Origin of the sequence: Bacillus sp. F19, assembly GCA_023823795.1 — a bacterium.
In the GTDB taxonomy this organism is placed as follows: Bacteria; Bacillota; Bacilli; order Bacillales; family Bacillaceae; genus Bacillus_P.
Window position 1 is genome coordinate 5016455 of record CP085710.1, and the last position, 57671, is coordinate 5074125.

The 57671-nt window shown below is 39.7% G+C and carries 51 protein-coding genes, 1 tRNA gene and 1 pseudogene (2 of these 53 running past the window's edge); 17 read left to right on the plus strand and 36 right to left on the minus strand.

Annotated features, from left to right (window positions below; all coding sequences use genetic code 11):
- Window positions 1-1177: the 5' portion of a Zn-dependent hydrolase gene (locus tag LIT25_25730; GenBank protein USK33849.1), read on the minus strand. Its footprint begins 119 nt before the window's first position; the window shows 1177 of its 1296 coding nt (coding positions 1-1177); the start codon lies at window positions 1175-1177; the stop codon falls past the left edge of the window.
- A gap of 237 nt (window positions 1178-1414) precedes the next feature.
- Here LIT25_25730 and LIT25_25735 point away from each other — a divergent pair, with 237 nt between their 5' ends.
- Window positions 1415-2881, plus strand: a complete 1467-nt coding sequence (locus LIT25_25735) for an alpha-amylase (protein USK33850.1) — start codon at window positions 1415-1417, stop codon at window positions 2879-2881.
- Between the two features lie 230 nt (window positions 2882-3111).
- Here LIT25_25735 and LIT25_25740 read toward each other — a convergent pair whose 3' ends face one another.
- The gene (locus tag LIT25_25740) at window positions 3112-5328 is read right to left on the minus strand and encodes a GHKL domain-containing protein (protein ID USK33851.1); all 2217 of its coding nucleotides are present in this window, start codon (window positions 5326-5328) and stop codon (window positions 3112-3114) included.
- On the minus strand, window positions 5306-5998 hold the full coding sequence (locus LIT25_25745) for a response regulator transcription factor (GenBank protein ID USK33852.1): 693 nt from the start codon (window positions 5996-5998) through the stop codon (window positions 5306-5308). Before LIT25_25745 ends, LIT25_25740 begins: the two co-directional genes overlap by 23 nt.
- A gap of 195 nt (window positions 5999-6193) precedes the next feature.
- Here LIT25_25745 and LIT25_25750 point away from each other — a divergent pair, with 195 nt between their 5' ends.
- A complete protein-coding gene (locus tag LIT25_25750) occupies window positions 6194-6451 on the plus strand; it encodes a zinc ribbon domain-containing protein (GenBank protein ID USK33853.1) in 258 nt (85 codons plus the stop codon).
- A 102-nt stretch (window positions 6452-6553) separates the two neighbouring features.
- Here LIT25_25750 and LIT25_25755 read toward each other — a convergent pair whose 3' ends face one another.
- Together LIT25_25755 and LIT25_25760 are read right to left on the minus strand one after the other, a co-directional pair.
- Window positions 6554-7162, minus strand: a complete 609-nt coding sequence (locus tag LIT25_25755) for a DNA-3-methyladenine glycosylase (protein ID USK33854.1) — start codon at window positions 7160-7162, stop codon at window positions 6554-6556.
- Window positions 7163-7209: 47 nt separating this feature from the next.
- The gene (locus LIT25_25760) at window positions 7210-7446 is read right to left on the minus strand and encodes an AraC family transcriptional regulator (protein USK33855.1); all 237 of its coding nucleotides are present in this window, start codon (window positions 7444-7446) and stop codon (window positions 7210-7212) included.
- Window positions 7447-7614: 168 nt separating this feature from the next.
- Here LIT25_25760 and LIT25_25765 point away from each other — a divergent pair, with 168 nt between their 5' ends.
- The 7 genes from LIT25_25765 (at window position 7615) to LIT25_25795 (ending at window position 13783) form a co-directional block, all read left to right on the plus strand.
- On the plus strand, window positions 7615-7947 hold the full coding sequence (locus LIT25_25765) for a Gfo/Idh/MocA family oxidoreductase (GenBank protein USK33856.1): 333 nt from the start codon (window positions 7615-7617) through the stop codon (window positions 7945-7947).
- 21 nt (window positions 7948-7968) lie between these two features.
- A complete protein-coding gene (locus tag LIT25_25770; GenBank protein ID USK33857.1) occupies window positions 7969-8556 on the plus strand; it encodes a hypothetical protein in 588 nt (195 codons plus the stop codon).
- Window positions 8557-8572: 16 nt separating this feature from the next.
- Window positions 8573-9811, plus strand: coding sequence for a peptidase T (gene pepT / locus LIT25_25775; protein USK33858.1), 1239 nt, complete (start codon window positions 8573-8575; stop codon window positions 9809-9811).
- Window positions 9812-10008: 197 nt separating this feature from the next.
- Window positions 10009-11115 carry an ABC transporter ATP-binding protein gene (locus LIT25_25780; protein ID USK33859.1) on the plus strand — a complete coding sequence of 369 codons (1107 nt, stop codon included), beginning with the start codon at window positions 10009-10011 and terminating at the stop codon, window positions 11113-11115.
- Window positions 11105-11908, plus strand: coding sequence for an ABC transporter permease (locus LIT25_25785; GenBank protein USK33860.1), 804 nt, complete (start codon window positions 11105-11107; stop codon window positions 11906-11908). The genes LIT25_25780 and LIT25_25785 overlap by 11 nt, the downstream gene beginning before the upstream one ends.
- A 1-nt stretch (window position 11909) precedes the next feature.
- The gene (locus tag LIT25_25790) at window positions 11910-12713 is read left to right on the plus strand and encodes an ABC transporter permease (protein ID USK33861.1); all 804 of its coding nucleotides are present in this window, start codon (window positions 11910-11912) and stop codon (window positions 12711-12713) included.
- The gene (locus LIT25_25795; protein USK33862.1) at window positions 12710-13783 is read left to right on the plus strand and encodes an ABC transporter substrate-binding protein; all 1074 of its coding nucleotides are present in this window, start codon (window positions 12710-12712) and stop codon (window positions 13781-13783) included. Before LIT25_25790 ends, LIT25_25795 begins: the two co-directional genes overlap by 4 nt.
- Before the next feature lie 69 nt (window positions 13784-13852).
- On the opposite strand, the gene htpG is transcribed toward LIT25_25795, so the two are convergent.
- Window positions 13853-15733 (minus strand): molecular chaperone HtpG, encoded by a 1881-nt coding sequence (gene htpG / locus LIT25_25800; GenBank protein ID USK33863.1) that lies wholly within the window; start codon window positions 15731-15733, stop codon window positions 13853-13855.
- A gap of 270 nt (window positions 15734-16003) precedes the next feature.
- Here htpG and LIT25_25805 point away from each other — a divergent pair, with 270 nt between their 5' ends.
- From LIT25_25805 to LIT25_25830, 6 genes and pseudogenes are all read left to right on the plus strand, one after another.
- Window positions 16004-16354 (plus strand): MarR family transcriptional regulator, encoded by a 351-nt coding sequence (locus LIT25_25805; protein USK33864.1) that lies wholly within the window; start codon window positions 16004-16006, stop codon window positions 16352-16354.
- 12 nt (window positions 16355-16366) lie between these two features.
- Window positions 16367-16834 (plus strand): annotated as a pseudogene (locus LIT25_25810) (MFS transporter).
- A gap of 289 nt (window positions 16835-17123) precedes the next feature.
- Window positions 17124-17813: a response regulator transcription factor gene (locus LIT25_25815; protein USK33865.1), complete on the plus strand. Its 690-nt coding sequence runs from the start codon at window positions 17124-17126 to the stop codon at window positions 17811-17813.
- On the plus strand, window positions 17810-18814 hold the full coding sequence (locus LIT25_25820; GenBank protein USK33866.1) for a sensor histidine kinase: 1005 nt from the start codon (window positions 17810-17812) through the stop codon (window positions 18812-18814). Before LIT25_25815 ends, LIT25_25820 begins: the two co-directional genes overlap by 4 nt.
- 101 nt (window positions 18815-18915) lie before the next feature.
- On the plus strand, window positions 18916-19677 hold the full coding sequence (locus LIT25_25825) for an ABC transporter ATP-binding protein (GenBank protein ID USK33867.1): 762 nt from the start codon (window positions 18916-18918) through the stop codon (window positions 19675-19677).
- The gene (locus LIT25_25830; GenBank protein USK33868.1) at window positions 19667-21610 is read left to right on the plus strand and encodes an ABC transporter permease; all 1944 of its coding nucleotides are present in this window, start codon (window positions 19667-19669) and stop codon (window positions 21608-21610) included. Before LIT25_25825 ends, LIT25_25830 begins: the two co-directional genes overlap by 11 nt.
- A 73-nt stretch (window positions 21611-21683) precedes the next feature.
- Here LIT25_25830 and LIT25_25835 read toward each other — a convergent pair whose 3' ends face one another.
- From LIT25_25835 to LIT25_25870, 8 genes are all read right to left on the minus strand, one after another.
- Window positions 21684-21875 carry a hypothetical protein gene (locus LIT25_25835; protein ID USK33869.1) on the minus strand — a complete coding sequence of 64 codons (192 nt, stop codon included), beginning with the start codon at window positions 21873-21875 and terminating at the stop codon, window positions 21684-21686.
- Window positions 21876-21995: 120 nt separating this feature from the next.
- A complete protein-coding gene (locus tag LIT25_25840) occupies window positions 21996-22664 on the minus strand; it encodes a YdeI/OmpD-associated family protein (protein USK33870.1) in 669 nt (222 codons plus the stop codon).
- Between the two features lie 230 nt (window positions 22665-22894).
- Window positions 22895-25213, minus strand: a complete 2319-nt coding sequence (locus LIT25_25845; protein ID USK36414.1) for a protease inhibitor I9 family protein — start codon at window positions 25211-25213, stop codon at window positions 22895-22897.
- A 25-nt stretch (window positions 25214-25238) separates the two neighbouring features.
- Window positions 25239-25601, minus strand: a complete 363-nt coding sequence (locus tag LIT25_25850) for a hypothetical protein (protein ID USK33871.1) — start codon at window positions 25599-25601, stop codon at window positions 25239-25241.
- A 630-nt stretch (window positions 25602-26231) separates the two neighbouring features.
- On the minus strand, window positions 26232-26564 hold the full coding sequence (gene csaA, locus LIT25_25855) for a chaperone CsaA (GenBank protein USK33872.1): 333 nt from the start codon (window positions 26562-26564) through the stop codon (window positions 26232-26234).
- Between the two features lie 37 nt (window positions 26565-26601).
- Window positions 26602-27498 (minus strand): EamA family transporter, encoded by an 897-nt coding sequence (locus tag LIT25_25860; protein USK36415.1) that lies wholly within the window; start codon window positions 27496-27498, stop codon window positions 26602-26604.
- A 92-nt stretch (window positions 27499-27590) separates the two neighbouring features.
- Window positions 27591-28292, minus strand: a complete 702-nt coding sequence (locus LIT25_25865; protein ID USK33873.1) for an AraC family transcriptional regulator — start codon at window positions 28290-28292, stop codon at window positions 27591-27593.
- A gap of 332 nt (window positions 28293-28624) precedes the next feature.
- A complete protein-coding gene (locus tag LIT25_25870) occupies window positions 28625-33019 on the minus strand; it encodes a S8 family serine peptidase (protein ID USK33874.1) in 4395 nt (1464 codons plus the stop codon).
- Window positions 33020-33664: 645 nt separating this feature from the next.
- Here LIT25_25870 and LIT25_25875 point away from each other — a divergent pair.
- Window positions 33665-34855 carry an MFS transporter gene (locus LIT25_25875; protein ID USK33875.1) on the plus strand — a complete coding sequence of 397 codons (1191 nt, stop codon included), beginning with the start codon at window positions 33665-33667 and terminating at the stop codon, window positions 34853-34855.
- A gap of 885 nt (window positions 34856-35740) precedes the next feature.
- Here LIT25_25875 and LIT25_25880 read toward each other — a convergent pair.
- The 22 genes from LIT25_25880 to LIT25_25985 form a co-directional block, all read right to left on the minus strand.
- Window positions 35741-36100, minus strand: a complete 360-nt coding sequence (locus tag LIT25_25880; protein ID USK33876.1) for a LysR family transcriptional regulator substrate-binding protein — start codon at window positions 36098-36100, stop codon at window positions 35741-35743.
- A 488-nt stretch (window positions 36101-36588) separates the two neighbouring features.
- A complete protein-coding gene (gene rlmH, locus LIT25_25885) occupies window positions 36589-37068 on the minus strand; it encodes a 23S rRNA (pseudouridine(1915)-N(3))-methyltransferase RlmH (protein ID USK33877.1) in 480 nt (159 codons plus the stop codon).
- 82 nt (window positions 37069-37150) lie between these two features.
- Window positions 37151-37306, minus strand: a complete 156-nt coding sequence (locus LIT25_25890) for a CxxH/CxxC protein (GenBank protein ID USK33878.1) — start codon at window positions 37304-37306, stop codon at window positions 37151-37153.
- A 183-nt stretch (window positions 37307-37489) separates the two neighbouring features.
- Window positions 37490-38707 (minus strand): S1C family serine protease, encoded by a 1218-nt coding sequence (locus LIT25_25895; GenBank protein ID USK36416.1) that lies wholly within the window; start codon window positions 38705-38707, stop codon window positions 37490-37492.
- 104 nt (window positions 38708-38811) lie between these two features.
- The gene (locus LIT25_25900; GenBank protein ID USK33879.1) at window positions 38812-39606 is read right to left on the minus strand and encodes an MBL fold metallo-hydrolase; all 795 of its coding nucleotides are present in this window, start codon (window positions 39604-39606) and stop codon (window positions 38812-38814) included.
- A gap of 6 nt (window positions 39607-39612) precedes the next feature.
- On the minus strand, window positions 39613-40419 hold the full coding sequence (locus LIT25_25905; GenBank protein ID USK33880.1) for a two-component system regulatory protein YycI: 807 nt from the start codon (window positions 40417-40419) through the stop codon (window positions 39613-39615).
- The gene (gene yycH / locus LIT25_25910) at window positions 40406-41752 is read right to left on the minus strand and encodes a two-component system activity regulator YycH (GenBank protein USK33881.1); all 1347 of its coding nucleotides are present in this window, start codon (window positions 41750-41752) and stop codon (window positions 40406-40408) included. Before yycH ends, LIT25_25905 begins: the two co-directional genes overlap by 14 nt.
- Window positions 41742-43586 carry a cell wall metabolism sensor histidine kinase WalK gene (gene walK / locus LIT25_25915; GenBank protein ID USK33882.1) on the minus strand — a complete coding sequence of 615 codons (1845 nt, stop codon included), beginning with the start codon at window positions 43584-43586 and terminating at the stop codon, window positions 41742-41744. The genes yycH and walK overlap by 11 nt, the downstream gene beginning before the upstream one ends.
- Before the next feature lie 5 nt (window positions 43587-43591).
- Window positions 43592-44296 carry a response regulator YycF gene (gene yycF, locus LIT25_25920; protein ID USK33883.1) on the minus strand — a complete coding sequence of 235 codons (705 nt, stop codon included), beginning with the start codon at window positions 44294-44296 and terminating at the stop codon, window positions 43592-43594.
- 269 nt (window positions 44297-44565) lie between these two features.
- The gene (locus LIT25_25925; GenBank protein USK33884.1) at window positions 44566-46020 is read right to left on the minus strand and encodes a peptidoglycan DD-metalloendopeptidase family protein; all 1455 of its coding nucleotides are present in this window, start codon (window positions 46018-46020) and stop codon (window positions 44566-44568) included.
- 280 nt (window positions 46021-46300) lie between these two features.
- Window positions 46301-46373 (minus strand) — tRNA-Phe (locus LIT25_25930).
- 500 nt (window positions 46374-46873) lie between these two features.
- Window positions 46874-48160: an adenylosuccinate synthase gene (locus LIT25_25935; GenBank protein ID USK33885.1), complete on the minus strand. Its 1287-nt coding sequence runs from the start codon at window positions 48158-48160 to the stop codon at window positions 46874-46876.
- Between the two features lie 254 nt (window positions 48161-48414).
- Window positions 48415-49779 carry a replicative DNA helicase gene (gene dnaB, locus LIT25_25940; protein USK33886.1) on the minus strand — a complete coding sequence of 455 codons (1365 nt, stop codon included), beginning with the start codon at window positions 49777-49779 and terminating at the stop codon, window positions 48415-48417.
- Window positions 49780-49978: 199 nt separating this feature from the next.
- Window positions 49979-50428 carry a 50S ribosomal protein L9 gene (gene rplI, locus LIT25_25945; protein ID USK33887.1) on the minus strand — a complete coding sequence of 150 codons (450 nt, stop codon included), beginning with the start codon at window positions 50426-50428 and terminating at the stop codon, window positions 49979-49981.
- A complete protein-coding gene (locus LIT25_25950) occupies window positions 50425-52404 on the minus strand; it encodes a DHH family phosphoesterase (protein ID USK33888.1) in 1980 nt (659 codons plus the stop codon). Before LIT25_25950 ends, rplI begins: the two co-directional genes overlap by 4 nt.
- A gap of 94 nt (window positions 52405-52498) precedes the next feature.
- Window positions 52499-53428 carry a YybS family protein gene (locus tag LIT25_25955; protein ID USK33889.1) on the minus strand — a complete coding sequence of 310 codons (930 nt, stop codon included), beginning with the start codon at window positions 53426-53428 and terminating at the stop codon, window positions 52499-52501.
- Between the two features lie 120 nt (window positions 53429-53548).
- Complete coding sequence (gene rpsR / locus LIT25_25960; GenBank protein USK33890.1) at window positions 53549-53788, minus strand: 30S ribosomal protein S18; 240 nt, start codon at window positions 53786-53788, stop codon at window positions 53549-53551.
- 43 nt (window positions 53789-53831) lie between these two features.
- The gene (gene ssb, locus LIT25_25965) at window positions 53832-54359 is read right to left on the minus strand and encodes a single-stranded DNA-binding protein (GenBank protein USK33891.1); all 528 of its coding nucleotides are present in this window, start codon (window positions 54357-54359) and stop codon (window positions 53832-53834) included.
- A 39-nt stretch (window positions 54360-54398) separates the two neighbouring features.
- Entirely contained in the window at window positions 54399-54686 is a 288-nt protein-coding gene (rpsF, locus tag LIT25_25970; GenBank protein USK33892.1) for a 30S ribosomal protein S6, read from the minus strand.
- 112 nt (window positions 54687-54798) lie between these two features.
- Window positions 54799-55899 carry a redox-regulated ATPase YchF gene (gene ychF, locus LIT25_25975; GenBank protein ID USK33893.1) on the minus strand — a complete coding sequence of 367 codons (1101 nt, stop codon included), beginning with the start codon at window positions 55897-55899 and terminating at the stop codon, window positions 54799-54801.
- Window positions 55900-56122: 223 nt separating this feature from the next.
- Window positions 56123-56320: a DUF951 family protein gene (locus LIT25_25980; GenBank protein ID USK36417.1), complete on the minus strand. Its 198-nt coding sequence runs from the start codon at window positions 56318-56320 to the stop codon at window positions 56123-56125.
- The gene (locus LIT25_25985; GenBank protein ID USK33894.1) at window positions 56317-57210 is read right to left on the minus strand and encodes a mechanosensitive ion channel family protein; all 894 of its coding nucleotides are present in this window, start codon (window positions 57208-57210) and stop codon (window positions 56317-56319) included. The genes LIT25_25980 and LIT25_25985 overlap by 4 nt, the downstream gene beginning before the upstream one ends.
- 179 nt (window positions 57211-57389) lie before the next feature.
- On the opposite strand from LIT25_25985, the gene yyaC reads away from it, so the two are divergent.
- Window positions 57390-57671: the beginning of a spore protease YyaC gene (gene yyaC / locus LIT25_25990; GenBank protein USK33895.1), read on the plus strand. It continues 342 nt past the right edge of the window; only the first 282 of its 624 coding nucleotides appear in the window; the start codon lies at window positions 57390-57392; the stop codon falls past the right edge of the window.

Sequence of the window (57671 nt, forward strand, 5' to 3'; positions counted from 1 at the left end):
TCATTCCTGAAGGCACATATCTTCCTAGTGTCATTGCGTCATGCCCCGCTCCGCTGGGAAGAGAGAGCGAGGTCATTCCACTCGCTTCAGCAGAAGTTCGGATGATTTCCTGTATATGATCCGGTACGATCACAGGCGAGATATTGATGCCGTCGTTTATGTCGACAGCCACTCCTCTTTCCTTTGAAAGATTCATTGCTTCATCTTTTAATGCGGAAATCATAGCATCTCTGGCAGCCAAATCAATATCCCTTGCATCCACAATGACCTCTGTTTTGCCGGAAATGACGTTCGTTCCGTTTGGGAAGACGTTTATTTTTCCGACCGTAGCAACAGCCGTTTGGCTGAACCTTCCCGGCGCCTGTTCAACTTTTAAAATAAATTCAGCTGCGGCCGCCAGTGTATCCCTGCGAAAGTTCATCGGCGTATTACCCGCGTGATCTGTTTCGCCTATAAACGTAAAGGATATCCAGGATGGACCGGCAATGCCGCTGACGATGCCGATGTCTTTATTTTCTGACTCGAGGCGCTTGCCCTGTTCAATATGAAGTTCAAGAAAAGCATAAATATCCTCTGGTTTTCTGCAGGATTCTTTAACTCGTTCAGGCTCATGCCCGCACCTTTTCAATTCATCATATAGAACGTTACCTTTATCATCTTTAAATGATTTGAAATCAGCTGCGCTCACTTCTCCCATCATGACTCGGCTTCCAAAAATTCCGTTTTTAAATCGCGCTCCTTCCTCATCTACAAAGACAGCAAGCTCAATTGAACGCTCCGGCTTCTCTTGTTTAGAAGCGATGGCCTTTATCGCAAGCAAACTGCTTAAGCATCCAAGCGGACCGTCAAATGCCCCGCCATTTGGAACACTGTCCAAATGAGAGCCTGTCATCACGACCGGAAGATCAGGCGAGCTTCCAAGAAGCGTGCCGAATAAATTTCCGATCGCATCTTCCCGGACGTCTAATCCAATTTCCGACATCCATTCTTTGAAAACGGACTTTGCCTGTTTCTCTTCATTTGTATAAGGAAATCTTGTTACGCCTCCATCTGGAGTTTTTCCGATTTCTGCAAGGATGGATAATTTATCTGCCAGTTCATGTGCATCTATTCCCTCGAACTCTTGGCACTGATTAAGCTCTTCCAGCAGTCTTTCTTTCGAAAATATGGAAGCCATTTATAATTCCTCACTTTCTATGGTGAATGTTTATTGCATCCGGACAGGACAAGTCTTTACAGAATTTTATAATATTTCTTATTATAAAGAATTCCATTTATTTCGCAAACCGTAATAACCCAAAATTGTATGCAAAAAAAGAAAGTAGAAAATTTTTAATAAATTCTGCTTCATTTTCTACTATTAAGGGTAGAAAGTAGGATAACAGAAAGACAACAATGAAAAGGGGAATTCGGGATGGAACAGAATCACACAATGATGCAGTTTTTTGAGTGGCATGTACGACCTACTGGAACACATTGGAACAGGCTGAAAAAGTTAGCGCCGGAGCTTAAGGAAAGAGGCATAGATTCCATTTGGATTCCTCCCGTTACAAAAGCCCAATCTAGAATTGATGTCGGGTATGGTGTGTATGATTTATATGATCTGGGAGAGTTCAATCAAAAGGGGTCTGTCCGAACGAAATATGGCTTAAAGAAGGAATTAATTGCTGCCATTAAAGCCTGTCACGATAACGGCATTGCCGTTTATGTGGATTTGGTTATGAATCATAAAGCAGGAGCCGATGAGACGGAACTATTTAAAGTGATTGAAGTGGATCAGGAGGACCGCACTGAAGAATTATCGAAGCCGGTTAATATTGAAGGCTGGACAAAATTCAACTTTCCCGGACGAAAAGGAAGGTATTCGTCTTTTGAATGGAATTTTGAGCATTTTAATGGAACGGATTACGATGCGAAAAACGATAAAATCGGCATTTTTAAAATTGTCGGTGACAATAAAGACTGGAATGAAAATGTTGATGGGGAATTCGGCAATTATGATTACCTAATGTTTGCCAACATTGACTATAATAATGAAGAAGTTCAGGATGAAATGATTTCATGGGGCAAGTGGCTTGCAGATACGCTTCAGTGTGATGGGTACCGCCTTGATGCCATTAAACATATCAATCATGAGTTTGTTCGGAGGTTTGCTGAAGAGCTATATGAAGACCGCGGGGAAGATTTTTATTTTGCAGGCGAGTTTTGGAAATCAGACTTAAAAGCATGCCAGGATTTCCTTGATAAGATTGACTTCAAAATGAGTTTATTTGATGTGTCTCTTCACTACAAGCTTCATGAAGCATCCATGAAAGGAGATGAATTTGATCTCTCAACCATTTTTGAGGATACCCTTGTCGGCTCCCATCCAGAACATGCCGTCACATTTGTTGATAATCATGATTCCCAGCCGGATGAAGCGCTTGAATCATGGGTTGAAGATTGGTTTAAGCAAAGCGCCTATGCTCTGATTCTTCTCAGAGAACAAGGCTATCCTTGTGTATTTTATGGTGATTACTACGGAATTGACGGAGACAATCCAATCGATGGCAAAAAAGAAGCGATTGATCCCCTCCTCTATGCCAGACAAACAAGAGCCTATGGTGAGCAGGAGGATTACTTTGATCATCCAAATACAATCGGCTGGGTAAGACGCGGCGTTGATGAAATTGACCGTTCCGGCTGTGCAGTCGTCATTTCAAATGGCGGTGAAGGGGAAAAACGGATGTGTGTCGGCGAGCACCATGCAGGTGAAGTATGGGTGGACTTAACTGGCACCCGTGAAGAGCATATCACTATTGATGAAGATGGCTTTGCGACGTTCCCGGTTAACGGAAAAAGTGTTTCTGTCTGGGCTCGTCCAGATGAAGATGTTGAATAGATGAAAGTGAACAGCCGGTATCCTGGATATGGAAACCGGCTGTGGTTTTTGGGTCTAATTCTTGAGAATGCCGTTAAACTCGCCGCTTTTTAGATTCATCACTCAGCATTTTTTAAAATATCCAATACTTAATCCCATCACTTTTAAAAATAATTCCATGACTTTCATGATTATTCCCATTACTTTTGAAAATGATCCTTTATATTCATCTCACATAGCAATTGAGCAGGTCATTCCGCATCCAACGAGATAGTGACCTTAAATAAATCTCCATCCACTTCAATCTCCAATCTGCCTCCGTGAAGCTCAACAATCGATTTGGCAATCGTCAGGCCCAGTCCGGATCCTTCGGTATGACGTGATGAGTCTCCGCGTTTAAACCGTTCAAATAATTCATCTGTGTTTTCGCTGAGCTCATACTTCGTTACATTCTTAAAAGAAATAAGGACTTGATCCCCGGTTTTTTTAACGGAAAGGTACACTCTAGTATTCTCTAAGGAATACTTAAGGATGTTGCCAATCAAATTTTCAAACACTCTCCACATTTTTTGCCCATCTACGACTGCATAAACAGGTTCATTCGAATGAGTCACCCTGAATTGCAGAGAAGACTGGCTGATTGCTTCATTATATTCAGCAAGCGCCTGCTGCAGAAGCTGCGCAATATCTACGTTTTGTTTTACTAGATCAATATTGCCGCTCGCCATTTTTGACGCCTCAAACAAATCATCAATCAGGATTTTCAGACGCTGTGATTTGCGGTCAACAATTTGCACATAGGAATCTCGTTCCTCTTCTGACAGATTCGGATTTTTCAATAATTCCGTATAGCTGATGATCGAAGTAAGCGGTGTCCGCAAATCGTGGCTGACATTCGTAATCAGCTCCGTCTTAAGCCGTTCGCTTTTCACTTGCTTTTGCTGTGAGGTTTTTACCCCATGCTTTAATGCATTAATATTCGCTGATAGATTAGCCAGAACGGTTTTTCCCTTAACCGGCAAATCGGTTTCGAGATTCCCGATCATAATGGCATCTGTGTTCGTGACGATCTGATTGAAATATGCCAGCCGTTTGAATAAAAGCAGCACAACGGGAAGGCCAATGATCAGGAACAGCGGGAAATAAATCAGGATATAAACAGGCTCAATGATGACAACAATGGCACCTGCGCCAAAGGCAAAAACAATGAATAATAGAATCATCAGCTGAACACCTGTTTTTTGAATAAGGAAGGCTCCTGATGCGATTTTGAACAGCTTATAGAGAAGGGCAGTCTTCCATTCAGATTTCAGGTCTGCTTCATTCCTAAAGCGATTGAAAAGCAGGGCTGCCTGAATAAACAGAGCGGCAATAAAAAACGTTCCGGCCATCAGGAAAAGCAGGGAATAAACCCACTCATATCCAAACCGATATGGATAATAATCACTTATATCAAATGAAACAAGTAAAGCTCCCATGAAAGAGATAAAACTGAGCAATATTCTTATATCCAGGGGAATCCGATGATAGGTCTGACCCCATCTGCTTTTTTGCAGCCCTTCATAAAACGGCCGTCTTCTTAATAAGAAAAAGCTTATTAGAAGTGCCGCCAGTCCGCTTATGGAATGGCTGTAAAATAAAGTCTGTGATTTTTGAAAATCTCTGTATTCAGTCATTATTTCACTATCATCAGGTGCTGTCTTCGGCAGAGCAATTTGTCCGGCAAACCTTGATTCTTTCATATCAGACATGGTCCCTATCACTTCACCGTCTCCGAAATAATGAAACCCATCATTTGATGTGATATAGCCTTTAGAACCGGGATAGCTCTCTATATAAAGCATTTCTTTATTATTCATGTATTCTTTAGAATCTTCATTCTCATCCATGTTTAAGTTTGTAAACACTTCGCCTGTATCAATATCTTTCAGGTAATAGACAAATAATTTCTCATTCCTATTAAATTCAGAACGCATATACTCGTAGTCTTCTCTATAAAGCTTATCAATACGGGATTCTTTTTCTTTGATAATTTTTTCCCGGACATATTCTTCATCTTTAAAATTCTTTGTAATATCTTCAATCTTCTTGTTTCTTTCCTCCGTATATACCTCTTCAGCAGCCTTATTTCCATTATTCTTGGCTGATTGAATCTGACCTTCGTATTGACTTTCAATGTCCATGATTTGTTCCGTTAAGTCGCCATATCTGTAGCGGTGTTCTTCTATTTCTTCTGCTGAAACGGTGATTTTCTTTTTGGCCTCTTCTTTTGTCATGCCATTTAATTCAAACAGACTGATCAAATTAGCGAAATAGCTGACTCTATCCTGAAATTCATAGGATTGAAAATAAGTCTTAAAGAGATACCGCTCTCCCTTTGACAAACCTGCAATCACACCGCTTAATCCATATGTCAGCAAGAACATGACAATCAAAAACTTCAGACTATTTTTCCATTTTGTACCCAATTCCCCATACCACCTTTAAAAACCTCGGATTTTTAGGATCGATTTCAATCTTCTCTCTTATCTTCCTGATATGAACCGCCACTGTTTTTTCTGCATTATAGCCAGGCTCATTCCATACACGTTCATAAATTTCATTAATAGAAAACACGCGGCCGGCATTCAGCATCAATAATTCGACAATGCTGTATTCAATGCGGGTAAGCTTTACGTTCTCACCGTGCACCGTCACTTCTTTAGCTGTTTGATCAAGGGTAAGACCATTCAGATCTACGGTCTTTTTCACCCCTTCATATGTACCAAGCGTCACATACCGTCTTAACTGTGATTTCACTCTGGCAATCAGCTCCATGGGGTTGAACGGTTTGGTCACATAGTCATCTGCCCCGACCTGCAGGCCTAGTATCTTATCGGTGTCTTCACTTTTGGCACTCAGTATAATTATCGGAATGTTTTTTTTCTCGCGGATTTTAAATGTTGTTGAAATGCCGTCAAGGCGCGGCATCATAATATCCAATAGAATCAAATGAACAGAGTGCTCATTCAGTTTTTCAAGAGCTTCTATGCCGTCTTTTGCTTTTATCACAGTTATGTTTTCATTCTTTAAATAGATTTCAATCGCATCGCGAATTTCTTTATCATCATCCACTACTAAAACGTTATAATTTGTCATTTTCTCACGCTCCTTTCAAAAGTATATCTGTTTTCATGTTATTATCTACAGTCTAATAGGAAATTCTTAACACTCTGTCTATGGAATGTTTAAGAATTTCTTAAGAAAATATTCTTTATTAGCTAAGAAAGAATGACCTATGCTTTTCTTTAACAATACGGGATAATGCAGAAAAGATTTGAGGTGAATGTTTCTTTGGAAACTTATAAGAATTGTCAAAGCTGCGGTATGCCTTTATCCAGAGATGAACACGGAGGCGGAACAGAAGCAAACGGAACAAAAAGCAGTAAATATTGCAGTCATTGTTACCAAAATGGAGCCTTTACAATGCCCGACATCACTTCAGATGAAATGAAAGAAAAAGTAAAGAGTAAAATTAAGGAGTTTGGTTTTCCTGGGTTTCTTACTGGTTTATTTACACGCAATATCCATAAGCTTGAACGCTGGAAATAAAGGTGCTTCTTATTTGCCGAGGTGTTTTGCGGCGGAGATTGAAGCAATTTACTATTTTCATCTGATCATGATAAAAAAGCTGCCTCCTGGGAGACAGCTTTTTTAACTGAAATTGTTCCTCTTTGAACCCGATACAAACCGGTTCCCGCTCACCCAGAATCTCCATGGATATTCTCTTGCCTCTCCGCTGTTGTCGATTCCAATTCGCGGTCCTGCAGATGTAAGTTCAGGTTCTCTGCCTTCAGCGATATACAGTGGCGCCTCCCATAAAGGACGTCCATAATCTTCTTTTACAATCCCTAATGCTTTAGTCAGTTTTCCGGGCCCATTTGTGAGATCTTGCTCCCTTTTAACCGGACCTCGCCGTTCATACATCAATTCAAGTCCTTCAACCGGCTCTACACCTCTAATTAAAATGGCTTCAGGAGAATCTATCACTCCACTTACAACATTTACAAGGCAGTGTGTGTGCATGACATATGTATATGTATACCCAGCTGGACCAAACATGACTTCTGTTCTTGCCGTACGCCGGTTATTGAAGCTGTGTGCAGCCTGATCGCCTGGTCCGATATAGGCTTCAGTTTCAACAATTATTCCTGCAGCAATGCCTTCTGCTGTTTCTTTTACCAGAATTTTTCCGAGAAGAGCCTGGGCTAATTCCAGTGTAGGCTTATTAAAAAAGGACGAATGAATAGGCTGATGAATCAAGTTGTTCACCTCTTTAAAGATTTCTCTTTAAATCATACCAAATGGAATTAATTCAAGCTAAACTTTCGTAAAAAGGAGGCAGCCGCCATCTCAAGTCTATGCCTCTTTACATAACCCGCTGGCGTTTCGCCTGTAAACTTCGAGAAAAGGCGATGGAAATGATAAGGAGAATAGGTGGAAACCTTCGCTAAATGAGCTAATGTTAATTTCACTTGCAAATTTTCTTCTATATAATTTTGAACTCTTGAACTATGGGTTCGCTGTTCTTGATCAAATACAGTCATTCGCTTAACTCCTATACTGAATCGTACTTTATACTCCCTAATTATCAGCCAGCATACCAGTTAAAACGGATTTTCACTCTTTCTCTTTTTTCGAATGGATACTATGAATGCATCAGATTTCTTAATATAATTAATTATCAGTTTTATTTTCAGAAAGGCGGACTATAAATGATTAGGGCAGCTATTATCGGATTAGGTGCAATCGGACAGCGATTAATAAAGAACTTTACAGACCATCCAGATATCATTATTTCAGCTATATGTGACCGGAATGCTGAAGTTACACGTGAAACATCTGAAAGACTTAAAAATGTGTCTTCATTTACTGACCATGCAAAAATGCTTGATGAAGCAGAAATCGATCTAGTTTATGTAGCAGTTCCGCCCAAATTTCATCATGGGGTTGTAACCGATGTAATTGCAAGGGGCAAACATGTCTTATGTGAAAAACCTTTGGCAAACTCATTGGAAGAAGCAGAAAGTCTTTATATCCAAGCATAAGAAAAAGGAATCATCCACGCAATGAATTTCCCTTTGAATTATAGTGCTGGAAGCAAAACCTTTGCGTCCCTCATAAAAGAGGGATATGTTGGAGAACTGAGACGGCTTGAGTTAAAGATGCATTTCCCTGAATGGCCGCGCCCGTGGCAGCAAAATGACTGGGTAGCAAGCCGTGAACAAGGCGGTTTTGTACTGGAAGTCGGCGTTCACTATATTCAGCAAATCCAAAAAATCTTCGGTCCTGTCCATGTTTTGAATAAAATAGTTCAATATCCAAAAGATCCAGCTGGCTCTAAAATTGGAATCCTGGCTCAAATGGAGCTGCAGGACGGCACGCCTGTCTTATTCGACGGCCTGAGTCAAATTGCAGGAATGGAAGAAATCCGATTTACTGCTTATGGGACAGAAGGAACTCTATCCTTGCTGAACTGGTCGGCACTCGAAGGAGGCAAGCATGGCGAACCTATACAAGGGATTGATTCAGACAGTTCACTTGCCAATTCTTTAATTGATGAGCTTGTAAAAGCCCTGAAAGGCGAAAAAGCTGAGATTATTGATTTTGAGGCAGGCTATCAGGCACAGAATATTTTAGAAAAATTAAGAAGATAAGAAGGGTTGATGAAAAATGAAAAATGAAATCATTGAACGATTTACTTCCTATGTAATAATTGACACACAATCTAATGACAGCAGCGAAACATGTCCTTCCACTGAAGGGCAGCTGACACTCGCACGAACACTTACAGAAGAACTGAAAGCAATTGGCTTAGAGGATGTAAGCATAGACGAATTTGGGTATGTGATGGCCACTCTTCCATCCAATACAGATAAGCAGGTTCCAACGATCGGCTTTTTGGCACACATTGATACCGCAACTGATTTTACCGGGAAAAATGTGAATCCGCAGGTTCATGAAAACTATGACGGACAGGACATCCTGCTGAATGAATCAGAACAAGTGACTCTGTCTCCAAAGGACTTTCCTAATTTATTAAACTATCAAGGCCATACCCTTATAACAACAGATGGCACCACTCTGTTAGGAGCTGACAATAAAGCGGGTATAGCTGAGATTATGACAGCGATGGACTATTTAATCAGGCATCCTGAGATGAAGCACGGCAAAATCAGAGTGGCTTTTACTCCTGATGAGGAAATCGGACGCGGACCACATAAATTTGATGTGGCTGCTTTTGATGCGAAATACGCTTACACAGTGGACGGCGGTCCTCTCGGAGAGCTGCAGTACGAAAGCTTCAGCGCAGCCGGGGCTTCCATTACAATTAAAGGCACCAACATACACCCTGGAACGGCTAAAGGAAAAATGGTGAATTCCATTAAGATCGCAATGGAGCTGCAAAGCAAGCTGCCGGCTGAACAAGCTCCTGAATTAACAGAAGGCTATGAAGGCTTCTTCCATCTTCTATCTATAAGCGGGGATGTTGAGCAAACGAAGCTAAGCTACATTATCAGAGACTTTGATAAGGAAGAGTTCCAGCAGAAAAAGCAAACGATGGCCGGTGCTGTTGATGAATTGAAGGAGAAATACGGAAGCGAACGCATCGTCCTTGAGATGAACGATCAGTACTACAATATGCGTGAAAAAATCGAGCCTGTTAAACAGATCGTCGACATTGCATACAAAGCGATGGAAAACCTGGACATTCAGCCAATTGTTGAACCGATCCGCGGCGGCACAGATGGATCCCAGCTCTCCTATATGGGCCTTCCTACCCCGAATATTTTTACAGGCGGAGAGAATTACCACGGCAAGTTCGAATATATTTCAGTTGATAATATGCAAAAAGCAACACAGGTTATTGTAGAGATTGCGAGATTGTTTGAAGAGAATGCAGCTGACTGATTTGACAAATAAAAAACGCTTTGGGTGAAAATCCAAAGCGTTTTTGATATTCATTTACGCTATTAAAGGGAGCTAGTTTTCACTGTTTTCTTTCCCGCCATTTCATGTATAATTATTCATGATAAATATGGAAAAATTGACCGTTTTCTTTAAATATTTCTTTGTTAAAATCCGAGCAAACTAAGAGGGAGAATGATATGACAAACACAATTATTCAGTTTAAGCAGGTTACAAAACAATATGACAATGATCCTGCCGTCCTCAATCATGTCAGTTTTGAAATCGAGCGCGGCAAATTTTATACACTTCTTGGTCCTTCAGGCTGCGGCAAGACAACAATCCTGCGGCTGATTGCCGGATTTACTGAAGCTTCTGAGGGAGAAATTCTTTTTAACGGAAAAAAAATAAACGATGTTCCTGCTAACAAACGCCAAGTAAATACCGTGTTTCAGGATTATGCACTGTTTCCTCATTTGAATGTTTTCGAAAATGTTGCATTCGGACTGCGCATAAAAAAAATGAATAATCGGGATATTGAATCGAAAGTAAGAGAAGCCTTAAGCTTTGTAAACCTTGATGGATATGAAAAAAGGGAAATTCGGGAAATGTCCGGAGGCCAGCGCCAGCGGGTCGCAATTGCACGTGCGATTGTCAATGAGCCGGAAGTTATTCTACTTGATGAACCTTTGTCAGCCCTGGACTTAAAGCTTCGGACCGAAATGCAGTATGAGCTGCGCGAACTTCAGCAGCGTCTTGGCATTACCTTTATCTTTGTCACTCATGACCAGGAAGAAGCACTCGCGATGTCAGATGAAATTTTCGTTCTGGACAAAGGGAAAATACAGCAAAGCGGGACTCCAACAGATATATATGATGAGCCGATTAACCGCTTTGTTGCTGATTTTATTGGCGAATCCAATATTGTAAAAGGGACCATGCTTGAGGATTACCTTGTAGAATTCACCGGCAGAAAATTTGAGTGTGTCGATCAGGGTCTGAATCCAAATGAACCTATAGAGATCGTCATTCGTCCTGAAGATTTGGAAATCACTTCTTTGGAACGCGGGAAACTCCAGGTACGCGTTGATTCCCAATTGTTCCGCGGTGTTCATTATGAAATCAGCAGCTATGACAAGGATGGAAACGAATGGCTCGTTCATTCCACAAAGAAAGCCACAGTCGGAGATGAAATCGGCCTTTATTTTGACCCGGAAGCGATCCATGTTATGAGATTCGGTGAGACCGAAGAGGAATTTGACAGGCGTTTAGAAGCCTATGCAGATGGAGAAGAGCATGGAAAATAAGCTGACCCGAAATTTGTATATGATTCCCTATGCTCTTTGGATTGCTCTCTTTGTTATTGCACCGATTGTTCTTGTTCTTTATTATTCTTTTATTGATATCGAAGGAAACTTATCGCTTGCCAATTACCAGAACTTCTTCACACCGGTCTACATGAAAATGACCTTGAGTTCATTTTGGTATGCTTTTTTGATCACAGTTCTTTCCCTGCTTATTGCATACCCAACTGCTTATTTGCTGACTTATACAAAGCATAAGCACCTTTGGCTGCTGCTGATTATTGTCCCTTCCTGGATTAATTTATTGTTAAAAGCCTATGCTTTTCTTGGCATTTTTGGTACGTACGGTGTTGCTAACAGCTTTTTAGAAGCAATCGGCATTGGCTCGCAGCAGTTATTATTCACCGATTTCAGTTTCATTTTTGTATCGGTTTATATCTTTATCCCATTTATGATTTTGCCTATATTCAATTCACTGAATGAATTAAATCCAACCCTGCTGGATGCAGCGCGTGATTTGGGCGCATCAAGCTGGACCACCTTCCGCAGAGTCATTTTCCCGCTTACGATTGATGGCGTTAAAGCTGGCTGCCAGCTGGTCTTTATACCCGCTCTTTCCCTGTTCATGCTGACAAGACTGATTGCGGGAAACAGAGTGATCACACTCGGCACTGCGATTGAACAGCATTTCCTTGTGACTCAGGACTGGGGTATGGGGTCGACCATTGCTGTCTTTTTGATTATTTTTATGTTTCTGATTATCTTCCTTACCGGAAATCGAAAGCGGGGTATGTAAGTTGGATAAGAAAATATCCCCTCTATCCAGGGTCTTTTTAATTTTGATCTTTCTCATCCTATATACGCCAATTTTCTTCCTTGTGTTTTATTCGTTCAACAGCGGCGGTACGATGTACAACTTTGAAGGATTTACGCTTGATTGGTATAAGGAGCTTTTCACAGATACGAGGCTGCTGATCATCGTGCTGAACACACTCGTTATCGCCTTGCTGTCAGCACTTATTTCCACCATTATCGGTGTTCTTGGAGCACTTGCCATTCATTCTTTTAAAAGCAGACAAACCAAAAACACATTGCTTTCATTGAATAATGTGCTGATTGTCAGCCCTGACGTTATTATTGGCGCTTCGTTTCTAATCCTGTTTACGATGGCAGGAATCAAGCTTGGATTTTATTCGGTCCTCTTATCTCATATTGCATTCAGCGTTCCGATTGTTGTCTTAATGGTTCTGCCGAAACTGATGGAGATGAGTCCAACCTTGCTTGATGCAGCAAGAGATCTTGGCGCAAGCAGCTGGAATGTCCTGACTAAAGTGACCTTGCCATTTATCACACCGGGTATTTTTGCAGGATTCTTTATGGCTCTTACGTTCTCTCTTGATGATTTTGCTGTTACCTTTTTCGTAACCGGCAATGGATTCACTACGCTGTCTGTTGAAATCTATTCACTTGCGCGCCGGGGAATCTCATTGAATATTAACGCCTTATCAACCCTGCTTTTCCTTTTCACAGTCCTGCTTGTGATTGTTTACTACTTCATCACGCAGCGAAATAAGCAAAGCGGATTGGGGGTAAGAAAATGAAGAAGCTGGTCCGCGTTATCTTCGCGATTATTCTCGTGTCGGGCATCCTTATGTATGCTGTTTCAGAGTTGAACTCTTCACAGGGCTACTCAAGCGGCAATACGCTTACGATCTTTAACTGGGGAGACTACATCAATTCCGATCTGGTTGACCGCTTTGAGAAAGAAACAGGCATTAAAGTCATCTATGAGACCTTTGATTCCAATGAGGCGATGATGACAAAGATTGAACAGGGCGGAACGACTTATGATATTGCCGTTCCATCTGAATATATGATTGATAAAATGAGACAGGAAGATTTGCTTATCCCTTTGGATCATTCAAAGCTTCCGAACTTGAAAAATATTGATGACCGGTTCATGGATTTGCCATTTGACCCTGAAAATAAATATTCCGTTCCTTATTTCTGGGGAACTGTCGGCATTGTCTATAATCCAACGATGATAGACGGAAAAAAAATCACGAGCTGGAATGACCTTTGGGATCCCGATCTGCGAAATGAGATCCTGCTGATTGACGGGGCAAGAGAAGTGATGGGAATGGGCCTAAACAGCCTCGGCTACTCTCTAAATGATACAAATAAGGATCATTTAGAGGAAGCAAAACGAAAGCTTGATTCCCTCACTCCAAATGTCAAAGCAGTTGTTGGAGATGAAAGCCGGATGCTGCTGGAAAATCAGGAAGCAGCAATTGGGCTTGTATGGTCCGGGGTTGCATCAGAGATCATGTATGAAAATGAAGATCTGGAGTATGTAGTTCCTGAGGAAGGCTCAAACTTATGGTTCGATAACATGGTTATCCCGAAAACAGCCAAAAATGCGGAAGCTGCCCATCAGTTCATCAATTTCATGCTGGATGCTGAGGTAGCCGCAGAAAATACCGAATATGTCAGCTACTCCACACCTAACAAAGAAGCCTTAAAATACATGCCGGAAGAAATGGTAAACGATGAGCGCTTCTATCCCCCGCCTGAGCTGACGGAAAAACTGGAAGTGTATGAGAACCTTGGCAAAAAGAATTTGGCTTATTATAATGAGCTGTTTTTAAAATTTAAGATGCATCCGAAATAAGAGAAAGGGAGTCCTGGTTTTCAGGACTCCCTTTTCTGCTTATTTCGCACTTTTAAGGTTTGTTTCTTTTTAAACCATTATTTTGCAAATATCATTCGTAAACTCTACCGGATCTTCAATCGGCAAACCTTCGATCAGGAGCGCCTGATTAAATAACAGGTTTGTATACAGCGCTAATTTTTCTTTATCCTTTTCAAAGGAATCTTTTAAAGAAGCAAATACTTCATGATTTCGATTAATTTCAAGAATTTTTTCAGCCTGTATATTCTGGTTGTTCGGCATCGCCTTCAGGATCTTTTCCATTTCCGTCGTCACTTCGCCTTCTGTTGCGATGCAGACTGGATGCGACTTCAGCCGCTTTGAAATTCTTACATCCTTCACTTTGCCGCCAAGAATCGTTTTCATCTCTTCAAAGAGTTCTTTATTTTCTTTCGCTTCCGATTCTGCACTCTTTTCATTCTCGCCTGCTTCTATGCCTAAATCTCCGCTTGAAATCGATTTGAACTCTTTTTCCTGGTAGTTCATCAGCATTCTGATCGCAAATTCATCCACTTCATCCGTGAAATATAAGATATCATAGCCTTTATCAGCCACAACCTCTGTCTGCGGAAGCTTTTCAATTCGTTCATAGCTTTCTCCTGCAGCATAGTAGATGTATTTCTGATCTTCAGGCATGCTTGAAACATATTCATCAAGAGTGATCAGCTTTTTCTCTTTTGATGAGTAGAACATGAGCAGGTTCTGAAGATCTTCTTTGTTTGCACCAAAATCACTGTAAACGCCATATTTCAGCTGTCTTCCGAAAGAGTTATAGAATGTTTCATACTTTTCTCTCTCATCTTTTAATAAACTTTGCAGCTGGCTCTTAATTTTATTCTTGATATTTTTTGCAATCAGCTTCAGCTGGCGGTCATGCTGGAGGATTTCTCTTGAAATGTTAAGAGATAAATCCTCAGAATCTACCATTCCTTTTACAAAACTGAAATAGTCAGGAAGCAGGTCTGAGCATTTTTCCATGATTAACACACCATTAGAGTAAAGCTCTAGTCCCTTTTCAAACTCTTTAGAGTAGTAATCATACGGAATCTGCTCAGGGATATAGAGAATTGCATTGTATCTGACGGCACCGTCCACACTGATATGGATATGTTTTAACGGTTTATCAAACCCATAATGTTTTTCTGCATAAAAATTCTCGTAATCTTCCGAAGTGAGCTCATTTTTATTCTTTCTCCAAATCGGAACCATGCTGTTGATCGTCTGTTCTTCTAGAACCTCTTCAAACTCTGTTTCGCTGTCTTCTTTGCGTTTTCTCTCCGTTACGTCCATCTTAATTGGGTAACGGATGAAATCAGAGTATTTTTTAATGATGGCTTTTAAGCGGTATTCTTCTAAATATTCATCATACGAATCGTCTTCTGTGTTTTCTTTGATGCTAAGGACAATCTCCGTTCCGACCTCTTCCTTCTCACAAAGCTCGATCGTATAGCCGTCTGCTCCCTGAGAATGCCATCTGCAGGCATCTTCACTGCCGATTGTTTTCGTTGTCACAGTGATAGCGTCTGCTACCATGAAGGCTGAGTAAAAACCAACCCCAAATTGACCGATAATGTCATGGCCATCCTTCAGCTCATTTTCACTTTTAAAAGCGAGAGAGCCGCTTTTCGCAATAATTCCAAGGTTGTTTTCAAGTTCTTCTTTTGTCATCCCAATCCCCGTATCTGAGATTGTTAATGTTCTTTTTTCCTTGTCTGCCCTTACCTTTATGTAGTAATGGTTCTGGTCAAATGATAGGCTGTCATCTGTTAAAGCTTTGTAATAAATTTTATCAATCGCATCACTCGCATTTGATATCAACTCTCTTAAAAAGATTTCTTTTTGAGAGTAAATTGAGTTGATCATCATTTCCAATAGTCTCTTAGACTCCGCTTTGAACTGCATTTTTTCCATTGTCATTCTCCCTTCGAACTGCTTTTTAGCACTCTTTTCATGAGAGTGCTAACCACTATTTAAATAACATATATTCCCGTTTTGTGTCAATATCCATCTTCAGGTTTTCGGCTCGTAGACAATCAATGACTGTTTTTGTTATAATAGTTACCTAGAGTAACTATTATCAAGGGTAACTATTTATTTAATGAGGTGTTTCCTATAAAAACATATCAAAAGTTTTTTCAGCAGCTTCTGCTGTTATACCGTCCTTTTGAAAACAGACTGAATATGGAGCTTGCCAAACACGATTTATACAGAGCTCAATGGTCTGTTTTGCATTATTTATGGAATTACGGAACAGCTGCGCTTGTTGAGCTTGCCGATTATCAAAGTGTTGAAAAGCCTACCGTTACAAGAACCATCAGCCGCCTTGAGGAACTGGGGTATGTAGAGCATGTTCCCGGCAAGGATAAGCGTGAAAAGAGAATGCAGCTTACGGACCTTGGGAGAAAGGTATACGGGGATGTTCGAGTAACAATCGATGACTATGAGCAGGAAATTTTAAAAGGAATTTCAGAAAACGAACAGCTTGAGGTGATCCGGATCATGAAAGATATTCGGAACAATATTAGAGAGTAAGGTGGCAAAAACGTGAATCAGACAACATCCAAATTATGGACGAAAGACTTTATTGTCGTGTCGTCCATCAATTTTTTCTTAACGTTAATCTTTTACTTATTAATGGTGACTATTGCTGTTTTTGCAGTGAATGAGTACAGTGCCTCTACGAGTGAGGCGGGACTTGCAACCGGTATTTTTATTATAGGCGCATTGATTGGCCGGCTTTTAATTGGAAGGCTCATTGTAACTTTCAGCCGTAAAAAGATCCTGTATACTGGGCTTATTCTATTTACCCTGACAACAGCCTTTTATTTCTTTGAATTTGGACTTGGCTTCCTTCTTTTCAACCGTCTTCTCCATGGAATTACCCTGGGTATGGCAAGTACAGCAACAGGCACTATAGTAGCACAGATTATTCCCGCTTCGCGAAAAGGGGAAGGCATCGGGTACTACAGCATGAGTACAACTCTTGCAACAGCCATCGGCCCTTTCATCGGGCAATTGATAATGATTATCATTATATATAAAGACTGAAATTAATGCAATGGCTTTTTGAAATTCATAGATTAGAGGGAATCTCATTTTTCAAACAAAAAGCCTTATTTATTTTTGATAAATTAGAGAAGTGGTTAACGATTGGGAATTAACAGTTTATAGATTCTTGTTCAAATACATTTTCAGGAATCAAGAACAGATTTTATGATTTCAATATACCTCCCCCTATAGCTTACAAATTTATTTTGCTATACAATTATTGTAAAAGAAAGCTGACAGTGTGGTGATTTTATTGTTCAAACTTTTACTGATCGAAGATGATATAACGCTCTTTAACGAGATCAAAGACAGGCTTTCTCAATGGTCGTATGAGGTATACGGAATTACGGATTTCAGCAGGGTCATTCAGGAATTCTCAGAAGTAAAACCAGATTTGATCATCATTGATATTCAGCTGCCGAAGTTTGACGGCTTTCATTGGTGCAGGATGATCCGGTCGCATTCGAATGTGCCGATCATTTTTCTTTCCTCGAGGGATCATCCGACTGATATGGTCATGTCTATGCAGCTTGGTGCTGATGATTTTGTTCAAAAGCCCTTTCACTTTGATGTGCTGATTGCGAAAATCCAGGCCATTCTCCGCCGTGTTTATAACTACAATACAGAGCAAGTAAGTCTGAAAACATGGTGCAATGCTGCGGTTGATTATGAGCGAAATACCGTTACGAATGAAACAGGCTCCGTTGAACTGACAAAAAATGAAATGTTCATTCTTAAACTCTTGATTGAACAAAAAAACAAAATTGTCTGCAGAGACAAGCTCATGAACAGCTTGTGGGATGATAAACGCTTTATAAGCGACAATACGTTAACAGTGAATGTCAATCGCCTGCGAAAGCGCCTGGATGAAATTGGTCTTGGTCATTTTATAGAGACAAAAGTAGGCCAGGGATATCTTGCGGCAGAAGAGGAAACGGTATGATCCTCCGTTTCTTAAAAGAGCGCCGCAGCTGGATTCTGTTCTTTATTATGATCCATTTATTTATTCTCTTTATTGCTTTCATTGACTCAGCCATTCCAGTGCAGCCAGTCCTGTATATGGTTTTTCTTTCCATAATTTCTTTTATTGTCTTCTTAGCCGTTCGGTACAATAAAGAAACTGCATTTTATAAAAGGCTGGAAGATCGGGAAAACAACCTTGATATATCAAGCATTCCAGCTCCGGATAGCCCGTTTGAACAATTGGTTGAAAAGACGCTCAGCGAACAGGCACAGGCGCTGAAAAAAGATGCTTTGCACAACAGAATTTCGCTTGAACAGGAAAAGGATGAACTTTTATCGTGGATTCATGAAGTGAAGACTCCGCTCACTGCCATGCATTTAATGATCGAACGCATGGAAGACGATGTGATGAAAACTCACTTGACGTATGAGTGGCTGCGGATTCACCTTTTGCTTGACCAGCAGCTGCATCAAAAACGGATTCCGTTTATTGAAAATGATTTATACATTGAAACAGTTGATTTGGAAAACGTGATTTTCAGTGAAATTAAAACACTTCAAGCATGGTGTATTCAAAAAGGGATTGGTTTTGACATTCAGCTTGATCAAAAGGAAGTCCTTAGTGATGCAAAATGGCTTGCATTTATTATTAGACAAATTTTAACGAATGCAGTGAAATACAGCGAGGCGTCAGACATTATCATAAAAAGCTGGAAGCAGGATGATCAAATAAGAGTTCAGGTGAAAGACTACGGCCGGGGCATCGATCCAAAGGACCTGTCCCGCATATTCGATAAAGGCTTCACATCGACCATAAACCATCATGATCATGCTGCTACAGGGATGGGGCTGTATCTGGCTAAAAAAGCAGCCATACCGCTGCTGATTGATCTTCACGCGCAGTCTATTATCCACACAGAAACAGCATTTACGTTAACTTTTCCAAAAAGAAATGATTTTACAGCCGTCATTAGCGTGTGACAAGAATGTCACATGCTTTTCTATTTTGTTCGCACAATAAAAGGAAAAGGACCTTTCTTCTTTTTATAATTAAGATATCGAATTAAGAGGAGGAAGCAAGTATGGCGATATTAGAAGCATCAAAGCTCCATAAAAGCTACGGAAATAAATTGAATAAACAGGAAGTCCTTAAAGGAATTGACCTTACGATACTAGGAGGCGAATTTGTCAGCATTATGGGTGCGTCCGGCTCGGGCAAAACAACGCTGCTGAATGTTCTGTCTTCAATTGATAAAGTGAGCGGAGGGACCATCCAAATTGAGCACAAAGAAATGACGGGCATGAAGGAAAAGGAGCTTGCTGAATTCAGAAAGCATCATCTCGGATTTATTTTTCAGGATTATAACCTTCTGGACACGCTGACAGTAAAAGAAAATATTCTGCTGCCGCTTTCCATTTCAAAGGTACCTAAAAAAGAAGCGGACCAGAAATTTCATGCATTAGCAAATGAGCTCGGCATCTACGAGTTAAAAGATAAGTATCCGAATGAAATTTCCGGCGGACAGAAGCAGCGTACTTCTGCAGCACGTGCCTTTATTCATGAACCAAGCATCATTTTTGCCGATGAACCGACGGGCGCACTTGATTCTAAATCCGCTGCTGACCTGCTGAATAAATTGACCGAACTAAACGAAAATAGAAAAGCAACCATTGTCATGGTCACGCATGATCCGGCTGCGGCAAGCTACTGCAGCAGAGTCATCTTTATAAAAGATGGACAAATCTACACACAATTGAACAAAGGGGAGCAAACAAGACAGGCTTTCTTTAAAGATATCATCAAAACACAAGGCGTCTTAGGCGGTGTGCAGTATGAACATTAATCAGCTCATCGTCAAAAATCTGAAAAAGAACCTGAAGAATTACTATCTTTATATCTTTGCACTCATTTTCAGCGTAGCGCTTTATTTTGCTTTTGTCACTCTGCAGTATGATCCTTCCATGGACGCGGTAGAAGGTTCTATCAAAGGCGGCGCCGCCATCCGGGCTGCATCTGTCCTGCTGATTGCCATCGTGACGATCTTTTTGCTCTACGCCAATAACATTTTCATTAAACGCCGCAGCAAAGAGATTGGGCTGCTTCAGCTGATCGGATTGACAAAGCATAAGATTTTCCGCATTTTAACGGCAGAAAACTTCCTGCTGTATTTTGGATCTTTGGTTCTTGGTATTTTCGCTGGATTTGCGGCATCAAAATTGGTGATGATGATCTTATTCAAAATTACCGGCGTGGATGACGTAGCTAAACTCCACTTTTCCAACCAGGCGTTCATTCAGACACTGATTGTCTTCCTCGTCATTTACTTTCTCATCATGCTGATGAACTATCTGTTTATTAAAAGACAGAGCATCCTCTCGCTGTTCAGAGTGCTCTCATCCGCAGAAGAAAAAGTTAAAAAGATGTCCTTTTTCGAAATGGCCATTGGCATTTTGGGCATCATTATGATTGCGGCCGGGTATTATGTTTCCTCTAAGCTTTTTGGCGGAGACTTTAAATCCATGATGGCTCTATATGGCGCCATGTTGTTTATTCTCGGTTCTGTCATCCTTGGAACCTATCTTTTTTACAGAGGGTCCGTCAGCTTTATTTTCCATCTCATCAGAAAGAAAAAAGATGGCTATTTGAGAGTTAGCGAGGTTCTGTCTCTTTCATCCATCATGTTCCGGATGAAATCAAATGCCCTGCTGCTGACAATCATTACGACTGTCTCAGCACTGGCGATTGGGTTGCTGTCCTTGAGCTACATCTCTTATTACTCAGCTGAAAAAACCGCAGAAAATCAAGTGCCCGCTGACTTTTCCTTTACTGAAAGCGAAGATGCTGCACTGTTTGAAAAATCTCTGGAATCTGCTGGGATAGCGTATAAGGATGAACGAATTGATGTATTCATGGCTGAAGTGGATATCAGCGACATTTTCAGTGCCAAACTTGAAGGGCTGAATTATGATCCGAGCAAGATGACTCTTCCTGTCATCAGTGAAAAATCCGCAGGAAAAAACCTTTCAAAGGACGAAACGATTTTCACAGGCTACAGCGATCTGCTCCAAAAATTCATGCCGCTTGATGATAAAGGAACCGTTACGCTACTTGGAAAAACAACAAGCATTCAGCAAACGTACTTGGGAATGGAAAAAGATTCTCCCGTGTCCTGGTATTTTACAGCCGGAGGAATGCCGACAGCCATTGTCGATGATTCGGTCTTTAAGCAGCTGAAAAAGGATATGAATCCTGATGTTCAGCAGCCGGCATCTACTTATATTGCTGTTGAAATAGCGGATCAGGACGAATTAAAAGAAGCCAATACCATTTTTACGTCCTTAAAACTGGGCGAAAACGCACCAAACGATTCCCAGCTTGAAGTTCTGAACAGCCAGAAGCGCAACATGGGGATGGCCATGTTCATCGTCGGCTTCCTTGGGCTGTCATTTCTGGTCACATCCGGATGCATTCTTTACTTTAAACAAATGGGCGAGAGCGAAGAGGAAAAACCGAATTACACCATCTTACGTAAACTTGGCTTTACACAGGGAAACTTGCTGAAAGGCATTCAGTCCAAACAGCTTTTCAGTTTTGGGATTCCATTAGTGATCGGGCTTTTGCACAGTTATTTCGCCGTACAATCGGGATGGTTTTTATTTGGAGCTGAGGTTTGGACACCAATGATCATAGTTATGGTGCTGTACACTGGATTGTATTCGATTTTTGGGGTGCTTTCTGTGCTTTATTATAAGAAAATGATTAAAGAAGCTTTGTAAAATGCAAAAAAGGCTCCAGCTGCGTCTGGGGCCTTTTTCTTATGATCCGAAGCAACAATTGGATAAAAAAGACCTACCTTTTCGGTAAGTCCAATGCTTGATAGGCAAGCTGATATTTTCCGCCTTCAGCAACTTCTGCATGGTACAGGGCTTTGAGGGCAAAGTTTTTCTCAAGGCTGTGTTCCTTCATCATTCCATTCAGCTTAACTTGCAATTCCTGATTTTCTTTAATCAGCTGTTTCATCTGTGATTTTAGATACTTCATATGAAAGTTAACTCCTTTCAGATACCCAATTTATCTACCAAGAGCAGTTTTAATCTTTTAAAAATACAGCAACGAAACTGTCAAAAGTTCAGGAGCCAAGGCACCTTCGTTTTTATATCATTATTTATTCCTTCGATATAAATCCCGGCTCTTGAAACCCTTCCCAAGAATCATTTTCATTTCATCACGCCGTTTTGCTCTTGTTCCCCCTTGTTTTGCGCTATAAACATAACGGGCCCAATCCTTACGATATCCTTGGGTGAGTGATTGATAGAAAGCAAATAAATCTGGAGTATCCTGCAAATCTTTCTCTACATCTGATATAAATCCGATATAATCATCAACACATTGACTTGCTTTTGCAGATGTGTGATTTTTGCTTTTAGAGTCTTCTTTTAGACCAACAACCGTAAAGACATCATCCAATCCGACCATACGGGCAAATTTTATGCTGCTTGTCCCAACATAGCCATTTTCATCTGCCCCTAAGCCAACTAATAATTCATCTCGATGGATATAGGCAGGATATACTTTATTTCCCTTTTTAGGATAAGCCAAAAAGAGATAGCCGTTTTTATTTAAATGATTTTTATCGATAACCTTTTTTACAAGTTTCTTTAAAGAGTCCATATCTAATACAAATGCAAAAATAAGGTCATAAGCATGATCAGCTAATTCTGTGTCATAATCCGTTAATTCTGCTAAATAATCTGCACCATTTGGTAAGTGCAGTACAGCTGTCTCTTTATATTTTAGTAAGTTTAATTTTTCTGTGATTTTTTTGGCCATCGTTATTCACCCGTTTCATTTATTCTAAGATTTTTTTGTTTAAGAAAAAATTGCGGATGCTTTATTATGATAAGGCTCACCGCACCATTCTAACGGCGAATTTCTATTATAAGCTATGGGAACAAAAAAGGACAGAGAGTCTCAAACCCCCTGTCCGCCTGGTATGAATTTTGTCTTTTGTCGGTACCGGACACCATTGCCCTTATACGCTGACACCATAGCTAATTACGTTATTTTAAACCTAACTGACTTAACACCATATCCAACGTAACACCCTTATACGTATCTTTCGCTTTAGGGGCATTTGGAACAGAGTCATTTTGTAATCCATAGTTTTTAATTACATAGTCCATATCCTTTTTATCAACAGTGCCGTCGAAGTTCAAATCGGACCCTGATGTATTTTTACCCCAATTTTTTTGAAGTTCGATTGCATCTAATACATCAATGACATGATCTTTATTAACATCTCCCGCTTTAGCTGGAGATAATAAGTAACCCATTCTTCTACCGATTGCTTCTCCTCGAGAGTCATACGATAATACTAATGGCTTATACATCGTAAAATGACCTGGTACATCTACCTTAAGTGTATAAGCATTTTTATCAGCTTTCAGTCCATCAGCATTGTAGCTGCCGGATTTGTTTGTTAGAGGAGCTTCAGCAACTGTTGTTCCATCATAAGACGTGACTATAACTTTTGCACCAATAGTTCTATGGTCTAAAGCGTTGTTACGTTCGCCTGTTAAAGGATTCAACATTCCCTCAAATTGCATTGATCCCTCTAACCTTGAAAAAGTTGAATTCAGTTTAAAAGTCTCAATATACGTATAAACATTATTAGTTTGTACATTGGATTGATCAATGGTCGTTCCCTTCATCTCATTATCAAACCAGTTGATAGGCGAACTTTTCGAATACATATTAGATGTTTGTAAGTCGAAATTTACTAACTGCATATCTTCTGGTAAAGCTTTAGTTCCTAAATAGTTAAATGTAATCGTATAATACTTATTTAAAGTATCTGATGTGGTTGTTACAGTTACTTCTGCATTACCATATTGCTTCACTGCATCACTTACAACAACATTTTTAATGGTGCCATAGTCTCCATAGTGTTTCATTACCGGAATGGTAATCTTTGCCGTTTTTAAGTTTTTAATATTGTTCGAACGGAAGGAATAATTTACTGTTTCTCCAGTCGAAATAGATTGTTTATTTGCTTTTAAATAATAATATGGGGTAGTATCAGTAACAAAAGCAACCCGCAGCATTGCCGTAGCATCTGCAGTAAAGTTTCTCGCAGCATCCATAGCATAGAACTGAACTTTTAATGGTGTTGCTTGTTTTCTCACTAGGATTTGATCCTTGTAATCCCCATTTTTATCAGTGTAGATTGGCTCATATGGCCATGGTCCATTGTAAAAGGAAACAACTGAATTGTTTGATTGATCAACAGGAATACCTAAGCGCTTTGCCTCTTCTGCTTCAGGATCATTTACATTGATATTAAAGTCATATAAAAATTGTCCTTTTGTATCAAGCTGACTTAAATTATATTCAATCACTTTTTGATCTAACGAATCAAAGGTGGAGGTCATCGTTGGTTCTCCAACCTCGTAGATGAAAGCGGCTTCTTTAGTGAATGTTTTCCCTTGATTATTTGTACCAATCATTCTTAATTTGTATTGACCCGTTTTGGCAATGACAAATTGACTGTTAATCGGATTTTTCTTATCACCCGTATACGGGTAGTAAGCCCCTGCGAATCCGCTAGGATTACTTAATAGTTGGTTTTCATTCAATAATAGAGCATTGTAAGATCCAACTAAACCAAGATCTTCACCTGTTTTAGCATCTTGTAATACCACATCTAAAGTCCTCATATGTGACTTTAATTGGAACTTAAATCCAAGGTAAGGAACTGCATTTTCTGGCCAAGCTGTATCACCAGAGTACATAGGATTAGTAATCGTAAATGTATCGATTCCTTCGTTTACTACTCGACCGCCAAATGGAATTTGGTAGGTTTCTGTTGGATCTTCATCATTTGTAAATACAATATATCCCTCATATGTTCCTTTTTCAGCTGTTTTAGGAATAGACAGATTAAATTTGATGACTCTCTGGCTATTTCCTTCTATATTGACTGAAGTTGGCCCATCTAATGTGACATTATTTAAAGCTGCATCCTTTGAGTCTCTTATTCCAGTTTGGAATTTCACATTTACATTAAATGTTTTAGCTTTTTCACTTCGATTATTTAACATGAAATTTCTAACTTCTGAAATATCCTGGTGTAGACGTTCTAGTCCATCATAAGGCGCATAATTCGCAACATTTGCTTCATCCGCTTTTAACTGTTCGCTATTCGCGGTAGGTGGGTCTATCGAAAATGTTGTATTGCTCCAAACTGATTTTACTGCTTTTGATTTTAATAGATTTTTAATTTGGTTAGCTGGCAGGCTCATCGATACACCATTAAATGCATGTTTATAGGAATGGTGAATCTTGTAATCTACCGCTTTATTTTTTTCGTCTGTTAAAATTTGTCCTAAATCCTGAGTGAAGGTTTCATGATTTTTGTACTAAACTTGCTGCTTCCTCTTCAGATAATGATTGACCCTCTGCAGCTGCCTCTATTTTGGCCACTTTAACAGGCTTATTGGCAAATTCCACAATAACTGATGTTTGTTTGTTTGACTGTAAGTCAATATCCGATGAAATTTGGAGTCCAGATGTTTCATTGGTAGAAAGTTCATGAAGAGCCGCTCTTTGTTCAGATGTTAAATTAGCAAGCAAATTTTCAGTATTCGAATAACTAACCGCTTTCGCAGTAGTTGGTACTTGTCCAATAGAACCTAAAATAAAGCTAGATGATAGAGCAGCAATAACTAAGCTTTTGACAATCCTACTTTTGCGTGCTTTTTTTTTCATTTTTTTCCTCCAAGTCACTTTATTACATATGTAAGTGCCGATAGATAACGAAACGATTTTAAAAGATAGTTTTAGACCTCCTGCCCTTCGTTTTTCCCATAACAAATTACTTATGTATTTATAACTATACAAAGTATTTTAAATATTGTAAATTGGGGGAAATTTAAATAAATGGTTATTCAAAAGAACGCATATTTCATTAGCATTTTTATGAAGTAAATAGTCAATTAATATCAAAATTTCAATAATTTCACAGAAATAAATTATAAAATTTGTGGTAAAAATAATTTTTTGAAATTTTTGTAAAAAAATAAGGACAAGCTTTACCTGCGATTCCCCCAATACCCTTCATGAAAATTTCAAGCTATTATATTTATTTTTCTGAATATTTAATATGAAAGAAGTCTTTTTTTATTTATTTTGAGAAAAACAGGGGGTTATAAAGATGAAAGGATTATGGAGAAAAATTTTTCAAGCTACAAATGTGCTTACATTAGCCAGTAGTAGTATTTTGGGAACTTCCGTGATTAAATAGATTCCTTTATCCATCATTGCTTCTCCATTAAGGTATACCCTAGTGCCATTACACCCCCTCCTTCAATTTGTCCCTGATACCCAATAGGGCATGTATTATGAGATTCTTGTTCCATTACTAATGAGTTCATCGGGCTTTAAAAGAACAACATCCCCCTCTTCCGGAACCCCACCTATTACCAATACCTCAGATTTAAACCCCGCAATACGCATTGGCGGAAAATTAACTACGCCTACCACTTGACGTCCACAAAGTTGTTCAGGATCATATCTACGTGTAATTTGAGCGGAAGAATGTTTTATGCCAATCTCTTCTCCAAAATCAATTTCTAGTTTTATAGCAGGTATTCTTGCTTCAGGAAAAGATGTTGCATTGATGACCGTGCCAACACGAATATCTAGTTTTAGAAAGTCTTCAATATTTGCCATACTGATCTAACCACCTTTTTACAATTTCCAATATCACTCATTTCTGAGTTACCCTCAGTTCCTTTTCGCTGCCAGAATTTTTAGACGACCATATTAATATTCCGATTCCTAGCATTAAGAGGAAAATCCCTAACCATGAAGTTATATTTAAGTTTTCGCCTAATATGAAAACTCCTAATAATGCTGCTGTTAACGGTTCTGCTAACGCAAGTGTAACTGCAGTTGATGAAGAGACATGGATAAGACCTTTGGCAAAAAGGAAATATGCTATCCCAGTCGCCATCATCCCAAGTTGAAGACTTACACTCACACCTCGAAAACTCGTTATCCAAGACATGTCAAAAACAAATAAAAATGGAGATAAACAGATTGCACTAAGAGTGAAAACGACTGCTACTACTGATAATGACGAATGGTTTTCAACTAAAGTTCTACTTATAAGAGTATAACTAGCAAAGGATAACCCAGCCCCAAGAGCCATTATTATTCCAACAGGGTCTACATATACTGATTCTTTATTGTCAAAGAGCATTAGACAACCTAATATTGATAGGAAAGTAGAGTACCACCAAACTTTTGATGGACGAATCTTTAAATATAACCATTCTATGAGACCTGATAAAATAGGTGCACTCCCAATTGCTACCCCTGTCCCAATGGCCACTCCCGTAATCGAAACTGCCGAGAAAAATAATGGCTGATACAATGCCATACTTAAAGAAGCCATTATCGTTGTCTTGATTGGCCAATTTTTAAAGTTGAATTTCCCTATTATCAGAACAATTAATACTAAAAATATACCTCCTACCGCTAAGCGAGTAGCCCCAATAGCAATCGGGTGTGCTGTTTCCGGCGCAAGTGCCTGAGTTGTACCCGTGGTCCCCCAAAGTATTGCTGCAAGTAATATTAAAAAAGGAGACAATTTTCCCTTCATTTTGCTCACCTCAATAAAAAAGATAAAAAGAATATTCAAACTTATAATAGAAAATTCCTTAAAAATTTTCTTTACCAAGTTTAATATCCTTTTTATCCATTATTAAGAATTCTATATTTTTGTGGAGATATTCCCTCACAACTAACAAACCACCTTGTAAACGATGAAGAATTCTCAAAACCTAATTCCTCACTAATCCTCGACATGGACCATACTGTTGAATTTAATAGATGTTTAGCCTCTTTCAAACGCAGTTCAGATATATAAACTTTTAGGCTTTTCCCGGTTTTTTTCTTAAACCATGCAGAATAATATACTGGATGGTAATGCTCCATTTTTGCTAAAGTTTCTAATCTAATTGGCTCCTTATAATTTTTATGAATATATTCAATAGAAGGGGGTTTAGAGATTTGAAGTTTGTTGGTCACATATCTAGTCAAATCTACTAAGGAGGATATGTTCTCCTGACTCTTCGCCTCTTCCAATAGCAAATAACGGATAGAAGCCCATTGTTTATCCAACTGTATATACATGCTGCTTGTATTCTCTGGTAAATATTGTATTGGAATATCTAAGATTAAAAATTCATTTCTGTCTTTGGATCGGTAGTTATGATCAAACTTTGGAGGAAGATAAAAACAGTAATCTGAGTTAAGATTTATCTCTTGCCACTTCGTTTGTATATCTAAGGTGCCTTGTAATGGAAAAAGAAATTGGCCAAACTCATGTTGGTGAGATTTAAACTCTCTAGAATAGGACCTTTTCTCACAAGTTACTTGGTTGACACTTTCCATTTTACTCCCCCCTTAATCTTACTTTAGATATATTATAATTCTAAACAAAGATCTAAATAAAGAATTTGCAAAAAAAGGGAGCACGAATTGATTTAAATCTTGTTTAGGATTTCTTTTCCGATAACAACTTCAACCCTCTGCTAACCACTATTTGTGATACGGTTCACCGCAACTAATCTAAATGAGGTTAATAAACTTGATTACTATCATATTCTACATCATTTTTATTAGTAAAAAGAATCACTTAAAATCCTTTCCACGTTCTAGCGGATATCTTAATCAATAAAAAATAACAAATGCCAAGACGTTGCCTTGGCATTTGTTTGCTTCTGTTACTTTTTCGGTTCAAGACCGATTGCACGTAAGTAGTCTTCTAATCCTTTATTGCCGTGTTTTTCTTTTGGTTTTTTATTTTTTGGAGCATCAGGTCCTACTCGTAAGAAGTTCTTTTCAATGAAGCGAACATCTATTTCGTCAACAATACCGTCTTGATTTAAGTCTTCTTCCTTATGATCCTTTCCGTAAAAAGCAACCACTTGGATGACATCAGAAATATCAATCATTTTATCGCCATTCACATCTCCCGCAGCAGCTGTAGGCTGTTTTGCCGCAGCGAATACATACCGTCCAATATCCTCGCCCCAAGTCGTTTTTGTACCTAAATTCACTTTTTGAATGCTCTTTAAATGTCCAGGAGCTTCAACAACAATATCGTATGGTTCTTTTGAATACGGGATATTTTTCACACTGAAAAATCCTTGTGCTTGGTCAACTGTTCCTGGATATTTCACTCCGTTAGAATCCTGCGCGTATACTTTTGCTCCAACCTTAGTTAAATCTTTAGTCGATTGACCGCTGAATCCTTCAAGGCGCATATATGAATTAACCCATGAATGCTTTGGAATAATTTTATAGCTGTCAATTTGGTTGAACAGAGTCATTTTTGTTGGTTCAGACTCTCCAAACTTCGTGTAGCTGAAATCTTTCGTATTTTCTTCTCCGTCCATAGTATCCCATAGAATATAGAAATGATCGTCTACTAGCTTAAACGTTACATCAAGGAACGGGCTGTCCCCGCTAAATCCTTGAAATCCATTTCCGCTTATATGAGCTCCTACGTTAACGCTCTTTTTAGACCAGGTATAAACTGGGTGCTCCTTTACGACTGGTTGGTCTACAGTTACAGTTAAGCCTTTGTCTTGTGCATATTGTTGGAACTCTTTATTCACTTTTACATCTAAAAATTCAAAATTCTTATAAAAACCAAGATCGTACGTACCTGACATAAGTTTCTCAACATTGTTCAAACTTAACGTCATTGTTAACGTATCGTTTTTATAGACTTTTTCTTTATCGTAGGTCGGCACTACATAAGGCGTACCTTCCTTAACAAAGGCATACGGATAGAATTCATTTAATAAATGGGCGTTTGTAGCCTTATCCATTGGGAATAAAATAACGGTTGCAGGCCCATTCTCAATGTCTTTCTTCTCAATACCAAATTTCACGTCTCCGTTCGCTTCAACAGGAAAATCTCCATCTGGGAATACTTTCTGATTTAGATAATACCAAAGTGTGTTCGAAGACTGTGTCATGCCAAGTGGTGCTAATTGTTTTGTGCCTTCATCGTATAGATTTGCATGAACCCAAAATGCGTTATGAGCTTCACCGTTAAGTGTTTCTTGTGTAAAGTCTGAATCTTTTAACTCATACACCTTACCTGGAGCTTTATCTTTAAAGGTAAGCTTAGGTAATGTATTGTCAACAACAAATATTTGCTCTTTCTCGTAAGTTTTACCGTCAGCATCTACTGCTCTAAACTTCAGTGTATATTGACCTTCTGGTAATACTGATTGTGGTAGGTTAATATCCGTTATCTCATCTTTCGGATCTCCAATAAACGGATAGTAAGAAGCGCCATAGCTTATAAATAAATCTTGGTCTATCGGTGCTGTTGCAGCATCGATAGGTGTTGGACTTGTGCTTCCTAGTGCACGACCGTCTTTGTCATAGATAATCGCTCGAACATTTTTCATCGGGCTATTTATTTTGAATTTCAAAAATCTCGTAGGACCCGCCATAAATGGATGTACAGGATTCCATAACACGTTGCTGATGGCTGGACTATCCGTTTCAATACTTTCAATCCCTTTATCAACTGCACGAACAGCGAACGGCACACGATAGCTTTCTTGTGGATTTGCATGATTGACAATATTCACATAACCTTCGTATCTGCCCGTTTTTGCTGTTCCTGGTACACGAATCGTCGCTGTTAAATCAGCCGATTGTCCCGGTTCAACAGTAACCGACTGAGCAGATGCCGTCATTTCTACCTTATTGGACACTGCGTCAAGAACACCACTTTTAGCCTTGGAATATTCATAACTGATATCAAAAGCTTTTTGCCCGGTTCCGTTATTTTTAATAACCATTTTACGACTGTCTTCATTCGTATCGTTTTCTTTTTTATAAATCGTACCATAAGCAATTGAACCTGTTTCTTCGTCAATCGTAACAAGATTGCCATTATTATCCCTATTTTGCGTCTTGTCCATAACTTTAACAGATACATCTGCATGAACGGATTCTTTTACATCGACTAATCCTGCTCCTACTTCATATACAGAATAATCGCCAGTTAATTTATCTGATGTATTCATTAACGCCGCTTTCACATCAAACGGAGTGTAGTCTGGATGTGCTTGTAAAATAAGAGCAGCCATACCAGCTACATGAGGCGATGCCATTGACGTTCCAGAAATACGTGCGTATGCAGTCGAATAGTCGATTCCATCTTCTGGACTATGAACGTATTCCGGATAAGTGGAATAGACAGATACACCAGGTGCTACTACATCAGGTTTGATGTCATAGTTCTTCGTAACAGGTCCTCTTGAGCTGAAGCCCGCTAGATGATTTCCTTCTGTTACAACTGAACCAACATTACTAAAAGTAATGGAAGAAGATTCTGATGCTGCTTTTAAACGCTCTCCATCTGCTTTCGTTATACGGAAAGCAGGGATGAAATTGGTTTCATTAGCCAGATAACTGTCGATTTCGCCATCGACATTGTTATACACAATCACAGCGGCTGCTCCCGCTTTTTTAGCATTGACCACCTTTTCGGCTAACGCGTACGCTCCACGCTGAATTAAAGCTACTTTTCCTGTTAAGTCAATTGGTTGACCATTTGCATCTTTAAAATCGTTCTCCCCACCTAAACCAACATAGACCACAGGATACGATTTGTTCACTAACGTTTCTAAATGATCATGATAACCTTTACCCAACAGCTTCATGTTGTTGAACGTTTCACTGCCAACGGTCGCTGATGCTGTAGGAATGCCCATTGGGAAGTCGCTTGCTCCAACTGTAATAGCAAACGCTGCTGTTCCTGGAGAACCAAGCGTTTTCTCACCCGGTCCTGAGTTACCTGCTGCTACTGTACATGTCACACCAGCAAGTGTAGCATTATTAATAGCAATGGATTCTGGCATTAACGGATCGTTTACGGGAGCACCCAAAGACAAGTTAATAACGTCCATTCCATCTTGTACAGCTTTATCGATACCTGCAATAATATCAGTAGACCATCCGCTCCCCCATGGACCTAACACGCGGTAACTATATAAATCAACATCAGGCGCTACACCTAAAGACGGAAAATCAACACTATTTTCCCCTTGACCTGCAATCGTACCTGATACGTGAGTACCGTGAGACGTATAATATGAACCGTTAGGATCAGTCGGCTTTCCTGCATTTACCCAATCTTGATACGTCGTTTCGGTTGGATCAGCATCATTATCGACAAAATCCCATCCCTTTACAGTTGCCGGATCAATAGTCGTTGAATCTTCTCCATCTTTTTTACGATATCCTTTATATGCGTCCGTTAAATCCGGATGCTTATAATCAATACCTGTATCAAGGACGCCAACTTTAATTCCTGCACCCTTAACGTCTTCTCCATGCAAATCTTCAATACCTGGAAGAGGAATATAATTCTCTTTCAACGTCTTGGTAGAAGTATTTTGCGCAGACACACTGAGCTTCTCTGATAACGATGTCGTTGTGGTCGATTTTCCATTACTAGCTGTCAAATCATTCGTATTGGAACCTTCTGGTCCGACTGGATCAATTTTTACAGCGCGATCTGCAAAAATTTGGCTTACTAAGCCAGACTCTAATAGTTTTTCCACATCTGTTCCTGGGAGCGTCATCGCTACTCCGTTAAACGCGTGCTGGTATTCTCTAGTAATCTTAATTTCTGGTTGTGAAGCAGGAGTAGACGGAGTGATGGCATTAACTCCTGCTTTTTGTTGCTCCATTCCTTGAACAAACTCTTTAAACTTTTTATGATTATCCTTTACCTTTTTAGTAGCTTCTTTCAACGAAATCTCGTTTCCATCTATTTGCTGCTGAATGACTGCTACTTCTGCTGGAGCTTGTTTAAATTGTACAATAACGCGAACTTGCTCTGAGCTGTTGACGTTGATTTGTGGTGAAATTTTTATTTCACTCTCAGTGCTAATTTTATTCATTGCCTCAATCTGTTCAGGCGTTAAATGATATGTCCCTGTTTGAGAACGACTTGGAATCGGACCTTGAATCGCGCTTTGGATTTGGTCATCAGCCAAAACCTTAAATGGAACGATAGAAGACATCAAAATACAACTAATTGCTGTATTAGCAACTATTTTTTTAAACTTATTTTTCCCCAATTTACTTCTCCTCCTGAAAACGACATGATTCGTTTGTCTTTTTAAAATATTTCGATAAATTACTTTATTTGTTTTATTGTACTTAGGAATTTTCGTATAGTAAATGGGGGGATTTTAATGTAAAACTCATAAAAAATGGGGGATTTTAATGCTAAAATATTGTAAAATTTCATCTTTTTGTTTTTGTAGTTAGGTTTTTACCTAATTTGAACTTGGGGGAAATCCATTTTGGAGGAATTAATTATTATAATATTTTACCAATTTCATATTTTTGTTTTTAATTTGCTAGGATTAGATTTGCCTCATGATTAATTCATTTTTTTCTATTATTGTTATTTCCTTTACTTCATGATAGTTTCTTAGTTCCTAATGATAAAATTCCTTCCTATGATCTCAAATCCATACTAACGAACCTCATTTACTTACTAATTTTCTTAATACCTACTGCTACCAATAGCATTATCAACAGAAGTGTGCTTTCTTAAATAGTTTTCTGCTAACTCCCGTTGCATTGTCGTTCCTGTTATCCATTAACCTCTATTTGATAAGAAAGGGTTTTTCTCGCAAAAATATTTTATGGTAAGATGTTTAGGTCGTGTATCTACTATCTGACACATTTACATTCATCTAAGAAAAGAGGTATTTATGCACCCCACAAAATTATCCAAGCGACATTGGTTGCTCATCTTAACACTTTCTTTATTAACATTTGTTCTCGGGACAAGCGAATTTGTTATTGTCGGAATCTTAACCGATATTTCCTCGAGCCTTCATATGACAAATGCAAAAGCAGGCACACTCGTTTCTGCGTTTGCAATTACATTTGCCATCGCCACACCACTAGTGATGTCAGCAACAAGTCATTTTCCAAAGCGTAAATGGATGTTGTTTTTGATAGGATCTTTCATCGTCCTGAATGCTTTGTGTGTAATCTCGACAAGCTACATCATGCTCCTTGCACTTCGGATTATGACAGCGATTGTAACAGGAGTATTAATCTCTCTAGCCATGATTGTTGCAAGTGAAACCATGCCGATTAAAAAACGCGGACTTGCTATATCATTCGTTTTCGGTGGTTTCACACTTGCAAATGTCGTTGGAGTGCCAATTGGTATTGTCATCTCCGAATCGTACGGCTGGAATGCCACTTTCATGTTAACTACTTTCCTAGGAGGATTGGCGTTTTTGGCATCTTTTTTCGTCTTGCCTACTAGACTCAGCCAAATACGCAGTTCGATACGGGATCAGTTTTCTTTAATGACCAATCCAAGAATTTTGATGGCTTTTTTCATTCCTGCTCTCGGATTTGGCGCAACTTATACCGTCTTTACGTACCTTGTTCCTATCTTGAAGGGAATGGAAGTACCAAATCATTCAATTAGTTTAATCTTATTTGGTTACGGATTTATCTCGATTTTCAGCAACATCCTCGCCGGTAAAATTGCCAGCCACAATGCAATCGGTCGCCTTCGGTTTGTTTTTCTCGTGCAGGCAGTTGTTCTGACAAGTTTATTTTGGACTACAAATCATTTTATTTTAGGACTGGCAAACATTGGCTTGATGTCGTTAATGGCCATCCTCTTAACAACATCTACTCAGCTTTATTTAATAGACCTCGCCGGAATTTATCAGCCAAAAGCAACAGGACTCGCTGCTTCACTTATGCCAGTGGCAAGCAACGTAGGTATCGCTTTTGGTTCTGCATTAGGCGGAATTGTATACCATCAAGGGAATTTAATGAATGTCACATGGGTCGGTGGAGTAGTTGCAGTCTGTGCAAGTCTGCTAACTTTCTTTTGTCATCTTTTAGATCAAAAACAAAAGAAATCAGCATAAAAGGGAAGCAACAAACGCTTGGCATGCTTCCTATGGTATCTCCAGAAGAACCAAAATCTTTCCATGCCATAATTAATGATATTACAGTAATCCCTTTATAAAAAATTGAAAAAAAGAAGTATCAAGGACGTTTAGTTGTTCTTTGATACTTCTTTAATAAATACTGCTTACTATGATTGGGTTTCGCTTTTATTAACAGTGACTATTCTATACAATTTTAACTAATATTCTTTATTACTTTTCAAAGTTATTCTTATTTTTATTTAGAATCATCATTATAGTTTTTATTTACATATTTATAATGTAATTATTTACTTCCTAAGAAGTGGGAGTTTAAATTAAACAATCAAATTTATGCCGGGTTAATCTCTCAAGCAGGAGCTTCTATACAATTTCAAGGAGCTGGAAACTGGATTGCAACTCTTCCAAAATTGCAGCAGCAACAAATTTTCAGAGAAGACTTTACTATGTCTAGTAGATGGGATGAGGAGTATGGTGATCGCCAAACGGAGATTGTTTTATATGAATAGGACTGAAATTGAATCGGCTTTGGATAATTGTTTATTAACGGATGATGAAATGAGCTCAGACTGGTCATTATTTGAAGATACACTCCCACCATTTATAAGTGCAGATTAAGTTAATGAGTTCATCCAAATGAACAGTAAGTAAAACGCCCTTTAAGTGCATCTTGTGCTTCGGATTAAACATCCACTACACTATTACCGTTTGATTTAGAGGATGTTTGTCCGTCGCTCTCTTGGAATGTGGATAGGCATGGTGCATTTACTTTAGATAATGAGAGATAAATCTCTTCCTACTCTTTTAAAGGCTTCCGAAGATACAATTTCGGAAGCTCTGCGCTTCACTATCAATAGATACTACCTATATTTTCTCTATTTCCACTGACCTAAATGACATGCCGATGAATCGTTCTATAACTCTTTTCATGAAACCTTCAGCTGCTTTACTCAAATATTTGTCGTTACGGTAGAAGATATCAAGTTCTCTCGTTGGTGCATTTTCAATAGGTATTGATCGAATACCTAGCGATTGGAAGTTTTCGATAAGTTGGCTGGGTTGAATAGTAGCACCAATGTCTTTTTGAACGAGTTGAAACAATGATGTAGCCGAGCCGGTTTCCATAACACTATTAATCGTTATTCCTTGTCTATCACACCATCTATCGATTAAGTCACGACCGCATTTCCCTTGAGGATACATGACAAGTGGTATATCTACCAACTCTGATCAGTTTATTCACAAGTAGAACCTTCAATGGCTTTTCAATTTGGTCTACCCTTATTATTAGTAAGGGAAGAAGATACTGACGCAAATAATGGAATTTGGGCAGGGGGAATTGCCCCACTCAACCTGTTTATAGTTTGGCATTCTGAAACTCAAACTGTAGATCAATTCTTTAACACTCCTGAATGGAGATCAGCCTTTGCAAATTGGTGTGCACAAGTAAGAAATGCTTTTTATTTTCAGACAGAGCCTCAGTTCAAGTACAGATGTGACTGATAAACTGGAACTTTAGCAACAAGTCGAAAATATACAAGGTTTTGTTCACCTTTATATATTTTCGACTTATTCATACAAAAATTTTGTTATCAAAAACAAAATGATTTACTTCATAAAAACAGCTTTTAATGAAAGTAATTCACCAGTTGAAAGATGTGTCAAGAACAGTGAATCGTTCTTTAAAATTTTCACTAAAAGTAAATTTGTGCTTACTTATGATACGGTTCCCCCCGATTAATCCGAAAAGCCCGATAAACCTGCTCCACCAAAATCAATCGCATTAACTGATGAGGAAACGTCATTTTTGAAAAAGAAAGCGTATCATTCGCCCGCTTCATGACCTCGCTGCTCAACCCCAGTGATCCGCCAATAACAAATGCAACTTTGCTTTTTCCATAGGTAGCAAGGCGATCCAAGTCAGATGCAAGCTGCTCGGAAGATTTCATTTTTCCTTCAATCGCAAGGGCGATGACGTGGGTGTCTTCCGAGATTTTGGATAAGATCCGTTCGCCTTCCCGCTGTTTTACCTGCTCCATTTCGGATTCGCTTAGGTTTTCAGGCGCTTTTTCGTCAGGCAGTTCGATGATTTCGATTTTTGCATATGGTGTTAATCGCTTTAAAAACTCATCGATTCCCTGTTTTAGATATTTCTCTTTTAACTTTCCGATTGTACAAATTGTTATATTCACAGGCTATCCCCACTTAAGAACAGATTACCAACAGATGTTATCCACATTTGTGCACAACTTATCCACATTTAGTGTCCGAATATTAGTTCCCCACTATATATACAGCAGGGTTTGTGCACAATTCACAGGTTGTGGATAACTTGTTGATTTCTCTGATTTTTTCGATTTCTGGCGCAATTTCATGCTCGTCTACATACATATCAATGGCTAATTCTATGTGTTCTTCACAGCATTTCATTTGTTTTCTCCTTTTATCCACATGTGAGCCTAGAAAAGCGTCCGTTTAGCTCTGACAGACAGATAAGAATCCGGCATGACTTTTCCTAACGGATTTGTTCTGGCCGAGGAGTTGGGCGATGGAGCTAGACACCAATGCGGAAATTTATATACATTCTTCTCGTACAAAGAAAAAACAGGAGCTTTAACCCTCCTGTTCTTCTCCAAGCTTCAGCTTAACCGATTGTTCTTTTCCTTCCCGGTAAAAAGTAAGTTTTACACTTTCACCAACAGCTTTTTTATATAACTGTTTTCTAAGGTCGATAATATCTTTTACTTCTTGGCCATCGAATTCAGTAATAACATCAAGCTCCTTCAGTCCAGCCTGGCCTGCCGGTGAGACCGGATTTACGCTCATGACCACTACACCTGACCGTACTTTTTCCGGAAGCTTCAGTGTTTCTTCCCAATGATAGCTTGATACTTCATTTAAAGAACGCATGCCGATGCCAAGGAACGGGCGTCTGACTTCTCCGTACGTTTCTAAGTCATCAATAATTGGAACAGCAAGATTGATCGGAATAGCAAGCCCGATGCCTTCTACTGCTGATTGGGCAATCTTCATTGAGTTAATGCCAATTAATTTTCCATCGATATTCACGAGCGCTCCGCCGCTGTTTCCAGGGTTGATAGCAGCATCAGTCTGAAGAACTTCTGCATTCCAGTCAACCTCTCCATCATTATTGGAATCAACGGGAATGGCTCTTTCTGTACCAGAAATGATGCCCTGTGTGACTGAACCTGAAAATTGAAGGCCTAATGGGTTACCAATGGCAATGACGGGTTCTCCAGGCTTCACATTGTCAGAATTCGCAAATTCCGCGACTTGCTCCACTTGTTTGCTTTCTGTTCGGAGAACGGCCAGATCCATCAGCTCATCGCTTCCGAGGACTTCAGCAGGTACACGGGTTCCATCACTTAAGCTCAGTTCAACCTGAGTGGCTCCGGCGATGACGTGATAGTTGGTGACCACGAAAGCATTGCCGCCTTCTTTTTTGTAAATGACACCTGATCCTGTTCCAGCTTCGCCTTTTTCATTCCAGAAACCGGCTTCCTGAATATTAACCACGCCAACGACAGCTTTTGAGACTTTGTCGACAGCTTGGGTAACAGCCGTGCTTACATCGACTGAAATGTTTTTGGAAGGTTCGGTTGCGTTCGGAGTCTGATCCTCAGTTTCCTCTTCGTCATCTCCTAATGCCAGGTCATATGGAAGGATATCCATATTTGCAAGCACAGGAATGGAAAAAATGACAAGAAGACCTCCCAAAATAGCGCCAAGCAGGCCTGGCAGAAACTTCCCGCCCCGGTTTCCCTTTTGTCTTCGATTATCCTGTTCATAGTCCTGATCGTAATAACCCATCGATTTTCTCACCCATCCTTTCACAAAGCAAACCCTGTATGAATAGTGTGTATTTCTTAGCAATATTATACTCAAGGATATCCAAAAAAATCTATTTTTATATCTTAGACCTGAACGAGGGGCGTTGGGTTTTTAGGATCTGTATCGTACAGTTCAAACTGTTCGCCGGACATAAATCCTTTACTTGCAAGAGTCTGCTCCACAGACATCCTTGCGAGCTCTTTCATATTGTTGTCTTTGCTTAAATGCGCCAGGTAAATTCTTTTTGTTTTATCTCCGATTACATCGGTCATTGCAAGCGCAGCATCTTCATTTGAAACATGCCCTACATCGCTTAAAATCCTGCGTTTGACACTCCACGGATAGTGACCCATTCTGAGCATGTCCACATCATGGTTGCTTTCAAAAACAAAGGTATCCGCATTATCGATGATCCCCTTCATTCTGTCACTCACATACCCTGTATCCGTAATTAGTGCCAGCTTCTTTCCATCATGGTGAAAGGCATAAAACATAGGCTCTGCTGCATCATGTGATACGCCGAATGATTCTACATCTAGTCCTCCAAATGACTGAACGGTGCCCGTCTGGAAAATAAACTTTTGATCAGGATGAACGGCTCCAATCTGCCCTTCCATCGCATTCCACGTTTTCTCATTCGCGTAAATCGGCAACTTGTATTTTCTTGCAAGAATCCCTAAACCTTTAATATGATCACTGTGTTCGTGGGTAACCAGAATACCGGATAACTGATTGATTTTCTTTCCGATCATCTGAAACAGCACTTCCATTTGTTTTCCGCTGAATCCCGCATCAACGAGCAATGAATGCTGATCTGTTTCTATATAAGTGGCATTGCCCGTGCTTCCGCTTGCGAGAACACTGAATTGCAAGCTCATCGTCTCTCACTCCAATTTTTCATTAGAACGGATCACTTGTCCTTCTAATGCATTTACATAATAATCTTCTTTCTCATTTACAACGATATGCCATGTCGGCGCTAAAATCTGTTCTCCTGATAAAGGAAAAGGTGTATAGTAGCCAAATTGCACCTCTGTCACTTTGCTGTTTGGCTTTAAATCATTTTTGTTGTAGAGAGCCTCCAATGCCTTAATGGCAGGGAGGGTGTCCTGTCTTTCTTCCAAGTCCTCAATATTTTCAAGCATTGTCTGCTCATAGCTGACAATCTGATCCTTATCATTTAAATAGAGGGTCAGCATTCCGATGTTTTGATCAGTAGAAAGGTCCTGAAAGACCATTCTATCATTATATGTTTGAATATAGACGATCGTATTTTCGACTTTATCTGTCTTCCATAAGACATATTGATCTCCGTACAGAATGTTCTCGCGGACTATCTGATTCAATTTGCTTTGAGTATTTGTCTCAGGCAGTCCAATCGGCTTTTCAAATTCTGCTTTTAATCCGGTGAAGTTATTTTCAACATTAAGAATCTCCTGATTGGATAATGCCTTCAGTTCTTCCTCTGAGAAAACCTTGCTTTCGGCTGTGATGTAAGCCCCTTTTTCATTTCCCTTAGGAAGCTCGCCGTAGGTAATTCCCTCAGCTGCAAGCTGTTCTTCAACCGTTGCTTTTTGAATGACGTCATATCTGCTGTTTGTAATGATAATATTAAAATATTGAATCGCTAAAAATGTATTCAGAACGAGAAATGCCAGTATAAAAATGGATTTCGTCTTACTCCAATCCATCACTTTTACCTCCAAGCGTTTCATTTCCTGTCTGCAGCTTTATAAATTGGCCGCTCACCGTTTCTGCGTACCAGTACGGCTTAAGTTCAACAATTCTCGGCTCTGCTGTTGCAGACATTTCATAAGCAGGAAATACCCTCTTCACATTTTCTTTTTCAATGGTCTTTGTCTGCTCAAGCAGAGTCAGGATTTCTTTGCTGTTTGGCATTTTTACTGCATTCCGAACAAATCCTGTATCCAAACTGTATAGAGGGCGCAAATATGTTGCAATTTCGTTATTGCCCCAGCGCATGGAAATTTCAGTCGGTCCAAACGTATTGGTGTTATTTTCAAACACGGGAATAAAGTCTACCATTAGACGAAATGAGACAAGCTGGCTGTCAGGATCCATGTTGTAAAACTGATACTCATCTGTCCAGCCGCCATGATCGTTTAAGAACTCAATGCTTTGTTTCATAGCTTTGCCCCGTTCAATAAACATGCTCGGATCAATGGTCGGATTGACAAACCTTAATCTCTCCTGGCTTGGATAAACGGTCAGTAAGCTTGTTCCGTCTGTATAGACGTTCTGAGTAGGCTTCATTTCTCTTCTGACATAGCTTGGATTCGTAAAGAGCGCCTGTTTGAAATCCTCACCGTTAATGGATTCAATGATATACTTCCTCTGATCCAATTCAATTTTGCCCTCTGGAAGAAGCAAGTTCTTATCATCTAAGAGATCTATTGAAACATAAGGGTCCAAGTTTTCCTTTTTTTCAATGATGGATGCAATGAAGTTTCTTGCATTTTCGTTGCTGATCGATGCTTCATATACCAGTCTTTGCTCTACAGAAACGAAAATGATTTTTTGCGGCTGATTTGCTTTTCCCTGCGGCAGAACAATCCGGTCAAAAGAAGAGTAGATTGTTTTTTGCGATTTATATTGAAAGATAGATTGAAAGATTTCAAATGGAATTTTGTCACTGAAAACAAATTCTATTTTTTTTGTTTCACTTTTTCCATTCAGCCACTCATCAAGCTGATCAGAGGTATATCGGCCTGAGACATTTTTCACTTCGCTGATATTCCAGTTTCTCAGCTGATTCCATACAAAATCAATATTCTCAGCTTTAAACGTCCCATAATGCTCCGCATTTTGATGGACAAACATCTGATAGGGACGGATCACATTGGCCGGCTCTTTTTTCTCTTGGCTGATAGGTTCATTTTCTAAATACTGGCTGTTTTGTATAAAGTCATAGTTAGGCTTAAAGGTCCACAGGTTATACGTAAAAAACACACTGGAGCAGACCAGCAGCACTAATATAACTGTTTTTGCTTGTTCACGATTCATCCCAATCATCCTCTTGATCCCGGGTAAATGGAAGAGTAAATAAGATCGTTGTCCCTTTGCCTTCCACACTTTCCGCCCATATTTCCCCGTCATGCGCACCGATCATCTCTTTTGCTATAGCAAGGCCGAGACCTGTTCCTCCGAGCTTTCTTGTCCGCGCTTTATCTACACGGTAAAACCGCTCAAATATCTTGTTCTCGGTTCCTTTTGGAATTCCCATCCCCTGGTCTGTTACGCTGATTTGAAGCTTGTCCTCATGAACTTCAGCCTTAAAAGTTATCAGACCGCCCTCTGGTGAATACTTGAGAGCATTGGAAATAATGTTATCCAGCACTTGAGTAATCTTATCAGAATCAATGTCCACATAGAGTTTTTCTTCGGGCAGTTTACGCAAAAAAGTCACGTGCTGTTCTTTTGTCATCTCAAAGCGGTCAATAATCTGATTGAAGAAATTGGTAAAGTTAATCCATTCTTTATTAAAGCGATAATCTTTGCTGTCAAGCTTTGAAAGCTGCAGCAGATCATTAACAAGACGAATCATTCGTTCTGTCTCATTTTGAGTGACATTTAGAAATTGAGGAGCGATTTCTTTGTCTTCCCAGGCCCCATCGGCAAGTGCTTCTAAGTAGCTTCTCATCGTCGTAAGCGGCGTTCTGAGTTCATGAGATACGTTTGCTACAAATTCGCGTCTTTCCTCATCAATTTTTTCCTGTTCGGTAATATCATAAATGACGGCAATCAGACCATTATTCCATTTTTGCTCTTTTTGAATAACTGAAAAGTTTACTCTCAGGATGTACGGCTTATCCTCAGAGCTTGCATCCAAAATAAGTGAGTCCTGCTGTTCAATTAAACTATCAAACGTATACTCATCTTCAATTCCAAGGATTTTAGTAATTGGCACCTCATAAACGGTTTCACGTGAAACATTAAGCATTTCCAGGGCAGGATTATTAACTAGTATGACTTCCCCAGTTCGATTTGTTGCGATGACGCCATCGGTCATATGCGCAATAACAGATGCCAGCTTCTTGCGTTCTCCTTCTGTAGATGCCTGTGCTTCTTCAAGTTTATCTGTCAGATTATTAAACGTGATAGCAAGCTGTCCAATTTCATCATCACCGTATACTCTAACTTTTCTGGAGAAATTCCCCTTAGCAAGCTCAATCGCCTGTTTTCTCATATCAGACATTGGCCTTGTAATAGTACGTGCAAGGAATACACCCAGAATAGCGGTAATTGCCAAGGAAATACCTGTCCCTGTTGCTAAGATTCCATTAATCACCCGCATTTGAGAAAATACTTCTTCCATTGAAGCAACTAAGTAAAGAGCACCAATGGTTTCTTGGTCTATATTTTTAATAGGGGTTGATGAAATCCATACCCGTCTGCTTGTATCACGTTCAATATAGACTTTTTCATCAGGCTTTTCGAATACAAGCGTCCGTTTTACGAGAACTTCCGTTGTCCGTTTCCCGATAATATCGCTATTATTCGGATCTGATGTAGCGATTACGCGGCTGTTTTTATCAATGACTCTAATTTCCTGGATTTCATCCTTTGCAAAATCCTTTAAAATAGCCGTGATATCCTCTTCAAGTGTCGGCTGTGTGCCGGCAGAATCTTCTGTTCGTTCTTTTGTCATTTCCTGTTCTATGCTGTAATTAATGAAATTAATTCTTTGTGTAATGGAGGTGTTGAAGTTTTCTGTTAAAGATCTCTCAAGCTGCTGTACAAAATAGACTCCAATGATTTGCATGGCAATCATGATCAGGAGCACATAAACCATTACGAATTTAAAATGGATTGATCTAAAAAAACCTACTTTATTCATGAAACCTACTCCTGTTCAGGGTTTCGCAAGTAATACCCGACACCTCTTCGTGTCACAATCCAAGTCGGATGACTCGGATTATCTTCGATTTTCTCCCTAAGTCTGCGAACAGTCACATCTACAGTACGGACGTCACCAAAATAATCATAGCCCCAAACGGTTTGAAGGAGGTGTTCGCGCGTCATGACTTGTCCAATATGTTTGGCTAAATAATGAAGCAGCTCAAACTCACGATGAGTCAGTTCAATCGTTTCCCCGCGTTTAGAGACAACATAAGCATCAGGATGAATCGTTAATGAACCGATTTCAATTTCATTTTTATCTGTTTGCTGTTCTGGAGGAAGAGCCTGCAATCTTCTTAAATTGGCTTTTACGCGAGCTAAAAGCTCTCTGGTGCTGAATGGTTTTGTCACATAGTCATCTGCGCCAAGTTCAAGTCCAAGCACTTTATCGATTTCGGAATCTTTTGCTGTCAGCATGATAATTGGAATTTCGTATTTTTTCCGGACTTCACGGCATACTTCCATTCCATCTTTATTCGGGAGCATAATATCTAAAAGGATGAGATCAGGCTGAATTTCTTCTACCATTTCCAATGCTTCATTTCCATCATAGGCACAAAATACTTCATAACCCTCTTTTTTTAAGTTAAATTGCAGAATGTCTGCAATCGGCTTTTCATCATCAACAACTAAGATTTTCTTTTCCATGGCCAATCGCCCCTTTTATATAAGGTGTTTCTTTCCTTATTCTTAATTTACCACTTCTACTTAACAGATTCATCCTTTCAAGGCGTATTTCTTTTTAGCTATTTCCTAAATGTTCCGCGGTGAACCAGCGGAAGTGCGAAAAAAGGTTTGCAGCTGAATCACGTAAGAACTCACTGAAATTCACCCTCACCCTTATTTCTTTTCAGTGAAGACAAAAACTCGGCATTTTGCCGAGCTAAAAAGAGGAAAACCTCTAGCAAAGCTAGAGGTTATTTTTTCACGTAATCAAGCGGATTTTTCAATTTTCCATTTTGATAAACTTCGAAGTGCAAATGAACACCGGTAGAACGTCCAGTAGATCCCATCACACCGATTTTCTGGCCTTGAGATACTGTTTGACCTACTGAAACCGAAATAGAGTCTAAATGGGCGTAAACAGTTTTCATTCCATTGCCGTGATCAATCTCTACTTTATTTCCATACGCTCCAGAGTTTCCAGCTGAAACGATTTTTCCATTGTCTGCAGCTTTTATTGTTCGATCGCTTGGACGGGCAATATCTATCCCTTTATGCATTTTCCCCCAGCGGGTTCCGAGCTTGCTTGAAACATAACCGCCTACAGCAGGCCATGCTAATGAACCATTTCCGCGAGAAGGAACGACTTTCGTGCCTTTGACGATAATTTCTTTTACTGGTTCAGTAAGTGTTTCATCTTTTGTTGTTTCGCGTTTCACTTCATTGCCATTTTCTTTAAAAACAATATAATTTAACAGCTTTTGACCGTCTTTACCTTCTTGCTTCGTTTTCATGTCGCCTTTGAACATAGAAGAATCTTCAATCACTTCTGTTTCATAGACAATCGCTTCTTTCTTTGATACTTCTTCTTTTACAAGTACATTTGTAAATGGTTTATATTCTTTTACATTCAGTTCTTCTCCAGGCTTAATGATATCTTCATCTTTTAAGCTTGGATTCAGTGCAAGCAAATCTTCTAATGTAAGCTTATATTCAGCAGCTACTTTACTGAGTACATCTGTATCATTGACTTTATGCTTTTTCTCTTCAAGAGTTCCTTTTTCAAGAAGCTTTAAGCCTTCCTCAGCAGCAATCAGCTTGTCGGGAGAAACTTTTTCTTCAGTAACTGAAACTTTATCAGAAAAGGAAACGTCTAATATACGTGATTGGTTTTCTTTAATAGGCTGCAAAGGCACGGTGGATTTTTTCATCGTATCCAGCTGCTTTAAAACTTCCTCTGAAACATATTTGCCTTTAAATTTGTTTAATACGCTTTCGGCTTCTTCTTTGTTTTTGAAGTAAGCAACGTTTTTATCGTCTACTTTAATGGAAGCAGCTACTGCCACAACATCAAGTTCTGCATTCAGTTTAGTTAATGTTTCATCATTATTCGAAACAGGACGAAACATTTGTTCAGGGATGATTTCAATTTCTTCAACCGTTAATTGATAATCTTTATAGTTCTTTTTGGCCTCATCAATTTTCTGCTTTGAAAGGTCATCAATTAACTGCTGACTGTCTACTGTACCTGCTAGATCTCCATCTAAATAGACATGATAAACGGTTTCAAGATTTTCTTCTGCAGATGCAGATCCAATGCCAAATGACAGACCGCAAGCCATTGCCAAACTAAAAAAAGTCTTCTTCATTATGCTGTTTTTTGTATATTGAACGTTGTTTCCAACGAATCCATTTATGCGCTTAAACACGATTTAATTTCCTCCCAATTAACCACTGCTAAGTACTTTATCTATCATTTTATAAGCAAATAGTTCTATTTCGACAAAATTCTATTTTTTTACCGCTATATTAAATTAGCATATTATCAGACAATTACCTAGTGGTTTTGAAAAATGTAACATTTCTGTATTATTGGTGTCATAATTTACTGTTTCCTGTAAATATATGCCCATACAAGAAGGATTTTTCATGATAAAAAAGTCAGAAAAAAAAAGACATGCATCCTAAAAGGATCATGTCTTTTTTGAGTGGCTCGGGACGGAATCGAACCGCCGACACAAGGATTTTCAGTCCTTTGCTCTACCGACTGAGCTACCGAGCCATGTTTAAGTATGAGGTACAACATTTTTTTGTTCTTGGAACCTTCGCCCAAATTTCAGGAAGATTAGCCAAGCAGCGGCTTAATTTGTGCGCTGATGTGAATACTTCGCAGCTTATTCGATCGTGCTCTACCGACTGAGCTGCCGAGCCATGTTTAAGTTATGAAGTACAACGTTAACTATGTAGAACCATCCATAATGTGATGTAAAACGTTGTTTATTACCGGACCTTTATTATTATAATTCAAGGTTCGCAGAAATACAAGGAAATTTTCGAATATTAGCGGCAGATTATTTAATTTGGCAGTACTTATCATGTTATATAGCCAATTTTAGGATTATTACAGCCGAAAATGGAAAACTTTCAACTGTTTTTTTGATTTTTCAGCTGATACTTGAAAATCTTTCAGCCTGTTTCGACCTTTTATCGGCCTAACTGCAAATTCCAGCCGCTCAAGCTATAAAAAAATCGAAAGGAGGCTAGCCCCTTTCGATCAGCTGCTTAGCTATATACGCTTCTTACAACGTTTGTTTGTGTTCTGTCAGGGCCCACTGAGAATACAGAAAGAGGGATGCCTGTAAGCTGTGATACACGCTCGATGTAGTTGCGGGCATTTTGAGGAAGCTCACCAAGGTCGCGAACGCCTGTGATGTCTTCTGTCCAGCCTGGAAGCTCTTCATAGACAGGCTCGCACTCAGCTAATACTTTAAGGCTTGCAGGGAAAGATTCCATGATTTCGCCTTTGTATTTGTATGCTGTACAGATCTTCAATGTTTCAATGCCAGTTAATACGTCAATGGAGTTTAATGATAAATCCGTAATTCCGCTTACGCGGCGTGCATGACGGACAACGACGCTGTCAAACCAGCCTACACGGCGTGCACGGCCTGTTGTTGTACCGTATTCACGGCCGACTTCACGGATTTGATGGCCAATTTCATTATCAAGTTCAGTTGGGAACGGGCCGTCACCAACCCGGGTTGTATATGCTTTAGAAACACCGACAACATGGTTGATTTTCGTTGGTCCTACACCAGAACCGATTGTAACTCCTCCCGCTACCGGGTTTGAAGAAGTAACAAATGGATACGTACCCTGATCGATATCAAGCATAACACCCTGGGCACCTTCAAATAATACTCGTCTGCCGCCGTCAAGAGCATCGTTCAATACAACAGCTGTGTCACAAACGTATTGCTTGAACTGCTGACCGTACTCATAGTACTCATCAAGGATTTCATCAATCGTGAATCCTTCTGTCTCATAGTACTTTTCAAGCATGCGGTTCTTTTCTTCAAGATTTCTAGTTAATTTTTCTTCAAAAGATTCACGGTCTAATAAGTCAGCGATGCGGATTCCTACGCGTGCTGCTTTGTCCATGTAAGCAGGGCCGATTCCTTTTTTCGTTGTACCGATTTTATTGGCGCCTTTGCGTTCTTCTTCTACTTCATCAAGCTTTAAATGATAAGGAAGAATCACATGCGCGCGATTGCTGATGCGAAGATTGTCTGTGCTGACTCCGCGCTCGTGAAGATAAGCAAGCTCCTTAATTAGAGCTTTCGGATCTACTACCATTCCATTGCCGATTACACAGGTCTTTTCACTGTAAAAGATACCTGATGGAATTAAGTGGAGCTTATATGTTTCACCGTTAAATTTAATCGTGTGTCCAGCGTTATTGCCGCCTTGATAACGAGCGATAACCTCTGCATTTTCTGAAAGGAAGTCGGTAATCTTTCCTTTACCTTCATCTCCCCATTGTGTTCCAACAACTACTACTGAAGACATTAATGTGCACCTCCGGTTTTTTGCAACTCTTTCTCTTTTCGCACTATCAAACAAGCTAATTTTACCAGCAAACTTCGCTAAAGTCAACGAAAAGACGAACGTTAATGAGATTACAATTTCATTTCGTTCGTAATATAACCTGAAAAGTTAAAATAATATACCATCTTCACATAGAGTTCCCCTAATTAAGGGTTTCATTCTTAAAGGTAAAGGGTTAAAGTTTCAAAAAAAAGAGCCGTCTTTATAAAGACAGCCTAAGCACCTGGCGGAACGCCGGCATCATCGAATCGCCGTTCCAAGTTTACGAATTTATTGTATTCCTTTACGAAAGCAAGACTGACCGTACCAACTGGACCGTTACGCTGTTTTGCAATGATGATTTCGATGATATTTTTATTTTCGGATTCCTTATCGTAGTAATCATCACGATATAAGAAAGCAACAATATCTGCATCCTGCTCGATACTTCCTGATTCACGGATATCTGACATCATAGGACGCTTGTCCTGACGCTGCTCAACTCCGCGTGATAGCTGCGATAGGGCGATAACAGGCACTTTTAATTCCCTTGCCAGGGACTTAAGTGTCCGTGAAATTTCAGATACTTCCTGCTGACGGTTATCTTTATTTCGTCCGCTTCCCTGAATCAGCTGCAGGTAGTCAATCAGAATCATCCCAAGACCGCTTTCCTGTTTGAGGCGGCGGCATTTTGCACGGATTTCACTTACCCGGATGCCTGGAGTATCATCTATAAATATACCTGAATCAGACAAGCTTCCCATTGCCATGGTAAGCTTTCCCCAGTCTTCAGGAGTTAAGTTGCCGGTACGCAAATTCTGTGCATTAATATTGCCTTCTGCACAAAGCATCCTCATAACGAGCTGATCTGCCCCCATCTCAAGACTGAAGATCGCAACGTTCTCATCTGTTTTCGTTGCCACGTTTTGCGCGATATTCAAGGCAAATGCGGTCTTGCCGACAGAAGGACGGGCAGCTACAATAATCAGATCATTTCGCTGAAAGCCGGCTGTCATTCTGTCAAGCTCCGTAAAGCCCGTGGCAATTCCAGTGATGTCTCCTTTTCTTGTGTGGAGCAATTCAATGTTATCGTACGTTTGAACAAGAACATCTTTAATATTCTGGAAAGCTCCGGCGTTTTTCCGCTGTGAAACCTCCATAATGTTTTTCTCGGCTTCATTTAATAAAACATCTACTTCATCTTCACGGGAATAACCGTCTTGAGCAATCGTTGTAGCTGTTCGGATCAATCTCCGCAAAATCGACTTCTCTTCTACGATTCTTCCATAATATTCGATATTGGCAGCAGTCGGAACCGCATTTGCCAGATCACTTAAATAAGATACTCCGCCGATTTCCTCTAATAAATTGGCATCAGCAAGCTCAGAGGTTACTGTTACTAAGTCAACAGGCTCCCCTTTATCCGCAAGCTTCAGCATCACATTGTAAATCTTCTGATGAGATGCTCTGTAAAAATCTTCTGGAATCAAAATTTCAGAAGCGGTGATTAGAGATGCGGGTTCTAGAAAAATCGCTCCGAGAACAGCTTGCTCCGCCTCAATATTTTGTGGAGGAATCCGATCATCAAACATTTCATTCATGATGATCACCGTCCTTATCATTTAATTAGAAAAGCGCGAGCGCCTTGGTCAGCTCCGGCAGGCAGATCCGTCTGACCGAGGAGTTAGGCGCTGCAGCTAGACATGGATGAACAAAACCTTATACTTCTCTATAATAGGAAAAAATGTGATGCTGCGAAAAGAAGCAGCATCCATTCACACATCACATTTTTTAAACTGATTATTTTTGTTCTGTTACGTGCACCTTAACAGTTGCTGTTACTTCCGGATACAGTTTTACCGGCACATTTGTATAGCCTAGAGCACGGATCGCATCCGGCAGGTCAATTTTTCGTTTATCTACTTTATGGCCATGTGATTTCAGAAGCTCATCAGCGATTTGCTTGCTTGTAATGGATCCGAATAAACGGCCGCCATCTCCTGATTTCGCCTTAAGTTCAACCGTTAAGTTTTCAAGCGTTTCTTTTAGTTCAACCGATTTTGCAAGCTCTGCAGCAGCTTCTTTTTCTTCTTTTTTCTTTTGGCCTTGAAGCTTGCTGATTTCTGCCTGATTGGCTTCAATCGCAAGTCCCTGCTTAATTAAAAAGTTATGTGCGTAGCCGTCAGCTACATTTTTAACTTCTCCTTTTTTCCCTTTACCTTTTACATCTTTTAAGAAAATAACTTTCACGACTTAGTTCCTCCTTCTAAATACTCTTCGATCGCACGTTTTAATCTTTCTTCTGCTTCAAGCAGCGATACATGTTCAAGCTGTGTAGCCGCATTTGTGAGGTGACCTCCGCCGTCTAAAGCTTCCATGATCAACTGCACATTGATATCCCCAAGGGAACGGGCACTGATTCCGATTGTATGCTCATTTCTTCTCGCAAGAACGAATGACGCCACAACACCGCTCATTGCCAAGAGCGTATCTGCTGTTTGAGCAATGATGACTTGATCGAAATAGTCCTCTGACTCGGGATCTGATTTTGCAATGGCGATGCCATCTTTAAGCATGTTGGTATTTTGAATGATCTTTGACCGCTTTACATAGTGATCAATATCTTCTCTCATAAATTTTTGCACAAGAATCGTGTCAGCCCCTTTAGATCTTAAATAGGAAGCTGCATCAAATGTACGGGAACCCGTTCTGAGAGTAAAGCTTTTAGTATCGACTATAATGCCCGCAAGCAACGATGTGGCTTCAATCATGTTCATTTTCAGACGTTTGGTCTGATATTCCAGGAGTTCTGTCACAAGCTCTGCTGTTGAAGAAGCATATGGCTCCATGTAAACCAGCAATGGATCCTTAATAAACTCTTCCCCCCGGCGGTGATGATCAATGACGACAACGTTGTCCACTTTATTCAGCAGCTTTTCATCGATGACAAGTGACGGCTTATGGGTATCCACAACAATCAGAACTGTGTCATCTGTAGAGATTTCCAAAGCTTCTTCTCTTGTTATAAAACGGGACCACAAATTAGAATGCTGCCTTACTTCCTGAATCAGCCTCTGCACGCCTATATCAATCTCGTTTTGATCAAGAACGATAAAGCCTTCCTTTTCATTTACCTGAGCTACTTTCAGAATGCCGATGGCTGAGCCTATTGAATCCATATCAGGGTATTTATGGCCCATAATGATGACTTTGTCGCTTTCTGAAATAATTTCTGTCAGCGCATGCGAGATCACTCTTGCACGTACTCTTGTTCTTTTTTCCATCGGATTCGTCTTGCCGCCATAAAACTTCACTTTTCCGTTCGTCTGCTTAATGGCAACCTGATCTCCACCGCGTCCTAAAGCGAGATCAAGACTTGATTGAGCCAAATCCCCAAGCTCAGTAAGAGAAGGCACACCTGAGCCTATACCGATGCTCAGTGTGAGGGATATATTTTGAACAGTTGTCTGTTCCCTAACTTCGTCAAGAATAGAAAACTTTCCTTTTTCAAGCTTTATTAAAATATTTTCGTTGAGAATCGCCATAAACCGTTCTGATGACGTTCTTTTCAGAAAGATGCCGTTGTCTGTTGCCCATTTATTCAGCAAGGAGGTTACTTGACTATTAATTGTGCTTTTCGTCTGGTCATCCAGGCCTTGCGTGACTTCATCGTAATTATCAAGAAAAATAAGAGCAAGAACCGTCCGCTCATCCTCATACTGCTTTTCAATTTCTGTCTGCTCCGTAACATCAAAGAAGTACAGCAGTCTTTCCTCGCGCTTGATGATTACTTTAAACTTCCGTTCGTGAAGAGTTATGGTTTCTGTATCGACTTCCTGCTTCACAAGGGGCACAAGTGATTCGGCTACATCATACATGGACCTGCCGACCAATGTGTCTTCATGGAAACAGGATGTCAAAAACGGATTAGTCCATTCTATATGATAATGTTCGTTAAAAAGCATAATCCCTATAGGCATTTCCATTAAAGCTTCTTCGCCAACCCGCTTCAAACGGTAAGAGAGAGTCGAAATGTAGGTTTTCATTTCAACCTTCAGCTTTTTATCGGCTATTTTCAAAAGAAATAAGATCGCACCTAATAGAAAGACTCCGGCAACACCAATCATCCATTGATAATAAAAGAGGAGGATGATGGCAATCGCGGTCAGGCCAATTAATGCAAATAGGGGATACCTGATAAACGGTTTTTTGTAAAAACTGGGCATTTTGTTTCAGCTCCTCAAACAACAGTGAAACATACGTAAGACTGCGGCTTACTCCTTCTGCGCACTGTATAAATCTAGTTTATGCGCCATAGTGCTATTTCTTCACGCGGCCCCGCAAATTAAAACCTAAATCAATTATACCTAAGATTCGCACAAGATACATCAGGATCGGCAGAATCAAAGAAAGAATGATTGCTGTAACAGGTATGGCTTTCGAATAATTTTTCACATGACAGTAAAAGAAAACAAAAGAGAAGCCCTGTACCGCCAACAGCACCTGCAGAACAAACAGCAAGTTAACAGCAGCAATATATAGAAAGCTGCCTGTATCCAAATTTAAAAAGAATAAAAAACTGACAATCAAGTAATACCAGACAATGCTTGACGGCAGCTTCCACTCTCTGAATGGCTTTAGCGGCACCAGCTGGATTTTCAGCCTTTTAAGAACAGGAATGGTTACAGCATGAGACAGTAAGGCAAAGATAAATGAAGCACTTACAAGCAAACTTGGAATTAGGTAGCCTATATACTTCATTTGCTCTTCTAATTGATTAATCGCTGCTTCATTTGCTTCCAGACCAATTGCAGCCATCATTGACTTTGCCATATCAATCGTTTTGTCCATGCTGCCTGTCGCTTCTTCAATTGGATCGATTTGAAAAAATGCCACAGAGGCTGCATACATGACGACAAAGCTGATGAGAAAGGCAATTGTGCCCCCGATCAAAGCGCCTGCCGTTTGCCTCTTCTTATAAAAGTAACCCATCACGATTCCGCTCAAGGCATATGTTAAAGTTAATGGCAAAGCAAACAAAGAACCAACTATCAATGTAATGAAGATAGCAGCGGCCATTAAAGTGACAGCAGCTTTAATCCCATGTCTCACCGTATAAAGAATAAACGGCAATGGCAAAAAGACCATTAAAAATGCCCCAAACAGCGGCAGATAAAGTGTCATTAATGTTAATAAAGTAAAGAGCGCAAGTAATATCGCACCTTCTGTCAATATGTTAACCCGTTTCACAGTTTCACCTCTTTTATACTTCCAAGCTTATTTTAAATGAACCGTGCGTGACAAATCAAATGGTTGGATAAAGAGTAAATAAAAAAGCAGCAAGGAATCCTCACTGCCTTTTTCATCTTATTATTCGCCAGATACGTATGGAAGTAAAGCCATTTGACGAGAGCGTTTAATAGCAATCGTTAATTTACGTTGGTATTTAGCGCTTGTTCCTGTTACACGACGAGGTAAGATTTTACCACGCTCAGAAACGAATTTTTTAAGCAAATCTACATCTTTGTAATCGATGTTTGTGATTCCGTGTGCAGTGAAGTAGCACACTTTACGACGTTTTGCACGTCCACCTTTGCGTCCGCCTGCCATAGTTATTTCCTCCTTCCATTATGAAATGCACGTACTATATGTTTTAAAACGGTAAGTCATCATCAGAGATATCAATCGGCTTTCCATCATTAGCGAATGGATCGTCATCAAAGTTCGAACGGCCTTGATTACGCTGATTCTGATTTTGATTTTGATTTTGGCTGAATGGATTTTGCTGACCGCCTTGTCCACCTTGGCCGCCGCCATAATAATTGTTGTTTCCGCCACCGCCGCCGCTGTTTCCACTGCCGCTTTTAGGTTCAAGAAACTGTACGCTTTCTGCAACCACTTCGGTTACATAAACACGTTTGCCAGTCTGGTCTTCATAGCTGCGTGATTGCAGACGTCCATCTACTCCTGCTAAACTTCCTTTTTTAAGGAAATTTGCAACATTTTCAGCCGGACGGCGCCATACGACACAGTTTATGAAGTCCGCTTCTCTTTCACCCTGCTGGTTTGTGAAGGAACGGTTAACAGCTAATGTAAAAGTAGCAACTGCAGCTCCAGCTGGTGTGTAGCGCAGTTCTGGATCTTTTGTTAGTCTGCCGACTAAAACAACCCGATTCATCATCAGAATCATCCTTTTTTAAAGATATCTAATCTATATGAATTACACTTCTTTTCTAGTTACCATGTGACGCATGATGTCTTCGTTGATTTTCGCTAAGCGGTCAAATTCTTGAACAGCTTCCGGCTTTGATGCAACTTGAAGAAGCATGTAGTAACCGTCACGCAAATCGTTGATTTCATAAGCAAGGCGACGTTTGCCCCACTCTTTTGTTTCTTCAACTTCCGCACCATTGTCAGCTAAAATTGTGTTGAAACGCTCAACTAGAGCTTTTTTAGCCTCATCTTCAATGTTTGGACGGATGATATACATGATTTCGTATTTATTCATCTCTTACACCTCCTTTTGGTCTAAACGGCCCTAAACGGGCAAGGAGCAATTAAACAATTCAATTACTCACAAGTTTAAATTATAGCAAACAAAACGACTTTAGGCAACCAAATTAAACATTAAAACGGAAATGGATAACGTCGCCATCATTTACGATGTACTCTTTTCCTTCTAAACGCACTTTCCCGGCTTCACGTGCAGCTCCCATTGTTCCTGCATTCAGCAGATCTTCATAGGAAACTGTTTCAGCGCGGATAAATCCGCGTTCGAAGTCAGAGTGAATAACGCCGGCACACTGCGGAGCCTTCATTCCTTTTTTGAAAGTCCACGCGCGGACTTCCTGTACACCCGCTGTAAAATAAGTCGCAAGACCGAGAAGATTGTATGAAGCTTTAATAAGCTGATCAAGACCTGATTCTTCAATGCCAAGCTCTTCAAGGAACATTTCTTTTTCCTCTCCATCAAGTTCGGCAATTTCGGATTCAATCTTCGCACATACAACAATGACTTCAGCTTTTTCATTCGCAGCGAATTCGCGAACTGCTTTTACATATTCATTGTTTGAAGCATCAGCCACTTCATCTTCAGAGACATTAGCTACATACAAAACAGGTTTGCTTGTCAGCAAATGAAGATGCTTAACAATTTTCATCTGTTCATCTGTGAATTCCACAGAGCGGGCCGGTTTGTCGTTTTCGAATGCATCTTTCAGCATTAACAGAACCTCGTGCTCATAAACAGCATCTTTATCTTTTTGCTTAGCAAGCTTGCCGACACGCTCAATACGCTTGTCTACAGACTCTAAATCCGCTAAAATCAACTCAAGATTGATTGTCTCAACATCATCAATCGGATCTACTTTTCCTGAAACGTGAGTAATGTTGTCGTCTGCAAAACAGCGCACAACGTGACAAATGGCATCTACTTGACGAATATGTGAAAGAAACTTGTTTCCAAGTCCTTCTCCTTTACTTGCTCCCTTAACAATCCCTGCAATATCCGTAAATTCAAACGCAGTAGGAACTGTTTTCTTTGGTTTTACAAGCTCTGTAAGCTTTTGAAGACGCTCATCCGGCACTTCTACAATCCCTACGTTAGGGTCAATTGTACAGAATGGGTAGTTTGCTGATTCAGCACCAGCCTGTGTAATGGCGTTAAAAAGCGTTGACTTCCCTACGTTCGGAAGTCCAACAATACCAGCGGTTAAAGCCATGGTTATTTCCACTCCTCTATATGAACAATATATAATCGATTAATCCGTTTATTTTTATCTAACCAATCTTCAACAATTATAGATACTAACGCATGAAATGACAAGCTTAAGAGGGGAAGTCTTTCATGGTAAAAGTTCATTTTTACTCATTAAAAAAAGGGGAAAACCAAACGGAAATCAAGGTTTTCTCCCTAAATAAACCAATTTAAAGCCATAAAAACAGTTATTCTTCATGCTTGACTAATCTTTTTTTCATTTTCCGGGCAAATTCTCTTCTTGGAATCATCACACTGTGAGCACAGCCTTCGCATTTTATGCGGATATCCATGCCCATTCTGATGATTTTCCAGCGATTCGCACCGCACGGATGAGGTTTTTTCATTTCGACAACGTCATTTATGCCAAATTCCTTGTCCACTATTCACTCATCCTTTCCTTTTGTTTAGCACCTTCATCCTGTCTTGTATACATGACCATGCGAGGGTATGGAATTTCAATGCCATGCTCATCAAGTCTCATCTTAATTTCTTTTCTCAGCATACGCGATATATGAAAATTCTTCATAGGAAGGACCTCACTGACTACACGCAAGACAACTTCCGATGGTCCCAGGTTTTGCACGCCAAGCAACTCAGGAGGTGCAACCATTTCTTCATACTTATCCGGCAGCTCGAGCAATAAATCTTCAATCACTCTTTCTGCTTTTGGAATATCCCCTTCATAGGCAATACTGACATCTACAAAAGCGACGCTGTTATTGACGGAGAAATTAGTCACTTCCGTTATATTTCCGTTTGGCAGAATATTGATTTCTCCTGTCCAGCTCTTAATCTTAGTCGTGCGAAGTCCAATTTCTTCAACGGTTCCTTCAAATTGGCCGACACGAATCATGTCACCAACTGAAAACTGATCTTCAAAAATAATGAAGAATCCTGTAATGACGTCCTTGACAAGATTTTGTGCACCGAATCCGACGGCGAGCCCGACAATTCCCGCTCCGGCGAGCAGAGCCTTTACATCAAAGCTTAATGTCTCAAGGATCATCAGCAGGGCAACAAAATAAACGAGGTACGTTAAAATATTATTGAGCAGCTTGACCAGCGTATTTTCTCTCCGCTCTGAAATGCGGAGCGGTGACTTTGTTCTTAGCAAGAAAATTTTTTCAATGACTGTATTTCCGACTCGAATAAGAATCGCTGAAAGAATCATAATGCCAATAATCTTCAGCAGTCCTTGTACAAAGTTCAGCCAGAGATCTTCGTTTAGAAGAGAGGCACCCATTTTATCTATAAGCTTATTTAAAAAATCCACATCAGATCAACCTTTCCTTTATAAAGAATTACACGCTGCATTCATAAAGATAGATTTTATTTTAACAACTTTTCTAAGCAATTTACAGTGCTTAGTAAAAACTCTTATTATCTCTTAAATATGTATAGATTTCTATATTCTTCCGTATACTGTTACTACTATATTGAAGGAGTGAAATGATGAATTTTAAATCTGGCTTTTTAAAACCGCAGCGAGACCGAATTTATTATGAAGATGACCATGCGGCTGAACATTTATCATCAGAAATAAAACTCCTTCTTTCTGTACGGAAACCCATCGTTGTCCTATGTATTGGAACAGACCGCTCAACCGGTGACTGTTTAGGCCCTTTAGTAGGCACTAAGCTTATCGATGCTGATCTCAAGCATTTCCATGTTTACGGAACACTAAAGCATCCTGTTCATGCAGTCAACCTTGAAGAAACCATCCAAGAAATAGAA

Coding starts and splice junctions, on each gene's coding strand:
- LIT25_25735 (USK33850.1), top strand. CDS start 1,415: ATGGAACAGAATCACACAATGATGCAGTTTTTTGAGTGGCATGTACGA.
- LIT25_25745 (USK33852.1), bottom strand. CDS start 5,998: ATGACAAATTATAACGTTTTAGTAGTGGATGATGATAAAGAAATTCGC.
- LIT25_25760 (USK33855.1), bottom strand. CDS start 7,446: ATGACTGTATTTGATCAAGAACAGCGAACCCATAGTTCAAGAGTTCAA.
- LIT25_25765 (USK33856.1), top strand. CDS start 7,615: ATGATTAGGGCAGCTATTATCGGATTAGGTGCAATCGGACAGCGATTA.
- LIT25_25770 (USK33857.1), top strand. CDS start 7,969: ATGAATTTCCCTTTGAATTATAGTGCTGGAAGCAAAACCTTTGCGTCC.
- pepT (USK33858.1), top strand. CDS start 8,573: ATGAAAAATGAAATCATTGAACGATTTACTTCCTATGTAATAATTGAC.
- LIT25_25780 (USK33859.1), top strand. CDS start 10,009: ATGACAAACACAATTATTCAGTTTAAGCAGGTTACAAAACAATATGAC.
- LIT25_25785 (USK33860.1), top strand. CDS start 11,105: ATGGAAAATAAGCTGACCCGAAATTTGTATATGATTCCCTATGCTCTT.
- LIT25_25795 (USK33862.1), top strand. CDS start 12,710: ATGAAGAAGCTGGTCCGCGTTATCTTCGCGATTATTCTCGTGTCGGGC.
- htpG (USK33863.1), bottom strand. CDS start 15,733: ATGGAAAAAATGCAGTTCAAAGCGGAGTCTAAGAGACTATTGGAAATG.
- LIT25_25805 (USK33864.1), top strand. CDS start 16,004: ATGGAGCTTGCCAAACACGATTTATACAGAGCTCAATGGTCTGTTTTG.
- LIT25_25820 (USK33866.1), top strand. CDS start 17,810: ATGATCCTCCGTTTCTTAAAAGAGCGCCGCAGCTGGATTCTGTTCTTT.
- LIT25_25825 (USK33867.1), top strand. CDS start 18,916: ATGGCGATATTAGAAGCATCAAAGCTCCATAAAAGCTACGGAAATAAA.
- LIT25_25830 (USK33868.1), top strand. CDS start 19,667: ATGAACATTAATCAGCTCATCGTCAAAAATCTGAAAAAGAACCTGAAG.
- LIT25_25835 (USK33869.1), bottom strand. CDS start 21,875: ATGAAGTATCTAAAATCACAGATGAAACAGCTGATTAAAGAAAATCAG.
- LIT25_25840 (USK33870.1), bottom strand. CDS start 22,664: ATGGCCAAAAAAATCACAGAAAAATTAAACTTACTAAAATATAAAGAG.
- LIT25_25850 (USK33871.1), bottom strand. CDS start 25,601: ATGAAAAAAAAAGCACGCAAAAGTAGGATTGTCAAAAGCTTAGTTATT.
- csaA (USK33872.1), bottom strand. CDS start 26,564: ATGGCAAATATTGAAGACTTTCTAAAACTAGATATTCGTGTTGGCACG.
- LIT25_25860 (USK36415.1), bottom strand. CDS start 27,498: ATGAAGGGAAAATTGTCTCCTTTTTTAATATTACTTGCAGCAATACTT.
- LIT25_25865 (USK33873.1), bottom strand. CDS start 28,292: ATGGAAAGTGTCAACCAAGTAACTTGTGAGAAAAGGTCCTATTCTAGA.
- LIT25_25875 (USK33875.1), top strand. CDS start 33,665: ATGCACCCCACAAAATTATCCAAGCGACATTGGTTGCTCATCTTAACA.
- LIT25_25890 (USK33878.1), bottom strand. CDS start 37,306: ATGAAATGCTGTGAAGAACACATAGAATTAGCCATTGATATGTATGTA.
- LIT25_25895 (USK36416.1), bottom strand. CDS start 38,707: ATGGGTTATTACGATCAGGACTATGAACAGGATAATCGAAGACAAAAG.
- LIT25_25900 (USK33879.1), bottom strand. CDS start 39,606: ATGAGCTTGCAATTCAGTGTTCTCGCAAGCGGAAGCACGGGCAATGCC.
- LIT25_25905 (USK33880.1), bottom strand. CDS start 40,419: ATGGATTGGAGTAAGACGAAATCCATTTTTATACTGGCATTTCTCGTT.
- yycH (USK33881.1), bottom strand. CDS start 41,752: ATGAATCGTGAACAAGCAAAAACAGTTATATTAGTGCTGCTGGTCTGC.
- walK (USK33882.1), bottom strand. CDS start 43,586: ATGAATAAAGTAGGTTTTTTTAGATCAATCCATTTTAAATTCGTAATG.
- yycF (USK33883.1), bottom strand. CDS start 44,296: ATGGAAAAGAAAATCTTAGTTGTTGATGATGAAAAGCCGATTGCAGAC.
- LIT25_25935 (USK33885.1), bottom strand. CDS start 48,160: ATGTCTTCAGTAGTAGTTGTTGGAACACAATGGGGAGATGAAGGTAAA.
- dnaB (USK33886.1), bottom strand. CDS start 49,779: ATGAATGAAATGTTTGATGATCGGATTCCTCCACAAAATATTGAGGCG.
- LIT25_25950 (USK33888.1), bottom strand. CDS start 52,404: ATGCCCAGTTTTTACAAAAAACCGTTTATCAGGTATCCCCTATTTGCA.
- rpsR (USK33890.1), bottom strand. CDS start 53,788: ATGGCAGGCGGACGCAAAGGTGGACGTGCAAAACGTCGTAAAGTGTGC.
- ssb (USK33891.1), bottom strand. CDS start 54,359: ATGATGAATCGGGTTGTTTTAGTCGGCAGACTAACAAAAGATCCAGAA.
- rpsF (USK33892.1), bottom strand. CDS start 54,686: ATGAATAAATACGAAATCATGTATATCATCCGTCCAAACATTGAAGAT.
- ychF (USK33893.1), bottom strand. CDS start 55,899: ATGGCTTTAACCGCTGGTATTGTTGGACTTCCGAACGTAGGGAAGTCA.